The sequence below is a fragment of the Ruegeria sp. O4 genome, from assembly GCF_056535125.1.
This window is the reverse complement of sequence record NZ_JBQERO010000003.1, coordinates 220,899-275,950: the sequence shown is the minus strand read 5'-3', so window position 1 is coordinate 275,950 and position 55,052 is coordinate 220,899. Positions and strand designations below refer to the sequence as shown.

52 protein-coding genes, 1 tRNA gene and 1 pseudogene (1 of these 54 only partly in view) are annotated in these 55,052 nt (G+C 57.0%); 38 read left to right on the top strand and 16 right to left on the bottom strand.

Annotated features, from left to right (window positions below):
* Nucleotides 1-170: 170 nt before the first annotated feature.
* The 3 genes and pseudogenes from ACR0J7_RS07190 to ACR0J7_RS07180 all read right to left on the bottom strand — a co-directional run.
* Nucleotides 171-569, bottom strand: a complete 399-nt coding sequence (locus tag ACR0J7_RS07190; RefSeq protein WP_480506609.1) for a cupin domain-containing protein — start codon at nt 567-569, stop codon at nt 171-173.
* A 296-nt stretch (nt 570-865) separates the two neighbouring features.
* Nucleotides 866-1,561, bottom strand: coding sequence for a LysR substrate-binding domain-containing protein (locus ACR0J7_RS07185; protein ID WP_480506815.1), 696 nt, complete (start codon nt 1,559-1,561; stop codon nt 866-868).
* 24 nt (nt 1,562-1,585) lie between these two features.
* Nucleotides 1,586-1,777: pseudogene (locus ACR0J7_RS07180) on the bottom strand (helix-turn-helix domain-containing protein); the annotation flags it as partial.
* Between the two features lie 121 nt (nt 1,778-1,898).
* Here ACR0J7_RS07180 and ACR0J7_RS07175 point away from each other — a divergent pair.
* The 7 genes from ACR0J7_RS07175 (at nt 1,899) to ACR0J7_RS07145 (ending at nt 9,105) form a co-directional block, all read left to right on the top strand.
* Nucleotides 1,899-2,954: a dipeptidase gene (locus ACR0J7_RS07175; protein WP_480913676.1), complete on the top strand. Its 1,056-nt coding sequence runs from the start codon at nt 1,899-1,901 to the stop codon at nt 2,952-2,954.
* A gap of 34 nt (nt 2,955-2,988) precedes the next feature.
* Nucleotides 2,989-4,584, top strand: a complete 1,596-nt coding sequence (locus ACR0J7_RS07170) for an ABC transporter substrate-binding protein (protein WP_480506611.1) — start codon at nt 2,989-2,991, stop codon at nt 4,582-4,584.
* Complete coding sequence (locus ACR0J7_RS07165; RefSeq protein ID WP_480506613.1) at nt 4,585-5,643, top strand: ABC transporter permease; 1,059 nt, start codon at nt 4,585-4,587, stop codon at nt 5,641-5,643.
* Entirely contained in the window at nt 5,640-6,551 is a 912-nt protein-coding gene (locus ACR0J7_RS07160; RefSeq protein WP_480545830.1) for an ABC transporter permease, read from the top strand. The genes ACR0J7_RS07165 and ACR0J7_RS07160 overlap by 4 nt, the downstream gene beginning before the upstream one ends.
* On the top strand, nt 6,548-7,396 hold the full coding sequence (locus ACR0J7_RS07155; RefSeq protein ID WP_209598734.1) for an ABC transporter ATP-binding protein: 849 nt from the start codon (nt 6,548-6,550) through the stop codon (nt 7,394-7,396). The genes ACR0J7_RS07160 and ACR0J7_RS07155 overlap by 4 nt, the downstream gene beginning before the upstream one ends.
* A gap of 1 nt (nt 7,397) precedes the next feature.
* Nucleotides 7,398-8,153, top strand: a complete 756-nt coding sequence (locus ACR0J7_RS07150; RefSeq protein ID WP_480506616.1) for an ABC transporter ATP-binding protein — start codon at nt 7,398-7,400, stop codon at nt 8,151-8,153.
* Nucleotides 8,154-8,364: 211 nt separating this feature from the next.
* Entirely contained in the window at nt 8,365-9,105 is a 741-nt protein-coding gene (locus ACR0J7_RS07145; RefSeq protein ID WP_480913674.1) for an outer membrane protein, read from the top strand.
* 155 nt (nt 9,106-9,260) lie between these two features.
* On the opposite strand, the gene ACR0J7_RS07140 is transcribed toward ACR0J7_RS07145, so the two are convergent.
* Nucleotides 9,261-9,350 (bottom strand) — tRNA-Ser (locus tag ACR0J7_RS07140).
* 432 nt (nt 9,351-9,782) lie between these two features.
* Here ACR0J7_RS07140 and ACR0J7_RS07135 point away from each other — a divergent pair.
* Together ACR0J7_RS07135 and ACR0J7_RS07130 are read left to right on the top strand one after the other, a co-directional pair.
* On the top strand, nt 9,783-11,765 hold the full coding sequence (locus ACR0J7_RS07135) for a phosphatase PAP2 family protein (protein WP_480913672.1): 1,983 nt from the start codon (nt 9,783-9,785) through the stop codon (nt 11,763-11,765).
* 184 nt (nt 11,766-11,949) lie between these two features.
* Nucleotides 11,950-13,158, top strand: a complete 1,209-nt coding sequence (locus tag ACR0J7_RS07130) for a hypothetical protein (protein ID WP_480899159.1) — start codon at nt 11,950-11,952, stop codon at nt 13,156-13,158.
* A gap of 7 nt (nt 13,159-13,165) precedes the next feature.
* On the opposite strand, the gene ACR0J7_RS07125 is transcribed toward ACR0J7_RS07130, so the two are convergent.
* Nucleotides 13,166-14,107 (bottom strand): YcaO-like family protein, encoded by a 942-nt coding sequence (locus ACR0J7_RS07125; RefSeq protein ID WP_480913670.1) that lies wholly within the window; start codon nt 14,105-14,107, stop codon nt 13,166-13,168.
* Between the two features lie 68 nt (nt 14,108-14,175).
* On the opposite strand from ACR0J7_RS07125, the gene ACR0J7_RS07120 reads away from it, so the two are divergent.
* Together ACR0J7_RS07120 and ACR0J7_RS07115 are read left to right on the top strand one after the other, a co-directional pair.
* Complete coding sequence (locus ACR0J7_RS07120; RefSeq protein WP_480482958.1) at nt 14,176-14,487, top strand: hypothetical protein; 312 nt, start codon at nt 14,176-14,178, stop codon at nt 14,485-14,487.
* A gap of 32 nt (nt 14,488-14,519) precedes the next feature.
* Nucleotides 14,520-16,139, top strand: a complete 1,620-nt coding sequence (locus tag ACR0J7_RS07115; protein WP_480482960.1) for a hypothetical protein — start codon at nt 14,520-14,522, stop codon at nt 16,137-16,139.
* 6 nt (nt 16,140-16,145) lie between these two features.
* On the opposite strand, the gene ACR0J7_RS07110 is transcribed toward ACR0J7_RS07115, so the two are convergent.
* The 3 genes from ACR0J7_RS07110 to ACR0J7_RS07100 form a co-directional block, all read right to left on the bottom strand.
* Entirely contained in the window at nt 16,146-16,529 is a 384-nt protein-coding gene (locus ACR0J7_RS07110) for a carboxymuconolactone decarboxylase family protein (protein WP_480482962.1), read from the bottom strand.
* A 235-nt stretch (nt 16,530-16,764) separates the two neighbouring features.
* Complete coding sequence (locus ACR0J7_RS07105; protein WP_480558704.1) at nt 16,765-17,853, bottom strand: aromatic ring-hydroxylating oxygenase subunit alpha; 1,089 nt, start codon at nt 17,851-17,853, stop codon at nt 16,765-16,767.
* The gene (locus ACR0J7_RS07100) at nt 17,850-18,737 is read right to left on the bottom strand and encodes a MurR/RpiR family transcriptional regulator (RefSeq protein ID WP_480558706.1); all 888 of its coding nucleotides are present in this window, start codon (nt 18,735-18,737) and stop codon (nt 17,850-17,852) included. The genes ACR0J7_RS07105 and ACR0J7_RS07100 overlap by 4 nt, the downstream gene beginning before the upstream one ends.
* A 68-nt stretch (nt 18,738-18,805) precedes the next feature.
* On the opposite strand from ACR0J7_RS07100, the gene ACR0J7_RS07095 reads away from it, so the two are divergent.
* The 6 genes from ACR0J7_RS07095 to ACR0J7_RS07070 are packed head-to-tail and all read left to right on the top strand — an operon-like array spanning nt 18,806 to nt 26,392.
* Nucleotides 18,806-21,259 (top strand): FAD-dependent oxidoreductase, encoded by a 2,454-nt coding sequence (locus ACR0J7_RS07095; RefSeq protein WP_480913668.1) that lies wholly within the window; start codon nt 18,806-18,808, stop codon nt 21,257-21,259.
* Nucleotides 21,259-22,341, top strand: coding sequence for an alcohol dehydrogenase family protein (locus ACR0J7_RS07090; protein WP_480913667.1), 1,083 nt, complete (start codon nt 21,259-21,261; stop codon nt 22,339-22,341). The genes ACR0J7_RS07095 and ACR0J7_RS07090 overlap by 1 nt, the downstream gene beginning before the upstream one ends.
* On the top strand, nt 22,338-22,916 hold the full coding sequence (locus ACR0J7_RS07085) for a dimethylsulfonioproprionate lyase family protein (protein ID WP_480506627.1): 579 nt from the start codon (nt 22,338-22,340) through the stop codon (nt 22,914-22,916). Before ACR0J7_RS07090 ends, ACR0J7_RS07085 begins: the two co-directional genes overlap by 4 nt.
* Nucleotides 22,913-24,019, top strand: a complete 1,107-nt coding sequence (locus ACR0J7_RS07080) for a mandelate racemase/muconate lactonizing enzyme family protein (RefSeq protein ID WP_480545839.1) — start codon at nt 22,913-22,915, stop codon at nt 24,017-24,019. Before ACR0J7_RS07085 ends, ACR0J7_RS07080 begins: the two co-directional genes overlap by 4 nt.
* Nucleotides 24,016-25,119 (top strand): mandelate racemase/muconate lactonizing enzyme family protein, encoded by a 1,104-nt coding sequence (locus tag ACR0J7_RS07075; protein ID WP_480913664.1) that lies wholly within the window; start codon nt 24,016-24,018, stop codon nt 25,117-25,119. The genes ACR0J7_RS07080 and ACR0J7_RS07075 overlap by 4 nt, the downstream gene beginning before the upstream one ends.
* A gap of 1 nt (nt 25,120) precedes the next feature.
* The gene (locus ACR0J7_RS07070) at nt 25,121-26,392 is read left to right on the top strand and encodes an aspartate aminotransferase family protein (RefSeq protein ID WP_480913663.1); all 1,272 of its coding nucleotides are present in this window, start codon (nt 25,121-25,123) and stop codon (nt 26,390-26,392) included.
* 223 nt (nt 26,393-26,615) lie between these two features.
* Here the strand turns inward: ACR0J7_RS07070 and hemC are convergent, their stop codons facing one another.
* The gene (gene hemC, locus ACR0J7_RS07065; RefSeq protein ID WP_480899171.1) at nt 26,616-27,581 is read right to left on the bottom strand and encodes a hydroxymethylbilane synthase; all 966 of its coding nucleotides are present in this window, start codon (nt 27,579-27,581) and stop codon (nt 26,616-26,618) included.
* Nucleotides 27,582-27,687: 106 nt separating this feature from the next.
* Between hemC and hemE the strand changes: the two genes are divergently transcribed.
* The gene (gene hemE, locus ACR0J7_RS07060; protein WP_480899173.1) at nt 27,688-28,722 is read left to right on the top strand and encodes a uroporphyrinogen decarboxylase; all 1,035 of its coding nucleotides are present in this window, start codon (nt 27,688-27,690) and stop codon (nt 28,720-28,722) included.
* 81 nt (nt 28,723-28,803) lie between these two features.
* On the opposite strand, the gene ACR0J7_RS07055 is transcribed toward hemE, so the two are convergent.
* Nucleotides 28,804-29,892, bottom strand: a complete 1,089-nt coding sequence (locus ACR0J7_RS07055) for a CaiB/BaiF CoA transferase family protein (protein WP_480773382.1) — start codon at nt 29,890-29,892, stop codon at nt 28,804-28,806.
* A gap of 170 nt (nt 29,893-30,062) precedes the next feature.
* On the opposite strand from ACR0J7_RS07055, the gene ACR0J7_RS07050 reads away from it, so the two are divergent.
* The 6 genes from ACR0J7_RS07050 (at nt 30,063) to uvrC (ending at nt 36,750) form a co-directional block, all read left to right on the top strand.
* On the top strand, nt 30,063-30,992 hold the full coding sequence (locus ACR0J7_RS07050) for an ABC transporter ATP-binding protein (protein WP_480899175.1): 930 nt from the start codon (nt 30,063-30,065) through the stop codon (nt 30,990-30,992).
* Nucleotides 30,989-31,750 carry an ABC transporter permease gene (locus tag ACR0J7_RS07045; RefSeq protein WP_480913660.1) on the top strand — a complete coding sequence of 254 codons (762 nt, stop codon included), beginning with the start codon at nt 30,989-30,991 and terminating at the stop codon, nt 31,748-31,750. The genes ACR0J7_RS07050 and ACR0J7_RS07045 overlap by 4 nt, the downstream gene beginning before the upstream one ends.
* A 114-nt stretch (nt 31,751-31,864) precedes the next feature.
* Nucleotides 31,865-32,662, top strand: a complete 798-nt coding sequence (locus tag ACR0J7_RS07040; RefSeq protein WP_480482989.1) for a S49 family peptidase — start codon at nt 31,865-31,867, stop codon at nt 32,660-32,662.
* A 171-nt stretch (nt 32,663-32,833) separates the two neighbouring features.
* Entirely contained in the window at nt 32,834-33,796 is a 963-nt protein-coding gene (locus ACR0J7_RS07035; protein WP_267365434.1) for a calcium/sodium antiporter, read from the top strand.
* A gap of 21 nt (nt 33,797-33,817) precedes the next feature.
* On the top strand, nt 33,818-34,597 hold the full coding sequence (locus ACR0J7_RS07030) for an SDR family oxidoreductase (protein ID WP_480913658.1): 780 nt from the start codon (nt 33,818-33,820) through the stop codon (nt 34,595-34,597).
* Between the two features lie 290 nt (nt 34,598-34,887).
* Nucleotides 34,888-36,750, top strand: coding sequence for an excinuclease ABC subunit UvrC (uvrC, locus tag ACR0J7_RS07025; protein WP_480869887.1), 1,863 nt, complete (start codon nt 34,888-34,890; stop codon nt 36,748-36,750).
* Here the strand turns inward: uvrC and ACR0J7_RS07020 are convergent.
* On the bottom strand, nt 36,747-37,631 hold the full coding sequence (locus ACR0J7_RS07020) for a DMT family transporter (RefSeq protein WP_480899181.1): 885 nt from the start codon (nt 37,629-37,631) through the stop codon (nt 36,747-36,749). The two genes, uvrC and ACR0J7_RS07020, sit on opposite strands and share 4 nt — an antisense overlap.
* A 174-nt stretch (nt 37,632-37,805) precedes the next feature.
* Between ACR0J7_RS07020 and pgsA the strand changes: the two genes are divergently transcribed.
* Genes pgsA through ACR0J7_RS07005 form a run of 3 tightly spaced genes read left to right on the top strand, consistent with a single transcriptional unit; the run spans nt 37,806 to nt 39,170 of the window.
* Nucleotides 37,806-38,474, top strand: coding sequence for a CDP-diacylglycerol--glycerol-3-phosphate 3-phosphatidyltransferase (gene pgsA, locus ACR0J7_RS07015; protein WP_480773378.1), 669 nt, complete (start codon nt 37,806-37,808; stop codon nt 38,472-38,474).
* A 3-nt stretch (nt 38,475-38,477) separates the two neighbouring features.
* Complete coding sequence (moaD, locus tag ACR0J7_RS07010; RefSeq protein WP_209506660.1) at nt 38,478-38,723, top strand: molybdopterin converting factor subunit 1; 246 nt, start codon at nt 38,478-38,480, stop codon at nt 38,721-38,723.
* 3 nt (nt 38,724-38,726) lie between these two features.
* Complete coding sequence (locus ACR0J7_RS07005) at nt 38,727-39,170, top strand: molybdenum cofactor biosynthesis protein MoaE (protein ID WP_480494390.1); 444 nt, start codon at nt 38,727-38,729, stop codon at nt 39,168-39,170.
* 55 nt (nt 39,171-39,225) lie between these two features.
* Here ACR0J7_RS07005 and ACR0J7_RS07000 read toward each other — a convergent pair whose 3' ends face one another.
* From ACR0J7_RS07000 to ubiA, 3 genes are all read right to left on the bottom strand, one after another.
* Nucleotides 39,226-39,546, bottom strand: a complete 321-nt coding sequence (locus ACR0J7_RS07000; RefSeq protein WP_267365430.1) for a hypothetical protein — start codon at nt 39,544-39,546, stop codon at nt 39,226-39,228.
* Between the two features lies 1 nt (nt 39,547).
* Nucleotides 39,548-41,467, bottom strand: coding sequence for an OmpA family protein (locus ACR0J7_RS06995; protein ID WP_480913657.1), 1,920 nt, complete (start codon nt 41,465-41,467; stop codon nt 39,548-39,550).
* A gap of 64 nt (nt 41,468-41,531) precedes the next feature.
* The gene (gene ubiA, locus ACR0J7_RS06990; RefSeq protein WP_480483003.1) at nt 41,532-42,494 is read right to left on the bottom strand and encodes a 4-hydroxybenzoate octaprenyltransferase; all 963 of its coding nucleotides are present in this window, start codon (nt 42,492-42,494) and stop codon (nt 41,532-41,534) included.
* Nucleotides 42,495-42,505: 11 nt separating this feature from the next.
* Here ubiA and ACR0J7_RS06985 point away from each other — a divergent pair, with 11 nt between their 5' ends.
* The 7 genes from ACR0J7_RS06985 (at nt 42,506) to pheT (ending at nt 50,946) form a co-directional block, all read left to right on the top strand.
* Complete coding sequence (locus ACR0J7_RS06985; protein ID WP_480483005.1) at nt 42,506-43,231, top strand: 16S rRNA (uracil(1498)-N(3))-methyltransferase; 726 nt, start codon at nt 42,506-42,508, stop codon at nt 43,229-43,231.
* Entirely contained in the window at nt 43,201-44,073 is an 873-nt protein-coding gene (locus tag ACR0J7_RS06980; RefSeq protein ID WP_480913655.1) for a GNAT family N-acetyltransferase, read from the top strand. The genes ACR0J7_RS06985 and ACR0J7_RS06980 overlap by 31 nt, the downstream gene beginning before the upstream one ends.
* Nucleotides 44,070-44,597, top strand: coding sequence for a hypothetical protein (locus tag ACR0J7_RS06975; RefSeq protein WP_480913653.1), 528 nt, complete (start codon nt 44,070-44,072; stop codon nt 44,595-44,597). The genes ACR0J7_RS06980 and ACR0J7_RS06975 overlap by 4 nt, the downstream gene beginning before the upstream one ends.
* 66 nt (nt 44,598-44,663) lie before the next feature.
* Nucleotides 44,664-46,034: a glutamate--cysteine ligase gene (locus ACR0J7_RS06970; protein ID WP_480494383.1), complete on the top strand. Its 1,371-nt coding sequence runs from the start codon at nt 44,664-44,666 to the stop codon at nt 46,032-46,034.
* Between the two features lie 71 nt (nt 46,035-46,105).
* On the top strand, nt 46,106-47,179 hold the full coding sequence (pheS, locus tag ACR0J7_RS06965; protein WP_480494381.1) for a phenylalanine--tRNA ligase subunit alpha: 1,074 nt from the start codon (nt 46,106-46,108) through the stop codon (nt 47,177-47,179).
* A gap of 485 nt (nt 47,180-47,664) precedes the next feature.
* Nucleotides 47,665-48,471 carry a CE1 family esterase gene (locus ACR0J7_RS06960; protein ID WP_480899187.1) on the top strand — a complete coding sequence of 269 codons (807 nt, stop codon included), beginning with the start codon at nt 47,665-47,667 and terminating at the stop codon, nt 48,469-48,471.
* A gap of 78 nt (nt 48,472-48,549) precedes the next feature.
* Nucleotides 48,550-50,946, top strand: a complete 2,397-nt coding sequence (pheT, locus tag ACR0J7_RS06955) for a phenylalanine--tRNA ligase subunit beta (RefSeq protein WP_480899188.1) — start codon at nt 48,550-48,552, stop codon at nt 50,944-50,946.
* Between the two features lie 41 nt (nt 50,947-50,987).
* On the opposite strand, the gene ACR0J7_RS06950 is transcribed toward pheT, so the two are convergent.
* Complete coding sequence (locus ACR0J7_RS06950; RefSeq protein ID WP_480899190.1) at nt 50,988-51,872, bottom strand: LysR family transcriptional regulator; 885 nt, start codon at nt 51,870-51,872, stop codon at nt 50,988-50,990.
* An 86-nt stretch (nt 51,873-51,958) separates the two neighbouring features.
* Between ACR0J7_RS06950 and ACR0J7_RS06945 the strand changes: the two genes are divergently transcribed.
* Together ACR0J7_RS06945 and ACR0J7_RS06940 are read left to right on the top strand one after the other, a co-directional pair.
* Nucleotides 51,959-52,591 (top strand): methyltransferase domain-containing protein, encoded by a 633-nt coding sequence (locus ACR0J7_RS06945; RefSeq protein WP_480483021.1) that lies wholly within the window; start codon nt 51,959-51,961, stop codon nt 52,589-52,591.
* Between the two features lie 74 nt (nt 52,592-52,665).
* Nucleotides 52,666-53,115 (top strand): YtoQ family protein, encoded by a 450-nt coding sequence (locus tag ACR0J7_RS06940; protein ID WP_480483023.1) that lies wholly within the window; start codon nt 52,666-52,668, stop codon nt 53,113-53,115.
* 47 nt (nt 53,116-53,162) lie between these two features.
* Here ACR0J7_RS06940 and ACR0J7_RS06935 read toward each other — a convergent pair whose 3' ends face one another.
* A complete protein-coding gene (locus ACR0J7_RS06935; protein WP_480483025.1) occupies nt 53,163-53,861 on the bottom strand; it encodes a glutathione S-transferase family protein in 699 nt (232 codons plus the stop codon).
* Between the two features lie 142 nt (nt 53,862-54,003).
* Between ACR0J7_RS06935 and mscL the strand changes: the two genes are divergently transcribed.
* Complete coding sequence (gene mscL / locus ACR0J7_RS06930) at nt 54,004-54,432, top strand: large conductance mechanosensitive channel protein MscL (RefSeq protein WP_480899194.1); 429 nt, start codon at nt 54,004-54,006, stop codon at nt 54,430-54,432.
* Between the two features lie 130 nt (nt 54,433-54,562).
* Nucleotides 54,563-55,052, top strand: partial view of a mechanosensitive ion channel family protein gene (locus ACR0J7_RS06925; protein ID WP_480899374.1) — the 5' portion only. It continues 299 nt past the right edge of the window; only the first 490 of its 789 coding nucleotides appear in the window; it begins with the start codon at nt 54,563-54,565; its stop codon lies beyond the right edge, outside the window.

Below are 55,052 nucleotides of genomic sequence, written 5' to 3'. Positions count from 1 at the left end.
AAGGTCGCAGGTTCAAATCCTGCTCCCGCAACCAATACTTCAAGTCAGATATCAAACACTTAGCGCCCCTTGGGGCGCTTTCTGCGTTCAGGGCCACTGCACAACTCAAAGCACTCTGGAAGCAACAGGGGAGAAAAAACTGCGCTGCTGGTCCCCAACGGTATTTTGCGTCACCCTGGTACAAGGCTTTCAAGTTCCGGCATCAGAACAACGCTTTCCTGTTCGTTCGGGTCCGTGCGTGCGATAACTGCAACTGCGGGTTCATTCCCATCGTTGAACGGAAGGTGCGGAGTGTTTGATGGTATATAGATCAGGTCTCCTGCTTGCGTTTCCATAACGTGTTCTAGCCTGTCGCCCCAATACATCTTAGCAGACCCGGAAATCACATAAATCGCGGTTTCATGTGTCTCATGTTTATGCGCCCTGGCGCGCCCTCCGGGCGGGACCGTGAGCAGATGCATGCAGATAGCTTGGCTTCCTACCGTCTGTCTGGCGATGCCTTCGAAGTAATCGAACCCCTGTTTCCCGGAATAGGTTTCGCCGGGGTGCAGTTTCGCACAATCCGCCATCTAGGTATTCCTTCCTAAGATTTGAGCGAGAGAATGATACGCCAGCTTCGCCTGGAAACGTAGGGAAATCAGAAGCGGGTTTTGGGCGGAGATTCTAACGAGCCTTATGAACGAACCGCATACCGGGTGATACGGCCTGAGATACATAAGGACGAAGAAACCCACGTTTGCGGACGTTACTCATACCAAACTGTGCACGTAGCCATGACAGGTCCGTACCTCGACCCTCCTCCAAAATCTTCCCTGTTGGGCGGTCACATGGCGTATTGCCATTGAAGACCTTTGGAAAGATTTCATTACCTCGGGTCAGAGAAAGGGTCCGGAGGGGTATTCAATCGCAGATGCCGCATGAATGCCCGTGCGATCCTTGGAACCGGTTTTTGATCAGAGACCACAAAATGGCCCCGGTACCGCATAAGAGATTCAAATCGGACAAATGCCAGGTCGGGAGATCGGTAATGGTAGACGGGAAAGGGATTGATAACAGACAGCCCCAATCCTTCGCGCGCCATGTCGGCAGCGGCGAATGAGGTTGAAACTTCGGCAACGATCCTCGGTTTAGCGCGCACTTGATGAAGCAACCGGTCCAGCTGCCCGCGCCGCCCATGTCGATACGTCAGCGCGATCAGCTCTTGCTCATGCAAGTCTGAAGGCGTCAGAACGGTGCGTTCAGACAGAGGATGTTCGGGTCGCATGACGCAAACGGCTGGTGACTCGCGAAATGGTATAAGTTTGATGCCAGCGCGGCTTTGTTCAATCCCGGTCACGGCAAGATCAAATCGGTTCTCAAGCACGCCAAGCGTGACCATATCCGACGTTGTCACCTCAAGGTTCACGAAAAAACCGGGATTCCCGCGAATGAAACTGGCGATGAGGGAAACGATGTATCGATGAGCATAGCTGGGCGGTGCAACGAGGCGCAGTGTTTCCTGCACAGTTTCGCCCGGACCATCGATCCTGTCCAATGCCTCGAACAAAGGATCCAATCGCATATTCAGCCTTACGGCTTCTTGCGTCGGTCGCAATCTGCCTGCATCTCGTTCGAACAGTGTTCTGCCCAGTCGATCCTCTAAGCTGCTGACCGAGCGACTGACCGCGGACTGAGATAAGCCGAGCTGTCGTGCGGCAGCGGCTGTTGTTCCAGACTGCATGAGCGCACGGAGCGCCTGGTATTCCGGCAAAGAATGCCAGTTGCGAGGTTTCTTCATTGCTGGGCGCCCGCATGATTCCGACTAGCTCTATGAGTAAAACTCATCAAGTTTTTTTACAATCATGACGATTACGTCTGTTAGCGTGTGTCGAGATGACACTAGCCTGGGAAAAGCGAGTTTGAGGACCCTCCCTCTTATCATTGATGGGCACAACGACGTATTGTCAAAACTGGCCTCGTCAGGTGGTCTGCCCAAAGCGGGCCGCTTCCTGACCGGGCTCGAAGGCGCGATCGACTCTGTAAAATCCACGGCCGGTGGATTTGGCGGAGGCTTCTTTGCCGTCTGGGTGCCTTCGCCTATCGATGCCGATGCAAAAATGGAAGAAATGGTCCGGCCCAGCTATGACCTGCCGCTTCCCAATCATATTGATGCCGAAGATGCTCTGCCCGCAGCGCTGGGGCAGATTACCATACTGCTGGAACTGGAACGTTTGGGGGCGTTGAAAGTGGTTCGATCGGTTTCGGATATCAGGAACTGCTTGGCGCAAGGCCAGATGGCGGCCATTTTTCACATCGAGGGCGCCGAGGCGATTGATGCAGATCTGCATTCGCTTGATGTATTTCATGCGGCGGGGTTGCGATCGCTTGGGCCCGTGTGGAGCCGACCCAACATTTTTGGCCATGGTGTGCCGTTTAGATATCCATCGGGGCCAGATACTGGCCCTGGGTTGACAGACCATGGACTGCGGCTTGTGCAGCGATGCAACGCGCTGGGTATCATGTTGGATTTGTCCCACCTCAATGAAAAAGGTTTCTGGGATGTAGCGCGGTATTCGGATGCGCCTTTGGTCGCAACGCATTCAAATGCCCACGCCATCTGTCCGCACGCGCGAAATCTGACCGATGATCAGCTTCGCACCATCGCGGAAAGCGACGGGATGGTCGGGTTGAACTTTGCCACTGCGTTTCTGCGTGAGGATGGTCGGATGCTGTCCGACGTGCCGTTGATGCAGGTTCTGAAGCACCTTGACCACCTGATCGGGATAATGGGTGAAGACCGGGTCGGGCTTGGGTCCGATTATGACGGGGCGGTCGTGCCGGACGACGTGAAGGACATCTCGATGCTGCCTCGATTGAGAGATGCCATGGTGACCCATGGATACGGCGAAGAGCTCATCAAGAAGCTCTGCCACGAAAACTGGTTGCGTGTTCTTGAGAAGACCTGGGGCTCGTAACCGTTAGTGAAGACTTGATGACAGAGAGGACAAAATGAACGCATTTAACAGATTGCTTACCGGTGCGGCGCTAGGATTGGCGCTGGCCGTGACCTCGACTTCGGCAATGGCCGAAACGCCGCCGAACATGCTGGTTATCGCGCATCGTATCGACGACATCACGACGTTGGACCCGGCCGAAAGCTTTGAGTTTGCGGGTTCGGATGTCAGCCGGAATGTCTATCAGAAGCTGGTGAACTTCGACCCGCTCAATCTGGATGCTGGCTATCAGCCCGACATCGCTGAAAGTTGGGATGTGTCTGAAGACGGCAAATCGATTACCTTCAATATCAGGGAAGGGTTGACCTTTCACTCTGGTAATCCGGTGACGGCAGAAGATGTTGAATTTTCACTGCGTCGGGCGATCATTCTAAACAAGACCCCGGCCTTTATCCTGACTCAGTTTGGGTTCACGCCGGAAAATGTCGAACAAACGATTGTCGCGGACGGCAACACTCTGACGATCACGACGGACAAACCCTATGCGACATCCTTCGTTCTGAACTGTCTGACCGCTACCATCGGCGGCATTGTCGATAAGAAGACGGTGATGGAACACGACAAGGATGGCGACTTGGGCAATGAATGGCTCAAGACCAATACTGCTGGATCTGGGGCTTATAGCCTGGTCAGCTGGAAACCCAATGAAAGCGTAACACTGAAGTCGAACCCCGATTTCTATTTGGGTGCTCCGGCCATGGAGCGCGTGGTTGTCCGTCACGTTCAGGAAAGCGCCAGCCAGCGCCTGTTGCTGGAACGTGGTGATATCGATGTCGCGCGCAACCTGAATCCAGAAGATGTTGCCGGCGCTTCATCTGTTGCCGGCGTAAAGATTGCAGACGAGCTTAAGGGCCGCCTGATGTATGTTTCGCTGAGCCAGAAACACCCTGAGCTGAGCAAGCCTCAGGTTCGGCAGGCGTTCAAGTATCTGGTTGACTATGAAGGGATGCGCGACAGCTTCCTGAAAGGGCAATACACGATCCACCAGAATTTCCTGCCCCAAACCTATCTCGGTGCCTCTGACGAGACGCCGTTTAGCTTTGATGTGGAAAAGGCCAAGGCCCTGCTGGATGAAGCAGGTGTAAGCGGGCTTGAGATTGAAGTAGGTGTGCGTGAAGCGCAGGAACGGATCGAAATCGCCCAATCGCTACAGAATGCGCTGAGTCAGGTTGGCATCACAATGAACATTACCGTGGGAACCGCCAAACAAATTCTGGCGCGGTATCGTGCGCGGGAATTGGATGTTTATCTTGGCGCATGGGGGCCGGACTATCCCGACCCGCAGACGAACGCAGGTACCTTTGCCTACAACCCGGATAATTCGGACGAAGCCAATGCCACAGGATTGCTGGCATGGCGGAATTCTTGGGATACCGGCGGGTTGACCGACAAAACGGACGCGGCCGTTATCGAAAACGACACCGCGAAACGCGCTGACATGTACAAGGAAATCCAGGCTGAGTTCCGCGAGACTTCGCCGTTTGTCATCATGTTCCAGCAGATTGAGCAATCGGCCCTGCGTGAAAACGTGACGAATTTCTCAACCGGTCAGGCGATTACATCGGCGTCGTATTGGCAGGTGACCAAGTAAATGGCACTGGCCGAAAGACCAACTGAGGGGCGCCGCTCGGCGCCTCTTATCCATTGGATCAAGAGTATCCTGAAAACTCTTGGCACTATCGCAATTACAATGCTGGGTCTGCTTTTCGTGACCTTCATCATCGGTCGCGTGATGCCGATCGACCCGGTGCTGGCAATCGTCGGTGAACGCGCATCGCAATCGACTTATGATGCGGTCTATCAACAGCTTGGTCTTGATAAACCGCTGTTGGTTCAATTTGGATATTACCTTTGGGATGTTCTGCACGGCGATTTTGGCGATTCACTTCTGAATGCCCGCCCGGTTTCTCAGGATATTGCCCGCGTCTTCCCAGCCACGCTGGAATTGGCGACTTTGGGCGTTCTGATTGGAATATTTCTGGGTGTTCCGCTTGGTGTGATCGCCGCAGTCAAGCGCGGATCGTGGATCGATCAGATCGCCCGTGTGGTCGCGCTTGTCGGGTATTCAATGCCAATCTTCTGGCTGGGGCTCATGGGGCTTCTGGTCTTCTACGGGATACTCGGCTGGGTCGGTGGCCCGGGCCGCCTGGATATCTTCTACGAGGACATAGTGCCCTCACGCACTGGGCTGATTTTGGTAGACAGTGCCTTGGCCCAGGATTGGGATGTCTTCCGCAATGCGTTGTCCCATATCATCCTGCCCGCGGCATTGCTGGGGTACTACTCGCTTGCCTACATCAGCCGGATGACCCGATCCTTCATGCTGGAACAGTTGTCAGCCGAGTATGTCATCACCGCCCGCGTCAAAGGGCTGTCTGAAAGACAAGTTATCTGGCGCCACGCCTTCAAGAATATCCGGGTGCAGCTGATCACAGTGATCGCACTCAGCTATGCCAACTTGTTGGAAGGATCAGTTCTGACCGAGATCATCTTTAGCTGGCCGGGAATCGGCAGCTATATCACGACGGCCTTGCTGAGCGCCGATATGAATGCCGTTCTTGGAGGAACCGTTGTGGTCGGGCTGATCTTTATCTGCCTGAACATATTCTCGGACCTTCTTTACCGTTTCTTTGATCCGAGGTCGAAATGAGCGACATGACCTTGCGCCAGTGGCTGCTGACCGACGAGCCGACTTCGCGCCGCCATGCCAGATTGGCCAGCTTCTACAAAGGCTGGCTGACTTTGCGATCAAACTCGATGGCAATGGTCGGGTTGGCGATTCTTGTCGTCCTTGTTCTGACAGCGGTCTTTGCGCCTTTTCTCGCGCCGCACGATCCCTTTGTTCAGAGCCTGTCCAGCCGACTTCTCCCCATCGGGGCTGAAGGGCACCTGTTGGGAACCGACAGCTTGGGGCGGGATATTCTGTCACGCCTGATCTTTGGGGCGCGAATTACACTGTACATCGTAGCTCTTGTGGCGCTCATCGCACCGATTGCGGGGCTTCTGGTCGGGACGGTTGCGGGATATGTGGGGGGATGGACGGATGTGATCCTAATGCGCATCACGGATATTTTCCTCGCTTTTCCACGACTTGTTCTGGCGCTGGCATTTGTCGCGGCGCTTGGGGCAGGGATTGAAAACGCGGTTCTGGCAATCTCACTCACGGCGTGGCCGCCCTATGCGCGTATGGCGCGTGCAGAAACCCTGACCATCCGGTCAACCGACTATATCAACGCGATCCGCCTTCAGGGTGCCGGGCCATTGCGGATCATCACCCGGCATATCTGGCCGCTTTGCATCTCATCTTTGATCGTGCGGGTCACGCTGGATATGGCCGGGATCATTTTGGCTGCAGCCGGTCTTGGTTTTCTGGGGTTGGGGGCACAACCCCCAAGCCCGGAATGGGGTGCCATGATATCCGAGGGCCGACGGTTCATCCTTGATCACTGGTGGGTGGCCACGGTACCGGGGCTAGCAATTTTCACGGTTTCGCTGGCCTTCAACCTGTTGGGTGACGGGCTGCGGGACGCGCTTGATCCAAAGGACGGTGGGCAATGAACTTACTCGACATCGAAGATCTGTGGGTTCGTTTCCCAACCCGTCAGGGCGTGTTTGACGCCGTGCGGGGCGTATCGTTTTCGCTGGGGCGCGAGCGTCTGGGGATCGTCGGCGAAAGCGGCTCGGGTAAGTCGATGACGGGGCGGGCCATTCTGCGCCTGATCAGAAATCCGGGTATCGTGGAGGCCAAACACATCAATCTGGAAGGCCGAGACCTGATGAAGCTCAGCGAGCGCGAGATGCGTGAGGTGCGAGGGAAGCAGATCTCCATGGTGATGCAGGACCCCAAGTTTTCTCTGAACCCGGTGGTCACCGTTGGCGAGCAACTCATGGAAGCATACCTTCAGCACAATTCCGGCTCGAAGGCCCATGCTAAGAAGATGGCTATCGAGATGTTGGATAACGTCTCAATCCGTGATCCTGAGCGGGTGATGCGAACGTACCCGCATGAGGTGTCTGGGGGTATGGGGCAGCGCATTATGATTGCGATGATGTTGATTCCCAATCCCAAGATACTGATTGCCGATGAACCAACTTCGGCGCTTGATGTCAGCGTTCAGCGGCAGGTGCTGAACATCATGGATGGATTGGTCAAGGAGCGGGGGATGGGTCTGATATTCATCAGCCACGACCTGAATCTGGTGTCTGAATTCTGCGACCGTGTCCTCATCATGTATTCAGGTCGGATCGTCGAGGTTTGCGAGGCTGACAAGCTGCATCAGGCCCAACATCCCTATACCCAGGGCTTGCTGAACTCGCTGCCGCGCCTTGATGAAAAATGTACCCACCTGAGTGTTCTCACACGCGATCCGTCGTGGTCCGAAGCCCCGAGCGTGAGGGGCTGAAATGAAGGCACTGGAAATCAACCATCTGAATGTCTGGTTTGGTCATGCACACGACCGGGTCGATGCGGTGAAAGACGCAAACCTTGAAGTCGCTCAAGGCGAGAGTTTTGGTCTTGTGGGCGAAAGCGGGTCCGGCAAGTCGACAATTCTGAGGGCAATAACGGGACTTGCACCGCAATGGTCGGGCACAATCCGAGTAGAAGGCCAGGCGATATCCGGGTCCCGGCGGGATCGGTCATTCTTTCGAACCGTCCAGATGGTGTTTCAAGACCCCTACGCGTCTTTGCATCCGCGGCACACTGTTGATCAGGTCCTCAGTGAAACTATTCATCTGCATGGGTTTGGGGACATCGATAAACGCGTGAGCGATTTGCTCAACGACGTCGGACTTGGGCAAAGATTCCGGTTCCGGTATCCACACCAGCTTTCCGGTGGCCAACGACAACGCGTGGCAATCGCAAGGGCCTTGGCAGGTGAGCCGGACATCTTGCTTTTGGACGAACCCACGTCAGCTTTGGATGTCAGCGTTCAGGCCGAGGTTCTCAACCTGTTGACTGACCTGCGCAAACAGCGCGGATTGACCTATCTGATGGTGTCTCACGATCTTCCGGTTATCGCACATATGTGCGAGCAGTTGGCGGTTATGAGAAATGGTGAAATTGTTGAGGTCATGTCCTCGGAAACTTTGCGTTTGGGGAACCCAAGCCACGAGTATTCCAAGCAATTGTTGACCGCGTCTGTTGCTCCGAACCAATAACGAATGTTCATTCAATCTGGGGTTTGCCCTTCACACGATTAATTCGGGGGTCAGACAATAGGATCCTTTGGCATTTCTGGTGTGGATTCATCCCTATTTCGATAGGGACCGCGACAACACTACAGCGATCGAGATATTGGAAACGTCTACAAATTGTGTAACCGTGAAGCATGCAAGAAATGCAATATAAATTTTAGCAACGAGGTCACTGATGAAAAGCAAGGTGCAAAACTTGGCGATTGCGGTTGCGTTACTGATCGCGCCACCTGTTTCAGCCCAGCAATCTGATTGGTCTTTTTCGGGCACAGCTTATCTGTTCATGGCCGAAACGGATATTTCTCTTGCAACACCAAGTGGAACAATCGACGGCACGTTGAGTTTTTCAGACGCTCTCGAAAACCTGGATTTTGCGTTTATGGGCAGTATTTCCGCGTCTAACGGGCGCTGGTTGTTGCTTGCGGATTACAACTACACCGATTTGGCATTCAGTAACTCAACTCCCGGCCCGGCGTTTTCGAGTTTGGATACCTCCGCCACAACACAATTTCTCAGCGGCTATGTCGGATACCAGGTTTATGAGACACCTGCGATCAGCGTGGCCTTAGCAGGCGGGTTCAGGTGGTTCAGCACGGAAACCACGTTCCGATTGCAACCGGGAGTTGCCGCCGGACGAAGTGTGACGACCGATGATAACTGGACTGATCCGGTCGTCGCTGCCCGTGCAAGAGTTCGGATATCTGACAAATGGTCAGGGAGCGGGTTCGTGGATTATGGCGGGTTTCGGAGCGGTAGCGAAACCTGGCAAGTTTTGCTGACTGCAGATTATGAAATCAATGACAGATGGCTGATCCGCGGCGGCTACCGGTATATTTCCTTCGATCATGAGATCAACGGCAATGATTTCAGGTTTGACCAGTCCGGCCCGCTGCTGGGCGCAACGTACAGGTTCTGAAGACAACGTCAGGCGCATCCCTGATACTAACCTATGTTGCAACAGCGGCTGAACGCGGTTGTTTCTAAGGGCTGTCGTCGCTCGATAGTCCAGAAACGCACTGTCTGATTTCAAATAAGCTTTTGCTTTTTATGATTATTTTTTACTTTGGTAAATGGCGGAGACGAAGGGATTCGAACCCTCGAGACCCTTCCGGGCCTACTCCCTTAGCAGGGGAGCGCCTTCGACCACTCGGCCACGTCTCCGCCGACGGGTATATCCGTGCAAGCAACGGAAATACAAGGTCAATTCCGCAAAGTTTGGTTTTTTTTGCAGATCTGTCCGAACTCTTTGAAATAGAACGGAATCGCACCGGTTTGCATACACCATTTGTAAGTACGGGTTCACTTTCTTCAGGCCCGATGCAGTTCGTAATATCCTTAGAATCGCGGGCCTTGCCTGTGGCATCTGGCCTGATGTACGAGAATTTGAACGTGGCAAGTCTACAGCGGAGTTCAAGTGCTCGGTTGGCTTTGCAACGTGGAACCGGGTCACGAGTTTTTGCGTGATTGCGTTCCGTGCGCCAGTGCGAACCCAACAACTTATTGAAAAAGCATAGAAAACACATTCTCTTTTTGGAAGTCACGATCCGGTAACGCCGTGATGCGAATCGTTCTTTCGTCGTTGAGGAGAACATCATGTCGCAACATACCGTTCCGTCTGAACCATGGCAGAACCCTGACGAAGCCAATCAAAAGGTAGGCCGGGGTCGGCGCCGTTTGAGTGTGTTGGCGCGTTCCACTCAGGAGGTTTTCAAGGATCACAACGGTGAATCGGACCTTTTTGAAGGGACATGGCCCACGAATTTCTCGAAGGGTTTGCGTCATGACGTGAACGGAATTGTCGACGCGCAGGTCTATACCGAGTTTCTGGAAGAAGTGGCTGATCCGACCTGCACCGACAATCATGGCAATCGGTTGGCGTTGTTCGACACGCCAGCCTACTCCGGGCCCTTCCGCACCGCGCCATCAGAGGGTGGTGAATTTAGGTGGCGTGCGTGGGAAGGGCCAATCCTGGGCCATCGGCTTGGTCTCAACGGATGTGACGCGGGGGGGTTGGGAATTGCACCCGCGCCCCGGCTTGGATCGGATGAGTTGGCGGCGGAGATGGCCGAGATTTACGCGATGGCCTATCTGCGGGATGTGCCGTTCGAATCCATCAGGGATGGTGCCAGTGATGCGGCCAACGTGGCGGGTGCCCTTTGTCAGATGGAATGGTTCCGGCGCGATGGCAGCCCTCGGGACGCTGATGGCGCAGAGATTGGAAAGGTTTCGGCGGCGCGGCGGGTTAGGGACGGTGGCGGCCTGACCCCTCAAACCCTGTTTCGCGGTTGCTCACAGGGCTGTGCACAGGGACCGTATCTGTCGCAGTTCCTGGTACAAGGCCACGATCCACTGACAGCAGATCAAGCGCGCCGACAAAAGCAAAAGCTGACGCAGGCAATGGCCGTCGGGGCTGTTCCCTTCGGCGCTTTGAGGATCGACCAGAAAATCCAGCCGCAGGCGGCGGGCGTGGACTATCTGCGGGATTGGGCTGAGTGGCTGGACGTTCAGAACGGGGCGGACACGACGGCTGAACAAGCCTTTGAGAGCGAGGGAACGAAATTCATTGAAACACCGCGCGACCTTGCCACTTACGTGCATTTTGACAGAATCTATCAGGCTTTTTTCAATGCCTGCCTGCTGATGCTGGGACAGGGCACGCCGACAGATGAAGGTTTGCCCGAGGATGGATATGCCGGTGTGCGTGATCCAGGCTCTGCCTGCGGCGGCGCGCACGTACTGTCCCTGTTGACGGAAGCCGGGGCACGGGCCCTGAGGGCCGCGAAACGCCAGACGTTTCAGGTGCACAATCGTGCCCGGCCTGAAAAGCTGGGCAGTGTTACGAGTTTGATGGCGAACGGTCACGGCGCAACCCTTGGCGCGGCCGAGCCTTTTGCCGCGACCCATCTGGGAAAACTCGAAGCGGCGACAAGCGAAGGTTTCAGCCTTATGGATGCAATCGCCGCCTCGCCTTCGGTGAAGCGGTTTGCGCATAACGCCATTTCCCATAAGGGCTTGCCGCGAAATGACCGTAACTTGCTGCTGCCGGTTGCTTACCCCGAAGGGTCGCCAATGCACCCGTCTTATGGGGCGGCTCATGGTGCCGTTGCCGGGGCATGCGTCACAGTGCTCAAAGCTTTCTTCAGAACGCACGCTTTGGATGGATCACGGGTGTCTTTGGCTGCAGCTGGTCTGCCTCGGGTCCTTGTGCCAGCTGCGGGGGGTAAGACCCTGATCGACTCGACCCGACCAGAAGACAGTGCAGACTGCCTGACGCTGAATGGCGAGCTGAACAAGTTGGCTGCGAATATTGCACTTGGGCGCAATTTGGCGGGCGTTCATTTCTATAGCGATTATTTCGACAGTATCCGGATGGGTGAGCGTATCGCGGTCGGAACACTGGCAGAGCATATGGCAAAATCACCGGCGTTATCGAAAGTGTCGCTTGAGACTTTTGACGGCGATCATCTCAGCATCTCGGGAAAACGGTCTTCTGGCAGTGAAATCCACGTAGCCAATAGTTCGCCTGAGTTGTGGTGGACCCGCCACCTGCCAGAGCAGGCAGGTTGGGGCGGATGAGGTTTCAGGTTTTTTCGGAGGGAGATTTTTCATGATGCTTCCGTGCCCGTCAACGATGATGATCTCTCGAACCAGGCTGGAACTGCCGTGGCAAGTATTGATGGCAGATCAGCCCTGCATTTCAGATACAAATCGGTGTTCGGTGATGGCTGTTTTTCAATCTCCAGGTTGCGCCGATAGGGGGGTGAGTGAAGCCGCCCTGTCGGACTGGAACTTGAGAATTGAAGGGTTCTTCGATGGCAATGGAGTGAGCCCGTTCCTGGTCATGGACCCAGACGACATCGTCGATGGTCAGATATCGACGGGGTTCAAATGGTCTGCCAACCCGCGCGAGCCCCGGGATTGTCTGGGCGAGGATCTGGCCGCCAGTCTTTCGGATCGGGGTTGGGCAAGCAGGGCTGAGCTGCACAATGAATTTCTGGAATATGCGCTGATTTTACGGCTCGATTCCGAAGGTAAAATGCGGCCGAAGCGCTTTGTCGCCACGACCGAACTGATGGAGTGGTGGAGAACCATGGCAGTGTTCGATCTGGATCACTTCCTTTCGGTCGTTGAAACCGTATCCAGATGTTCATATTCCTGCGAAGAGTTGTTCGAGGTTTCGCGAGCAGACTGGTGCGCATTGGATGTGCCTCAACGCATTGCTCGTTTTCACAAAAGATTGGTGGGAACAGATTTTGCTCATCCACCAGAGCATCCGTTGAATATCGAACATGCTTTGTTCATGACCAGAGAGACGAACAGCCTGAGCGACCTGATCGCTACAATGCATCTTTCCTCATTCCCATATGTTGTCGGCAATGGTGAAAACAGAAGGCCCGCGCGGCTTGATGAAGTGTTACATTTTGCCGACCGACAGGATTTGTATTGTCGCCATGCGGGATCTGGTTTGGCGGGTGAAGCCCTTGATCTGGCCTTCTCCAGGGGCACAGCAACGCCGACAGGGCGCGCGATGGCGTTCGCGAATCCTATGGGGCTTTATATTCGGGCGTTTCACATGTCCGAACTCTTCGTGGATGCGGTGAATGTGCCGACAGATTGGGTGCGTTATCCGCGCGGTGAAGCGGGAATGCCCATGCGCCTTGAGTTCGGGCCGGGCGACGATGATCCGCGGTTTCTGGACGATATCACCATGGGATCAGGGTCGACCGCACGGCCTGCGTCGGGTTATGCGCTTGCCAGCCTGATCGAGGTTGGCCCTTTGATAACAGTGGCGGCCAATCCACGCGCGATCACAAGGGTCGAATTTGTTGAAGTCCCGCCTGTTGATCCAAGCGATATCGTTTGTGGACTGCCGGAAACCCAACGATGCAAACAGATTTCTGAATTTGCGGACCGGACCGAAACTGAGGTCTTTGGCAACGTAGCGCCAACTTGCCAATTCAGTCACTGAAAAGGTTTCAAACCGGCACGGCTTTGACAACGGGCAAAGGTATTTCCGGCGCGGTCATATCGAATATGGCAATCGGGCGACCGGCAGCGTTGGCCGCCGCTGTCAACACAGTCATCAGCGTCGGGTCGGGACTCTGCCAGGCGTCCACATCGAAAGAGGATGCCGGAGTTGTCGGGCGATCGGTTCGCGCGCCGCGATACAGTCGGAACAAGCGCGCCTGTTCCTCATTCATCGCGTCATCTGTCACGCCGGTGTGGTCAAGCGTCACCATATTGCGCCAGGACACAACCGCTTCGCATGCCGCGTGCCAGACACCTGTCGCCAGATCGGCGGAAAAAGCCGTTCCATAGGTTGGTCGCCCGCCATCCGCATCGGCGCAGACCGCACGCAGTAGCAGGCCGACGCCCGAAACCATGCGAACGTGAACGCTCAGATGACGCAGGTAGGTGTTCAGCCAGCGGGTCAGATCACGCGGCAACGCTGTTTCGGGCAACACTTGGTCGAAACCGCGTGGTCCAAGCGCGTGTTCCAGGCATTCAAATGCGGCCCATAACGCAGCGGCCTCATGCGTTGGTCCGGCTGCGGCCCCCTTCGACGTGATCTGCCCATCGCTGCCCGGCGCACCCAGAGCAAGGGCATCACGTGGCAGAGCATGCGTGGCACCATCCGATGAAATCAGGCTTTCGCGGGTTTCGGGCGAATCCGCGCTGTATTGCAGCGCATAACGTTCGATCGCTTCGAAACCCGAAAGTCGCGCGGCTACGTTCCGGTTACGCGCTGTGCCAAAGGACACGCGATGTTTCATTGCGCCAGCGGGTGGCACTGTTCCGTTTCGCAAATTGACCATGCGAAAGGCGGTGTGGATCGGAGCACCTTTGGGAAATTCAGCAAAAGAAGGTCCGGAAATAATCCCTGCGTTTTCGGCCAGTTCAATCAGCGCGTCGGTCATTTTTGTTTCCGGATAGGTATGTAACGGGTTATACAAATGGTTGTGGTTGTTAAGAAAGGACTTTTAGTATGGCTCGTTTGACTATTAATCCGAAATACACACTTAAGGATCTTGGGTGTGAAGTTCTGAACGCCGCCCGGAGCAACGCGCTGGGATCACAAGAGGGTCGCGACGCGGCTGAGCGACAGATTCATGAAATCCTTGCTGATGTCGGTAATCCTGCAGTGGAGTTTGTTTATGATTCCAAGAACAAGGTTCATATCGTAATCCCTGATCTGAGCGATAAAGAGCCAGACCCAAATCCCGATCACGAGTCATGGTGCTGCAAGCTGGCCTATGAAGCGATGGGTGGCATTGTCGTTTATGGCTGTGGTTCCTGATCGCAGTATCTGAACTTGCCTGAGGAGTTTATTTGAGTAAGGCAAAAACCAAGATATTCCTGACCGGTCCGTTTCAGGTGATTTGCAACGACGGCCAGGATGCAACACCACGCGGCACCAAGGCGAAAGCGCTTCTCGCCTTGGTGTTGTTGTCTAAGAATGCTGTTCGCAGCAGGGCCTGGCTGCAAGACAAGCTTTGGAGCAAAAGCTCACCTGCACAGGGTGCGGCCTCGTTGCGCAAGGAACTTAGTGTCCTGACCAAGCATCTGGCCGGGTTCGGTCTGGGGTTTTTGGACATCGGGCGCGAGAATGTCTCCATCGACCTGAAAGCGCTTGAAATTGATTTGTTTGATGAACCGCTTCAACCGGATCGCGCCGAGCTTCTGGAAGGGTTGGATGTTGCAGACCCGGAATTTGAAGACTGGTTGGCAGTTGAACGGCAAGCGTATTGGGACGTTGGCTTTGATGAAAATGCGCCTGTCCCGGTTGGCGCGCGCTTTCCATCCCATTGGGGGCATCAGAGACCTGCAATTGTAGTCGAGCCGTTTGAAGTAATTGGTGACGATAACAATATCAACGTTGCGGCGGCGTCGATACGGGACGAATTGCTTTTCCTCTTGGGTACGTTGTCGGATGTCATCGAATTGCGTGATGCGCGCAGGCAAGAAGGGCCTGTCGACGGCTATATGCTAAGCGGCAGCGTGGTAGCGGCCGAAGGACTGCGGGTGGCGGCACAATTAACATCAACCGTGGATCAGGTGTGCCTATGGACCGAACGTTTCCGGTTTCGGGAAAAGGATACGTTTGACGCCGTTGAAGAAATCGCAATGAAAGTTGTCGAAGCGCTTCAACTACGGCTGCGGGATGGTCACTGGTCCGACATCTGGTCAGCACGCGCCACATCCACCGAAGTTTGGACGGCATTTCAGAATGGTCGCATTCAGGAGAGCCTTACGACCAAGGACGGCCTGTTTCGTGCCATCCGCCAGTATGAGGTCTGTTTGCAGCGCGATCCGGACTATCTGCCTGCGCGGATCGCTGTCGGATTCTGCCGCCTGGATCTGATCCGGTTGGGCATGGAAGATTCGCCGGAAAAAACGCTGGCTCTGGTCGAGGCCGACTGCGCCGTCATGCGTGAAAAACACCCGGCGGATCCTTATTGCGCCGCACTCGAAGCGTTTACCCACAGTGTTGCTGGCCATACTGCCGAGGCTTGCCAGCTGATGCGCAAGGTACTTGAGAGGTTCCACAGCAGCCCCGAATTGCTGGGCTATTATGGTGTCTTGTTGATGTATGATGACCGGCTTGAGGACGGAATAGCCACGTATCGGCAGGCCCTCGCGTTAACGCCGCACCCGCCGATCTGGATCGAGGCGAACCTGTCCATGACCCTTGCCCTCTCCGGAGACAAGGCAGCATGGCAGCACGCGCATAATGTCTTGCGAGTGGACCCCGGCAGCGTGCGGGCGCGGGTTGTGTTATGCATGTTGTCCGCCGCCGCTGGCAACCAGTCACTGGCACGCCGGCACGCCCGTCGCATCCTGGAATTGCAGCCCGGTTTCACGGCAGAGCGCTGGGCCTGGCCGGGCTGTTTCAAAAACAGAAAATACTATGACGAAGGTGCACGACTGTTGGCCGAAGCAGGTCTGTGATGGCGTCTAATTGTCGTCCAGCACTTTGCGGGCGACGCGGAAACACTCCAACGCCTGCGGAACGCCGCAATAAATCCCGACCACGTGGATGATGGCGCGTATTTCTTCTTTGGTCACCCCGTTGGTGATGGCACCCCGGCAGTGGATTTCCCATTCATGCATCTTTCCCAGTGCTCCGATCATGGACAGGTTCATCATCGACCGCGTTTTTGCGTCGATCACGTCATCCCCCCAGCCAAAACCCCAGCACCAGGCGGTCATGGCTTCCTGAAACGGGCGGGTGAAATCATCTGCTGCTGCAAGGTTCTTTTCCACATAGTCCGCGCCCAGTGTATTCTTCCGTTGTTCCAACCCTTTCAGGAACAGGTCTTCGTCAAATAAGTCGGCCATTACGGGTCTCCGGTTTGTCAGCGTGTCAGGCGGTGTTTGTATGCGGGATCGTAGTGTGATTTCATCCGGTGGTGCACCTGTATACCCGGTCCGGCATGTCCACTATGTCGATATACCCAAGTGCTTTGGGCAAAATCCGGTCAATTTCGCAAGGGTGCCAGTCCTTGGGCATCAGCGTGGTTGATCTACCCGCTCAAGGGTAGGGCAAGCAGGTTATGTCTGCCTGGGGTGGGTTTCATTCCACTGCCTCGCGCATCCATTGTTGCAACTTGGCGATTGAGTGTTCGGACATCACACCGCAGCCCGGATCCAGCACCAGCGGGCCGGGGCAGTAACCACGGGATCTGAGGCCGCGATGCACGGATTCCACAAGCCGGATGTCTTCTTCGACCGTTGTTTCCCTGTCCTGAACGGCCAGTTGCCGGATCACCGCGCTTTCCGAACCACCTTCAGTGTACCAACCGCGCCAGACGGTGCAGTGATCCGTGTCATTTGCGCGCCAGTGATATGTGTTCAGCACATTGCCCGGATAGCACTGGAACGAAAACATCGGCCACAGGAACCAAGACTGGTAATCGCCCGCATGAGGCACCGACAGGTCGATTGGGTAAGTCATCTTGTCGAGGCTCTGACATTCGGTCGTGTGGCGCAGCACGAAACCGCCGCCTGCATCGGGTTGGATGTCGTAGGTTTCGGGCTTGACGACACCTTCAGCGAAAGTCGGGTGGTTGCTCGGGCAGTGATAGCATTCCGAATAATTCTCGACGCTGACCTTCCAGTTGCAGTGTTCCGGAATCTCGACCCATTCCAGCGGCTCGAGTTCGTCGATATGCGGGACGAATGCACGGATTTCCTGCCGTACTCCGGGATACCAGTCATCCATCGGGGCTGCCTTGTCGTCGAGATTGACGAAGATGAACCCATTGAAGATTTCGGTCCGGACCGCCGTCAGGCAGATCGCACTGCGGTCAAATCCGGGGACGGATTTGATATTTGGACCCGCGCGCAACTGACCTGACAATTCATAGGTCCACGCGTGATAGGGACAGACGACAACGCGGGTGTTGCCTGTGCCCGAGACCATTTCATGCGCACGGTGCTGGCAGACATTATAGAAAGTGCGAATTTCGCCATCGCGCCCGCGAATGCAAAACAGGCTTTGCCCGGCAATCTCGAAGGCAAAGTAATCTCCTGTTTCCCGAACCTGCGCGACATGGCCTGCGAACTGCCATGTTCGGGCCAAAAGCCCCTGCATCTCCTTCTCGAAAATGGCGGGGTCGGTATAATATCGCGCGTCCAGTGAGTGGGTCAGCGGTGCGTTCATTCGGGTTCCTCCGCATAGATGCCAAGCTGATGGCGACGACGATGGAAACGTTCGACCCGTTCGACGATCTCGTCGCTGGATACGGCGATCACGAAAGACAGCAGCGTTTCCAGCAGCGCGATGGTCGAAACGGATGATGGGAAAAACTGCGGCGTATCTGCTGCGACGACAAACCCGTGATGGGCGTTCCGGATCACAGGGCTGGCCGGACTGTCCGAGATACCGATGACAGTCAGGCCCTGCTGACGTGCCAGTTTGACCGCCTCGATCACTTCGGTGCGGTAGGGATGACAGGTGATCGCAATCAGCACGTCCTGCTCATCGGCCCAGGCCAGATCGTCCATTGGGGTTGAACCGGGGCGGGGGATTGCATGAAACTGCTTCATCCCGGTCGAAGCCAGATAAGTAAAGTTGCGCGCGTTGGAGTTGTTGACGCCTACGCCGAGTGTGAAAATCTGGCGAGAATTCCAGATGATTTCGGCAGCAGATTTCAGGCGGGTCGCGTCGATCCCTGCAAATGTTTCCTCGATATTCCGGATTGCGGCACCGATCATATCGGCATACAGCCCGCCCAATTCACCGGATTTGCCGATGTCCTGAAGCCATCTGGCGCGGTCTGGAAACGACACGCGCCCTTTTCGGATCGCGTCGCGAAAGGGTTCGCGAAAATCTTCGTACCCTTCAAACCCCACTTGCCGCGCCATGCGCACGAATGTGTTGGGCTTGACCTTTGCCGCCTCGGCAATTTCGCGCACGGTTGAAACCCCTACATCCGTAGGGTTTTCCAGAACGTAACGCGCGGCTTTCTGCGCCTCAGGGGTCAGGGCGTCCCACTCTTCGGTCAGGCGATCCAGAACAGTTGATGATACATTTGTGTCATTCATGATTGACGATGGTACAAATGTGGAATTAGCCTGTCGAGCAGAAAAGCGACTCGGGAAGAGGAAAAATCATGTCCGGGAATGAACTGCCGTCACACGCACGTGTGGTCATCGTCGGAGGCGGCGTCATGGGCGTTGGTCTGGCCTACCATCTGGCCCATGAAGGCTGGGGCGAAGAGACTGTTCTGCTGGAAAAGGCCGAGCTGACCAGCGGCAGTACATGGCATGCGGCGGGGCAGATTACGCATTCAACCTCAAGCTTTGGTCTGGGCAAATGCGTCGATTACAACATCGGCTTGTATTCCGGCCTGCTGGAGGCCGAGACAGGTCAGCCTGTCACGTGGCATGGCTGTGGCTCGTTCCGCCTTGCTTATACCGAGGATGAGATGGATTGGCTGCGCCATACCCTGTCGGTGGGCCGGTCGCTGGGTTTCAATATCGAACTTGTCGGTCCCGAGAAGGTGGCTGAACTGCATCCGTTTTATAACCTCGAAGGTGTTCTGGGCGCGCTGCATACACCGGATGACGGGCATGTGGACCCGACCAATGTGACCATGGCGATGGCAGCCGGGGCACGCCAGAAGGGCGTGCGCATCTTCCGCAGCTGCCGGGCGACGAACATCACGCAGGGCGCAAACGGCGAATGGATTGTTGAGACCGAACAGGGCACCATCATCTGTGAGCATGTGGTGAACGCGGGCGGCACCTACGCGCGCCAGATGGGCGAATGGTCCGGGCTGCAACTGCCCATGACGTCAATGACGCACCATTATTTCGTGACTGAGCCAGTGCCCGAATTCCAGAACTTGGACAAGGAACTGCCGGTGATCCGCGATGACCGCAAAGTCTCGGGCTATATCCGGATGGAGCAGCAGCGCGGCCTGATCGGAATATACGAGAAAGAGAATCCGAACTCGGTCTGGCATGATCATTGCCCGTGGGAGTACGAGAACTGGTTGTTCGACGCGGATTATGACCGGGTAATGCCATGGCTTGAGGAAAGCCTGAACCGGATGCCGATCTTTGCCGAGCTGGGCATTCAGCGCGATGTGCATGGGGCGATTTCGCACCCGCCGGACGGCAACCCCCTGATCGGTCCTGCGCCGGGTGTGCGGAATTACTGGTGCTGTTGCGGGACGCAGATCGGGATCGGCTGGGGCCCGGGTCTGACCCGAGAACTGGCGCGCTGGATGGTGCATGGGGCTGCCGATATCTCGATGCGGGATTTCGATCCGCGCCGCTTCGGCAGCTATGCCACCAAAGACTGGCAAGTGATCAAGGCGGAAGAAGATTATTGCTTACGTCACGAAATCCCGTTTCCACACTTCAATCGACTTGCAGGGCGTCCGATCAAGCCGTCGCCACTGTTTGAGTTGCTGAAGTCTAAAGGCGCGGTACATGAAGAGGTCTATGGCTTCGAACGCCCCCGCTGGTTCGCCCGGGACGGCGTGGAACAGCGCGATCACTATTCCTTCCGCCGCACCCCTGCCGACGACATGGTCGCGGCCGAGGTCAAGGCAGTGCGCGAACGTGTCGGCATCATGGATGTCACCGCCTTCACCAAAGTCGAAGTATCGGGGCCGGATGCCTATACCCTGCTGGATCGGTTGACTGCCAACCGGATGCCACAAAAAGTTGGCTCGATCACGCTGACCCATATGTTGAACCGTCGTGGCCGGATTGAGTTGGAGACTACCATTGTCCGCATCGCCGAAGAGCGCTTCTATCTGGTCTGTGCGGCGTTCTTCGAACAGCGCTTGCTTGATCATCTGGCGCATCATCGCAAGGGTGAAGATGTGCAGATCAACGCGCTGTCGTCCGAATGGTCGGCCTTGTCGCTGAACGGTCGCCGATCACGCGAAGTTCTGGCGCGCTGTACGGATACCGATCTGAGCAATGCCGGGTTCCGCTGGCTGTCAGCGCAAGAGGTCACGATTGCCGGTCATAAACTCTGGGCGTTTCGCATGTCTTATGCGGGCGAACTGGGTTGGGAACTGCATATGCCTAACGCTGCCTGCCTTGATGTCTACAATGCGCTATGGGCTGCGGGCGAAGCGTATGGCATTGCGGACTATGGCAGTTTCGCCATGAACGTGATGCGGATGGAGAAGGGCTTCAAAGGGGCAGGTGAGCTGACCAACGAGGTCACTCTGGCCGAGGCTGGCGTGCTGCGCTTTGCCCGTACGGACAAGGATTACCTGGGCAAGGACAAGACGTTGAACACCGATTTGCCATGGATATGTGCCTATCTGCAAATCGAGCCGGATGGCGAAATTGACGGCCATGGAGGCGAGGCGGTGATGCTGGACGGGCGTGTCATAGGCTCGACGGCTTCGGTCGCATTCGGCCACACGGTCGGTAAGATATTGGCCTTTGCATACATCAAACCCCAAGCAGCAAAAGTGGGAACCGAATTGGAGGTCGTGATTCACGGCAAGCCGCGTCCGGCCCGAGTACTGGATGAGCCCGCCTACGATCCCGACAGCCTGCTGCCCCGCACAGACGCATTAGTGGAGACCGCCTGATGAGCCTGCCCGCCACAATGAAAGCCATGGTTACGATGGGCCACGGAGGGTTAGAGCAGATAGTTCGGCACGATAACTGGCCGCGCCCTGAACCTGCGGAAGGCGAAGTGCTGATCAAGGTTGCGGCATGTGGGCTGAACAATACAGACGTCAATACGCGGTCGGGTTGGTACTCCAAGACGGTCACAGCCGCGACGACCGGTGGCGCGTTTGAAGAGGTTGGTGAAGATGATCCCACCTGGGGCGGTAATCCGATCACCTTCCCGCGAATTCAAGGGGCCGATATCTGCGGGCATATCGTTGCCGTCGGCGAAGGTGTTGATCGCGGGCGTATCGGCGAGCGTATCATCACGGATGGCTGGCTGCGCGATCCGGTGGAACCATACAATAAAGACAAGACTGGCTATTTCGGCTCGGAACGGGATGGCGGTTTTGCCGAATACGCGACAACTCTGGCGGTGAATGCTGTGGCAATCACCTCGGACCTGACGGATGCTGAACTGGCAACTTTTTCCTGCTCTTATTCCACCGCCGAAGGCATGTTGACCCGTGCCAATGTGACCGGCGAGGATACGGTTTTGGTTCCAGGTGCTTCCGGCGGTGTGGGCGGCGCGCTTGTGCAACTGGCCAAACGGCGCGGCGCACGGGTGATCGCGATGGCATCCGAATCCAAACACGCGGACGTGGCCAGACTTGACCCCGATGTCATTCTGCCACGCGCACCTGCGAACCTGCGCAAGGCGCTGGGCGCGGAAAAGATCAGTGTGGTTGCCGATGTCGTAGGCGGGCCATACTGGCCGAACCTGATCGACATATTGGAACGGGGTGGCCATTATACCTGTTCGGGCGCAATTGCAGGCCCGATTGTCGAACTTGATCTGCGTACATTCTACCTGCGCGATCTGACCTTCACCGGTTCGACCGTCATTGACCCTCAGGTCATGAAGAACCTCGTAACATACATCGAGGCCGGTGAGATCAAGCCAGCGCTTGCCGCGACATACCCGCTGGAGGAGCTCCGAGAAGCACAAGCCGCGTTCATCGCCAAAGAGCACACCGGCAACATCGTGGTGATGCCATGACGCTTGATGATGTTCTCGAAGTTGCCCGGCAAATGCACCATGCGCATCCTGATCTGTCTGCGTTCGCGCCTTGGCCGGGTGATCTGACCCCGACGGGGTTGGATCCCGCACCCATTCCCGCAACGAGACTGGTGGCAGCCTTTGACCTAGTTGAAGACGTGCCAACCCGCGACCTGATCGCGGCGGTCAAAGCGACTGCGCATCTGGCACATTGGAAACACACCTACACCGAAAACGAAGTTGGTGCGGATTTCCTGAACCGATACGGCTATTATGAGCTGTTCGGTCCAACCGGACATTTTCACTCGACCCTGCTGCGTGGCTACATCGCGTTTTGGGGGGCTGGCCTGAATTACGATTGGCACAGCCATCAGGCCGAAGAACTCTACCTCGTCCTTGGCGGAGGTGCGTTGTTCAAGGTCGATGGGGACGAAACATATGTTGGTGCCAATCAAACGCGCTTGCACGCAAGTTGGCAAAGTCATGCCATGGTTACCACAGATCAGCCGATCCTGACTTATGTTCTGTGGCGCGGTGAAGGCATGTGTGATCTGCCCCGGATGGATATCGCATGAAGATCAAGGCTATCACTGTATATCACATCGATCTCCCGCTAGAGCATCCATATTGGTTGTCTGGTGGGCGACTGAAATTCGAAACGCTTGACGCGACACTCGTGAAAATCGAAACCGATGCGGGGTTTGTTGGCTGGGGTGAAGGGACCCCATGGGGCCATACCTATGTGCCCGCGCATGGTCCGGGTATCCGCGCCGGGATTGAAACGATGGCGCCGTTCATTCTGGGCCTTGATCCGCGGCGGGTTCTGGATGTGGAACGGGCTATGGATCTTGCCTTGCCCGGGCACCTTTATGCCAAAAGCCCAATTGATATGGCCTGCTGGGATATCGCGGGTCAGGCGGCGGGCGTGCCGATTGCCGATCTGATGGGGGGTGGATCGCGGACACCGCGCCCGATTGCGTCCTCGGTCGGGGCGAAAACTGTCGACGAAACGCGCGCGGTCATAGAGCGTTACCGCCAGCGGGGCTACATCGCCCATTCCGTGAAGATCGGTGGTGACGTTGAACGGGACATCGCGCGTGTTCGCGATGTCGAGAGTATTCGGCGACCCGGGGAAATCGTTCTTTACGATGTCAATCGTGGCTGGACGCGTCAGCAAGCGTTGCGTGTGATGAGCACCTGCGCGGACCTGAATGTCATGTTCGAACAACCTTGTGAGACGCTGGATGACATTGCTGCAATCTCGGGGCTTCACCCGTCACCCGTTTCAGTGGACGAAAGCCTTGTGACTTTGCAGGATGCGGCCCGTATCGCCCGCGATGGTCTGGCTCAGATTTTCGGAATCAAGTTGAACCGCGTCGGCGGGCTGACCAAGGCTGCACGCATGCGGGATATCGCGCTGGCCCATGGGATAGACATGTTTGTAATGGCCACAGGCGGTACGGTTCTGGCCGATACCGAAGCATTGCATCTGGCCGCGACCATCCCGGATGACAACTGCCTTGCCGTATGGGCCTGTCAGGACATGATCACGGTCGATATTGCCGGGGGGCGTGGGCCTCGGAATGTTGATGGCCACTTGCACCTGCCAGAAGAGCCTGGACTTGGCGTTCATCCGGATGAAAGCACATTAGGTGATCCAGTGGGAGTATACGCTTGAAAATCAACAAGATAACGCTCTGGTCTGTCGATCTGACAAGTCACGAAACGTACCACATGGCTGAAGGTAAGACCTGCGCCACTGTGAAATCCCATGTCCTGAGCCTTGAAACGGACACCGGTCACAGGGGGTGGGGTGAGGTTTGCCCGATCCCGCATTACTTGCCGGCCTATGCGGATGGGGTGCCGGGTGCCATTGCTGAGATGGCGCCTGAAATCCTCGGGATTACCCCATTTGGTGCAGACGCCCCCATGCGCAAGCTGGACGGATTTCTGCAAGGGCATCAATACGCGAAATCGATCGTCGATATCGCGCTTTGGGACCTGTTCGGTCAGGCGGCAGGGATGCCGGTTTATGCGGTGTTGGGTGGGCGAGCGCAGGCGGATATGCCGCTCTATCATTCAATCACTTGCATTGCACCGGACGAGATGGCGTGCATTGCCAAATCCGCTTTTCAAACTGGTATCCGCCAGTTTCAGGTTAAGCTGGGTGTCGAGGGCGATTGGCAGGCGGATGCCGAACGGTTGATCAAAGTGCGCGAAGCCGTGGGAATCGGGCCGTTGGTATATGGTGACTGGAATTGTGGAGCATCGCGATTGCAGGCGACCCGTACCGGGCGTGCGGTGGCACATCTGGACGTGATGTTGGAACAGCCCTGCAAAACGCTGGAGGACTGTGCCGCTGTCCGTCAGGCTACCGGTCTTCCGATGAAAATCGACGAGAGTGCCTTTGATCTTGCCTCGCTGATGCGTGCGCATGACCTCGGGTGCATGGATGCGGTGGCGCTTAAACTTTCGAAATTCGGTGGATTGTCGGCAATGCGTCGTGCGCGGGACCTGACCGTGCATCTGGGCGCTGAGATTTGCGCGGAATGCACATGGGGGTCTGATATTATTACCGCGGCTTCACTCCACTTTGCGGCGTCGACGCCGAAGAGCTCCCTGATGAACACGTGTGACTTGTCGTCGTACGTGGCCCCGCGTCTGTGTCCTGATGCACCAAACCGTGAAAACGGCCGGATTGCTCCGCCCGAAGGTCCGGGATTAGGTGTTGTGCCGGACCTCGATATCCTTGGCACCCCAATTCTGGAGATCGACTGAGATGCTGAAAATCCAATCACAATCCGAATGGATTGCTCGCGCGAACGAAGTTCTACCTGCCGGGGGGTTTGGCAACTTTGATCCGGGCATCATCATCGCCCGTGGTGAAGGCAGCCGTGTCTGGGACGAGGATGGCAACGAATATGTCGATTACCTGATCGGGTCGGGTCCGATGCTGCTGGGTCATGGCCACCCTGAAGTGATGGAAGCCGTTTTGGAACAGCTGCCCAAAGGGATGACGGTTTTTGCCAATAACAGAAAAGGAATCGAACTGGCCGAGGCCATCATCGACGCCGTTCCCTGCTGCGAGCAGGTGCGCTTTGTCGCGTCGGGAGGCGAAGCCGACATGTATGCGATTCGCCTGGCGCGGGCTTATACCGGGCGCAGCAAAATCCTGAAGTTTGAAGGCGGTTACCACGGTATGAGCGCCGAGGCGCAGATGAGCCTTGCCCCAAGCCGCAGAGTTAATTTCCCGCAGGCTGTTCCCGACAGCGCCGGTATCCCCGACAGCGTGGCCGAGCAGATGCTTATCGCGCCCTTTAACGATCTGGAAGCCGTCGCTGCTTTGCTGGATGAAAATGACGACGTTGCCGCGATTATGGTCGAGCCTTTGCAACGGATCATTCCGCCAATGCCGGGATATTTGCAAGGCCTTCGAACCCTGTGTGATCAACATGGTGTGTTGCTGATCTTTGATGAGATCGTCACCGGATTCCGGCTGGCTTATGGCGGGGCGCAGGAACGATACAGGGTCACACCGGATATCTGCACTTTGGGCAAGATCACGGGTGGCGGCTTCCCTCTGGCTGCGCTTGGTGCCAGCGTCGAGATCATGAAGCATTTCGATAAGTCGAAGGTCGGGGAAGAAGGTTGGCTGATGCAGTTGGGTACCCTCTCGGGGAATCCGGTCGCCTCGGCCGCTGGGCTGAAGACGATGGAGATTTTGCGGCGTGAAGGCGCGTATGAGCGTTTGCGCGCAATTGGAAAACACTTGCAGCAGATTCAGTCGGACGCCTTAAATGAAGCGGGCATCGCGCATCGGATTTGCGGTGACGAGACTTTGTTTGACATCTATTTCACCAACGCCGAGTGCCTTGATTATCGCAGCGCAAACCACGATGATCCACAGCGCAACGCCACTTATAATGCGGTGCTGCGCGCCCATGGAATCTTCAAGTCTCCGGGCAAGCTTTATCCGTCGCTGGCGATCACCGATGCGGATCTGGAACAGACACGCATCGCCGTCCGTCACGCGGTTGATGCCATTTCCTGAAGGTTGGATGTATACAACGTAAACGGGTCGCTGTTGAGTTCAACAGCGACCCGCTACCTTTGGAAGTCGGGGGTCAGCCTCGCCCCCTCGAATACTGATTAAATCACCGGCAATCTGAAAACTTTTCGATACTTTCGAGACTGACCCGACTTCCTCATCGGTATGTCACTTTAATGCCCGAGAATCTCGGTGGCCACAGTGATCAAGTTCACACTGCCTTAAATTAATTTGAATTTTTCCAATCAAAAAAACCTGGACCCGCCTGTTCCAACAGTTCCGCAGCCATCGTGCGGGCCATTTCCGGCCCGTCTTTGACAGAACCGGTCACTTCTCTGTTCACGATTTCCGACCCATCTGGGCGCAGGACTTCACCGCGCAGCCTTAAGTTGTTTCCATCCAACTCTGCCAGGCCAGCGATCGGAGTTTCGCAAGACCCGTCCAGCGCGGCCAGCAAGGTGCGTTCGGCGGCCAGCCGCCATCCTGTTTCCGCGTGATGAATCGCTTCAAGCATTTCGGCCGCGCGCATATCGTTGCTGCGCCGTTCGATGCCAATGGTACCTTGTGCAATCGCGGGCAGCATGTCATCCGGAGAAATGGCGCTGGCTGGAACCTCGTCCATGCCCAGACGGCGAATGCCAGCCATGGCCAGAAAAGTGCAATCCGCGACCCCGGCTTCCAGCTTTTTCAGCCGCGTCTGCACGTTCCCGCGAAACTCGACCACTTTCAGATCCGGCCGCCGGTTCAGCAGCTGTGCCCGACGCCGCAATGACGAAGTGCCCACAACAGCCCCTTCGGGCAGATCGTGGATTGAGTTAAGGCGCGGCGAGATGAAAGCGTCACGCACATCCTCGCGCGGAAGGAATGTGTCCAGAACCAGCCCTTGGGGCTGTTCAACAGGCATGTCTTTCGTTGAATGCACGGCGATATCGATTTCGGCGCGCAACATCGCCTCTTCGATTTCCTTGGTGAACAGGCCCTTGTTGCCGATTTCCTTCAGCGGGCGATCCGCATCGATCATGGCGCGATTGTCGCCGGTTGTTTTGATCACGACGATTTCAAAGGCCGCTTCGGGCAGATCAAACGCATCGCTCAGGCGTTGGCGGGTTTCATAGGCCTGAGCCAGAGCCAGCGGTGAACCACGGGTGCCAATTCTGAGGGGCGATGCGGGTGTGGGCAGGGTCAAAGTCATGTGCACAGCTTTAGTCGCGTCACATTGCCCTGACAATGGGGGCTGAGCTTGACAAATTGCCGCCGAAGGACGACCCGTTGCCAAAACCGGAAGACTGGGGGCGAATATGGCCGAGACAAAGAAACTGCTGAGGGCGCTGGCGGGCGAAGTACAGGATGTGCCGCCAATCTGGATGATGCGCCAGGCGGGCCGGTATCTGCCGGAATACCGGGCCACCCGTGCCCTGGCCGGAGATTTTCTGTCTTTATGCTATAACCCGGAACTGGCCGCCGAAGTCACATTGCAGCCGATCCGGCGCTATGGGTTTGATGCTGCGATCCTGTTTGCCGATATCCTGCTGGTGCCGCAGGCGCTGGGTGCGGATCTGTGGTTTGTGACCGGCGAGGGCCCACGTTTGTCGACGATCACGCGGCAAACCGAGTTTGATGCGTTGAAGCCGGTGGGCGCGATTCACGAGACATTGTCGCCCGTTTATGAAACGGTTCAGATCCTGTCGCGAGAATTGCCGTCTGAGACCGCGCTGATCGGGTTTGCCGGCGCGCCCTGGACAGTCGCGACCTACATGATCGCTGGGCGTGGAACACCCGATCAGGGACCGGCACACGCTCTGCGAGAGAGCGATACTGCCTTATTCGAGGCGCTGCTGGATCGCATCACGGCGGCAACAATCGAGTATCTGTCGGCTCAGATCGACGCCGGGGCCGAGGTGGTCAAGATTTTCGACAGCTGGGCGGGTTCCCTGAAAGGTGAGGCGTTTCGCAAATACGCGGTGGAACCGTGCCGTGTGATTACGCAGGCCATCAAGGAACGTCACCCCGGCATCCCGGTGATCGGTTTCCCGCGCGAGGCGGGGGAGGGGTATGTCGGGTTTGCCAAGACGACGGGCGTGGATTGCGTCGCGCTGGACAACTCGGTGTCGCCCGATTGGGCCGCCAGACATGTACAGGTTGATGGTTGTGTGCAGGGAAACCTGGCCTCGTCGCATATGGTGACCGGTGGGCAGGCTCTGGTGGATGAGACGCGGCGGATTGTCGAGGCTTTCTCGAACGGGCCGCACATCTTCAACCTGGGACATGGGATCACGCCGGATGCCGATCCTGAGAATGTTCAGTTGATGATTGATACGGTGCGCGGGCAGTAAGCAGGTTAAAGGGGGCCAGCCCCCTTCTTGGCCTGCGGCCAATTCATCCCCCGGGATATTTTGGGCCAGATGAAGTGCGGATCAGCGCAGGCTGTCGAGCTCTGCGAGGATCTCTTTAGTATGCTCGCCGCGCATGGGGCTGGGTTTCGGGGTCCAGTCATGGCCTGAAAACCGTGGGGCGGCGGCTGCCTGAAATGCGCCGTCAAAATCCTGCCAGCAGTTGCGATGGAGGTTCATCGGGTGTGAGCGGGCTTCGTCCGGGCTGAGAACTGGGGCAACGCAGGCATCTGTTCCTCGAAACAGGGCCTCCCAATGGTCGCGTGGTTGACTGGCGAAAATATCGGTCAGACGGCGTGAAAGCGAAGGCCACAGATCACGGTCGTATTGCCGTTGAAACTCGGTATCGTTTGTGAGGCCCAGTAAGCTCAGAAATTGCATGTAGAATTTTGGTTCGAGGCATTGCACGGAAATATAGCCACCGCAGGCGCAGGCGTAGGTTCTGCTCCAGTGGGGACCGTCCAACAGGCTTTGACCCCGGGTTTCAGACAGGTTGCCGGTTTGGCGCATTGTCATCAATAGGTTCATCATATGGGCCGAGCCGTCATAGATTGCCGCGTCAACGACAGTACCTGCGCCAGTGCGTTGCGCATTGATGAGCCCTGCCAGAACGCCTGCCACAAGATACATGGCCCCACCGCCGATATCGCCCACCAAAGTTGGCGGGGTCTGCGGTGCTTGGCCGGGACGTGATGCATACCAGAGCGCTCCGGACAGGGCGATGTAATTCAGGTCATGCCCCGCCGTGTCGGCCAGCGGGCTATTCTGCCCCCAGCCCGTCATGCGCCCATAGACCAGTTTTGGATTGCGGGTCAGGCAGGTATCCGGGCCGAGCCCCAGTTTTTCCATCACACCGGGGCGGAATCCTTCGATCAGGGCATCGGCTGTGTCAATAAGGCGAAGTGCGGTATCCAGATCATTGGCGTTCTTCAGATCAAGTGCGATGGATCTTTTGCCCCGGTCCAGCAGGGAACGTTCCGGCATACCCGGTGTTGCGGCGCCCCCTTTGCGGTGGACTGTTATCACGTCAGCGCCCAGATCTGCCAGTAACATGGCACTAAACGGGCCGGGGCCCAGACCTTCGAGTTCGACAACACGTATTCCGTTCAGCATCAAGGCCCTCCGTTTCCGGCAGAGTTTGCTGGCTGGTGTCGGGATTGCAAGCCGGATGATTGCTGGCGCGGGCGGTCTTCCTTTTGGCAGTTGTTCATCACATGGTGCGGAATGGGCCTGTTATCCCTGTGTTCGGGGCGATAGGGTCTGGGCCAGAACGGGGAGCGGATATGACGACCATTTTATCCATCAGAGATCTGCGCAAATCCTACGCCGATGGGTTCGAGGCGCTGAAAGGTGTGTCTCTGGACATTGAAGAAGGCGAAATTCTTGCGCTTCTGGGGCCGAATGGGGCGGGAAAAACCACTCTGATCTCGACGATCTGCGGAATAACCACGCCAACATCTGGCGCGGTTTCAGTCGGCGGGCACGACATTCAGTCGGATTATCGCGCAGCGCGCAGGATGATCGGGCTTGTCCCGCAAGAGATCGCGCTGGAACCGTTTGAAAAGGTCTGGAACACAGTTCGGCTGTCACGCGGATTGTTTGGGCTGGGCAAAGACAACGCCCGGATCGAGGACATTCTGCGCAAGCTTTCGCTGTGGGAAAAGCGCAAGAACGCAATCAAGGAGTTGTCGGGCGGCATGAAACGCCGCGTGCTGATCGCCAAGGCCTTGGCGCATGAACCACGTGTTTTGTTTCTGGATGAACCGACGGCGGGTGTGGATGTCGAGCTGCGCAAGGATATGTGGGGAATCGTGGCCGAGCTAAAACGGGACGGTGTCACCATCATTCTGACCACCCACTATATCGAAGAGGCCGAAGCCATCGCGGATCGCGTCGGCGTTATTGACAAGGGTGAGTTGCTTTTGGTGCAGGATAAAGACACGCTTATGGCGCAGATGGGCAAAAAGCAGATTGTCGTCATGCTGACTGAGCCAATCGCCAGGATTCCCGATGATTTGGCCAGCCACAATCTGACCCTCAACGGCGCGGGGGATAGCCTGATCTATACCTACGATACCCATGCGGATCGCACGGGGATAACGACCCTGTTGAATGACGTGTCGCAGGCCGGGCTGGTATTGCGCGATGTGCAGACACGGCAATCGAGCCTGGAAGAGATATTTGTAAACCTGGTATCCGGAGAGGCGGCATGAACTGGACCGCAATCGCTGCAATCTACCGGTTCGAAATGGCTCGCTTCTTTCGCACCCTGGCGCAAAGTTTCCTGTCACCGGTTCTTTCCACCTCGCTGTATTTCGTGGTTTTTGGCACCGCCATCGGCAGTCGAATTCAGGAGGTCGAGGGCGTATCCTACGGCGCGTTCATTGTGCCGGGCTTGATTATGCTGTCGGTGGTGATGCTGTCGATCTCGAACGCGTCTTTCGGAATTTATTTCCCAAAGTTTCTGGGCACCATTTACGAGCTGCTGTCGGCGCCGGTGAATTTTATCGAAATCGTGATTGGGTATGTCGGTGCAGCGGCCACCAAAGCGCTGTTCGTGGGACTGGTCATTCTGGCCACGTCGACCTTCTTCGTCGACATACGGATCGAACACCCCTTTGCCATGGCGGCGTTTTTGATCCTTTCATGTCTCAGCTTCTCGTTGCTGGGCTTTATCATCGGGATATGGGCCAGTAATTTTGAACAGATGTCTCTGGTACCGCAGCTTGTGGTCACGCCACTTATCTTCCTTGGCGGTACGTTTTATTCAATCTCGATGCTGCCGCCTCTGTGGCAGACGATCACGTTGTTCAATCCGGTCGTCTATCTGATCTCGGGGTTTCGCTGGTCGTTTTTCGGGCTTGCGGATGTGCCCATCGCCCTGAGTTTGCTGGCCATCATAACCTTTACTGGGGTGTGTCTGGCGGTCATTGGCTGGATCTTCAAAACTGGCTGGCGCATTCGCAGCTAACCCACGCCGGTGCGTTGCATTTTTGCCCATTGAGTGTGTGAATTTGGTTCACGTCGCGTTCAAGGTTCGAAGAGTCTCTTGTTTACGGGTTGGTGGCACTCTACATCGGCACCCATGAAGCTCAGCCTGCCGTTCGTCAAAAAACACCCCTGTGTGGCCGTTGTCCGCCTGTCCGGCGCCATTGGAATGGCCGGGCGCGGGTCCTTGAACGACGCCACGCTTGCGCCGGTTCTCGAGAAAGCCTTTCGCAAGGGAAAACCTGCGGCCGTGGCGCTTGAGATCAATTCACCGGGCGGATCCCCTGTCCAAAGTTCAATGATCGGCGCGCGCATTCGGCGTTTGTCCGAAGAACTGGACGTGCCGGTCATCGCTTTTGTTGAAGACGTCGCTGCATCCGGTGGGTATTGGCTGGCCGCCGCAGCGGATGAGATCTGGGCCGATGACAGTTCCGTACTGGGATCGATCGGTGTGATCTCGGCTGGATTTGGCGCGCATGTCTTTCTGGCGCGGCAGGGATTTGAGCGGCGGGTCCATACCGCCGGGAAATCGAAGTCCATGCTCGACCCGTTTTCACCGGAAAAGAAAGAGGATGTAGCCCGCCTGCAAGGGTTATTGGGCGATATCCACGAGAATTTCATTGCGCACGTCAAAGATCGGCGCGGGGACAAGCTGAATCAGGAAGCTGACCTGTTCACGGGCGAGGTCTGGCTGGCGCGTCGCGCGCAGGAACTGGGGCTTATCGACGGCATCGCCCATCTGAAGCCAAAGGTGCAGGACCGTTTCGGTGACAAGGTCAAATTTCGCCGCTATGGCGTGAAAAAACCGATCTGGACCCGGTTTGGGGCCAGCCTGGCGCAGGATGCTATCGCAGGGTTAGAGGAGCGGGCAGCCTACGCGCGTTTCGGTTTGTGACGTGATCGTAAAGGCTGTCACTCTTTTTCTGATCGCAATGGGCGTATTGGCAATGTTCGGCAAGCTGCGGTTTCCTGGGCAAAAGAAGCTAAGCTCGGCGAAATGTCCGCGATGCGGTCGCTATCGCATCGGAAAAGGCCCTTGTGCCTGTAAAAAAGGAGGCCGGGCTTGATCACCACGTGGCTGCTGTCTGGTCTTGGCCTGTTGATCCTGTTGCTGGCAGGCGATGCCTTGGTGCGTGGCGCAGTGAACCTGAGTCTGCGCTTGGGGGTCCCGGCCTTGATCGTCAGCCTTACGATTGTGGCCTTCGGCACGTCCGCGCCCGAGTTGCTGATTGCTATCAGCGCCGTCAAGGAACACGCACCGGGTATTGCGCTAGGTAATGTTGTCGGATCAAACACGGCCAACATCCTGTTGGTTCTTGGTCTTCCTGCGATGCTGGCAACGATCCATACCAGCGAATGCGACAGCCGTAGGAACTATGCCTTCATGCTGATGGCGACGGCCCTGTTCATAGGGTTGGCGTTTTGTGGAACATTCACCGTCGTCAGCGGCCTGATCCTGCTGGCGGCTTTGGGCCTGGTTCTGATGAATGCGTTTCGAGAAGCAAAGGCGCACCGCAAGGCCTGTGGGGAAGCCTGTGCCGATGACGACGACCTTGAAGGCCTGGAAGAAGCGGATCCTGACATGCCTTACTGGAAGGTATCGGTTTACCTGATTCTCGGCCTTGTGGGCCTTCCTATGGGGGCGCACCTGCTGGTGGAAAATGCGACGGTCATCGCCCGGACATATGGTGTCAGTGAAACGGTTATCGGTCTGACCCTGATTGCGGTTGGAACGTCTTTACCCGAACTGGCGACAACCGTGATGGCCGCTTTGCGCCGACAGGCCGATGTGGCCCTTGGCAACGTGATTGGCTCGAACATGTTCAATCTTCTGGCCATTATCGGGATCGCAACCTGGTTCGGGCGTATCCCGGTTGATCCCGGTTTCCTGCATTTTGACCTTTGGGTCATGTTGGGCGCATCACTGCTTCTGGTTCCCTTTGTTGTCTTCAAGCAGGATATCTCTCGCGGTTGGGGGCTGGTGCTGACCTTCCTTTATGCGCTTTATGTCACTGTATTGCTGGTGTGATCTGACAAAACGAGGTGAAGCATGACCCGAGCTTTAGTGACCGGTGCCGGTATTCGTCTGGGCCGGGCCATGGCGCTTTATCTGGCGGGTCGTGGATATGATGTCGCCGTTCATTATGCGTCCTCAGAACGCCCCGCGCACGAGACTGTGGCGGAGGTACAGGCTATAAGCCGACGGTCAGTGGCATTGCAGGCTGATCTGCTGGATGAGGCAGAGGTGCAGGATCTGCTGCCCAAAGCAGCCGAGGCTCTGGGCGGGCCGATCACCTGTCTGGTGAACAACGCCTCGATCTTTGAGTATGACAGCGTTCACACCGCGACCCGCCAAAGCTGGGACCGCCATCTCGACAGCAATCTGCGGGCACCGTTCGTTTTGACCCAAGCCATGGCTGGGCAGGGGCTGGCCCCGGACACGGACGAAAATGGCGAACCCCTTGCGACCGGTCTGATCATCAACATGGTGGACATGCGTGTACGCAAGCTGACACCCGAGTTCATGTCTTACACCATCGCCAAAATGGGGCTATGGACGCTGACCCGTACCTCGGCACAGGCGCTGTCCCCTGCAATCCGGGTCAATGCCATCGGACCCGGACCGACGGTACAGGGGCATCGTCAAAGCGCTGAGCATTTCCAGGCGCAACGAACGAATACTGTTCTGGAACGTGGGTCAAATCCGTCGGATATCACCGCCGCCTTGGGATATTTTCTGGATGCACACGCAGTAACGGGGCAACTGATATGCGTGGATGGCGGCCAACACCTGGGGTGGAAAACACCGGACGTTCTGGGAGTTGAATAAGCAATATCGCTGCAAGTTTTGCACCGCGCACGTTTGTGTTACCTGCGTGTTACAAAAATGTCTTTTTTTTCATACACTTGCTAAATGTGTGAAAAAATATCGTTAAAAATCAGCATCTTGATAATGTGCCTATTTTTTGTGCATGTTAATGAAGTGGTAATGAAACAAGGGAAATTCTAAGGCTGTGAAAACTTATCTTCACACTTATCCACAGGAATCGTGGATTTGTTTTCTCTTGATCTGAAGCCCGCAAGATTGCAGCCAGTATAAGAGAATCATATCGGAATCCCATGACTACCCACAGTGAATCGTCCCTGACCGGTTATGCCTGCATTCAGCGCTACGCAAAGACGCTGGACAGCTCACCCGGGGTGTACCGGATGCTGGATGCCGACAGTCGGGTTTTATACGTGGGCAAGGCGCGAAACCTGAAGGCGCGGGTGTCGAACTATACAAGGCCGGGTCACTCGGGCCGGATCGAGAAGATGATTTCCTCGACCGCTTCGATGATGTTTCTAACCACAAGAACGGAAACCGAAGCGCTGCTGCTGGAGCAGAACCTGATCAAGCAGCTTAAACCGAAATACAATGTGCTGCTGCGGGACGACAAAAGCTTTCCGAACATCCTGGTCGCCAAGGATCATGACTTTCCGCAGATCAAAAAACACCGTGGGGCGAAGAAGGAAAAAGGCGCCTATTTCGGACCATTTGCCAGCGCGGGTGCTGTAAACCGCACATTGAACCAGCTGCAAAAGGCATTCCTGCTGCGTAACTGTTCGGATTCCATGTTCGACAGCCGCACGCGGCCCTGTCTGCTTTATCAGATCAAACGGTGTTCCGGGCCGTGTGTCGGTTTGATTTCGGCGCAAGATTACAGTGAAAGCGTCAAGGATGCAGAACGTTTCCTGTCGGGGCGCTCGACCAAGGTGCAGGAGGAACTGGCTGAACAGATGATGGCGGCGTCCGAGGCTATGGAGTTCGAACGCGCCGCCGGTCTGCGCGACCGCATCCGGGCGCTGACGCAGGTACAGACCGCGCAAGGCATCAACCCTCGTGGCGTGACCGAGGCGGATGTGATCGGCCTTTATATGGACAGCGGGCAAGCCTGTGTTCAGGTATTCTTCATCCGGGCCAACCAGAACTGGGGCAACAAGGACTTTTATCCGCGTGTTGGCCCGGATGTATCACATGCCGAAGTGATGGAGGCTTTCCTTGGCCAGTTCTACGACAACAAGGAACCACCACGGCAGTTGATCTTGTCGGACGGGATCGAAAACGCCGATTTAATGCAGGAGGCTTTGTCCGAGAAAGCCGGGCGCAAAGTCGAAATCCTTGTCCCGCTGCGTGGTGAGAAACAGGAACTGGTTGCAGGTGCCTTGCGCAATGCGCGAGAGTCTCTGGCCAGGCGCATGTCGGAAAGCGCCACGCAGGCCAAGTTGCTGCGCGGGGTGGCAGAGGCGTTTGATCTGGATAGTCCACCGGGACGGATTGAGGTCTACGATAACTCTCATATCCAAGGCACTAACGCGGTGGGTGGTATGATCGTGGCAGGGCCCGACGGGTTCATGAAAAACGCCTATCGCAAGTTCAACATTCGCGGCGACGACCTGACGCCGGGTGATGATTTCGGCATGATGAAAGAGGTTCTGAACCGTCGCTTCACCCGCCTGCAAAAAGAAGACCCGGATCGGGATAAAGGGCTTTGGCCCGACCTGCTGTTGATCGATGGCGGTGCCGGACAGGTCAGCGCCGTGCACGAGATCATGCAGGCCCACGGGGTCGAAGACATTCCGATGGTCGGTGTTGCCAAAGGGGTCGACCGTGACCACGGCAAGGAAGAGTTTCACCGGATCGGCCAGCGCCCCTTTGCCCTAAAACGCAACGATCCGGTCTTGTACTTTATTCAACGGTTAAGGGACGAGGCGCACCGTTTTGCCATTGGCACCCATCGCGCGAAACGCGCCAAGGCCGTTGGTGCCACGCCGCTGGATGAAATTCCGGGCGTCGGGGCTGCACGCAAGCGCGCATTGCTGACTCACTTCGGCAGCGCCAAAGCGGTAAGCCGGGCCAATCTGGCAGACCTGAAAGCGGTCGAGGGAATCTCGGCCGGGTTGGCTCAGAAAGTCTATGATTTCTTCCACGACAAGGGTTAGACCTGTCGCCCCCGCCACAGGATATAGAGGCCCGAGGCCACAATAAGCGCGCTGCCGACCCACATAGTACGGTCCAGGCTTTCGCCGAACAGGGCGATACCCAACCCGATACCGAACAGCAGTCGCGTATAGCGGAACGGGGTCACGGCTGACACTTCACCCGTGCGCATTGCGTTCATGAGCGCGGCATAGGCCATGACGCCCATCAGAACCGCGCCCGTCAGATGCAGGCTGGTGTGCGTGCTAACCGGTGTCATGGGTGCGCCTTCCCACACCCGATAGGCAAGGCCCGCGACGATAATGCTGAGGAAACCATAAAACCCCAGTACTTCGGTTCCAAGGGTCGCAGGGGCCGCGCGGCTGGCCAGATCACGCCCTGCGAACCCTAACATACCCAGCACGGCCAGCATCGACAGCAGTGAAAAACTGTCCCCGGTCGGTTGCAGAATAATGACGACTCCGATCATACCGACAAAAATCGCGCTCCATCGCCGCCAACCAACCGCTTCACCAAAGAATAACGCCGCGCCTGCGACCACAACCAAAGGCGTTGCTTGCAAGATCACGGTGGCCGAGGACAAGGGCGTCAACGCGATGGCGAGCACATAGAACAGCCGACCAAAGACTTCGAACAGCACCCGAACTTTCATCGGGCGGGATAGAACGTCTGGGTGTATCAGACGTTTTCCGCGAGCCGACGCCAGTGCCGCAAAGATTACGGACCCGCCAGTCCCGAACAGAACCAGAACCTGCCAGATCGGAAGCGCGGTCGATGCTGCTTTCAGCAACGCATCCTCCAACGCAAAGCCCGCCATTGCGGCCACCATCCACAGGCTGCCGACCATGTTCGACCGGGCGTCGGTTTGAATATGCGCTGTCATCCTGAACGTTCCACTTTGCAGTCGACGGGCAATCTGACTGCAAAGACGTGAAACGCCAAGTGCACGAGGCGCAAAGCGTCGGACCTGCGGCGCTTTGACCAAGCTGTTGTGAGTGATGTAGTTTTTTACCGGTTTGTCTTTTCTGTCTTGAACCGGCGATATAGGGTCCAAGCCATGAAGTGGAATTTGCCCAATATCCTGACGGTTCTACGCCTGCTGGCTGCGCCCGGTCTGGCCGTAATGTTTTTGTACTTCACCCGGCCCTATGCGGACTGGTTCGCTTTGATACTGTTCCTTTCGGCGGCGATCACCGATTGGTTTGATGGCTATCTGGCCCGTGCGTGGAAACAGGAAACCAAGATGGGCGCGATGCTGGATCCGATTGCCGACAAGGCAATGGTGGTGATCGCGCTGATGATTCTGGTTGGCTATTCGACCGAACACTGGACGCCATGGCTGGTGCTACCCGCCACCGTGATCCTGTTCCGCGAGGTTTTTGTCTCGGGCCTGCGCGAATATCTGGGCGATGTGGCGGGGACGCTGAAGGTTACAAAGCTGGCCAAGTGGAAAACAACAGCGCAGATGATCGCCATCGCCGTGCTGTTCTCGCAGGGCATCTTTGAACACTATGCCGTGATGGCGAGTTTCGGCATGGACGACGCGCTGGTAGAACAGATTATCGCGGGCCAGGTTGAAGATGTGAATCACCTGCGCTGGAACATCCATGGTATGTTCTGGGCAGGCCAGATCGGGCTGTGGTTGCTGTGGATTGCGGCGGCGCTGACATTGATCACCGGCTATGATTACCTACGTAAAGCCATGCCACATCTGAAGGAGATCTGAGGGATGGATGTGCTGTATTTTGCATGGGTACGCGAACGTATCGGTTTGCCAAAGGAAAAAGTCGAGACGCAGGCAGTCACTGTCAATGATCTGGTGGCCGAGTTGAGCGCGCGGGAAGAACGCTATGCCGCGGCATTTGCCGATTTGTCCGCCCTGCGCGTTGCACTGGATCAGGAGTTGTCGGATTTTGACGCCTCGCTGTCGGGCGTTCGGGAAGTGGCGTTTTTTCCACCAATGACGGGCGGTTGAGCGATGCGGATCGCTGTTCAGCAGGAAGCATTCGATCTGGGCGCCGAGGCCAATGCTTTTGCCGCCGGGGATGATGCCAACGGAGCCATTGTCACCTTCACTGGCGTTGTGCGCGACCTGGCAAGCGGTGATCTGGATGTGATGGAGATTGAACACTATCCGGGTATGACGGAACGGGCGCTGACCAAGATTGCCCAGGAAGCCAAGGAGCGGTGGTCATTGGGTGACGTGCTGGTGATCCATCGTCATGGCCGACTGGCCCCGGGAGACAGGATCATGATGGTGGCGACCGCTGCGCCGCATCGTAAAGATGCGTTTGAGGCAGCGGAATATCTGATGGATTATCTGAAGTCTCGCGCACCTTTCTGGAAGAAGGAAATCACCCACTCTGGTGCGGAATGGGTCGCAGCCAAAGACGAAGACGAAGACGCGCTGACCCGGTGGTAGTGATTTAGCGACCGTTTATTCTTGCAAACTTGGGCGGTGGCGCAAGGTCGTATACTTAATCCGCGTTGTTGATCCGTCCGCGCAGTTCTTCGGCCTCCTGACGCGCGGCCCGCAGGCCATCCATAGCAGCTGCCAGCTCGGCCTCTGTCTGGGTTAGCTGGTTTGTCAATTCGGCCTCACGTTGCTGCAAATAGGTGATGGCCTGATCGCGGGTTTCCTCGGCCTCGTGCAACTCCTGACTCATCCGGTCCAGATCGGCAACGTCGCTTTGACTTACTCGGGACAGGCGGTGCGCCAGCCAGTTGGCAAACCAGCCCATGCAGAAGGCGGCGAACAGGATAATGGCAGTTACAATGACGAATTCTGTTCTGTTCAACTTACTGGTCCCCTGCATCCGCATCTGGTGCGGTCGTGTCGGTTTGGTCCTCTGCGGAAGTCGCAGCCTCGGCCTCAAGCGCTTCAAGGCCTGTTTCTCTACCCTCAACAGGCTCAGGGCGGATCAGACGGAACTCGATCCGGCGGTTTTCTTCCCGACCCTCTTCGGTGTCGTTGTCAGCGATGGGTTGCGTTTCCCCATACCCCACGGCGGTGTAGCTGCTGGTAGGAATGCGCCGCCCGCGCAGCTCGTTCAGAATGGATTGCGCCCGCGCCTGGCTGAGTTGTTGGTTCATCTCTTCACGGCCCTGACTGTCTGTGTGGCCCTGAATCTCCATACGGATCGGACCGCAGTCGCGCAGGATATCCGCAATCTGGTTCACCACATCGCGCGAGTCTGATGCAATCGTGGCCGATCCGGGCTCAAAGGCGATTTTGCTGGTGGCCTGAATTTCAGCAATTTGGGCCTCGCAGACTTCCGGGTCGGGCAGGGCGTCCTCGGGTTCCGGTGGGGGCTGATAGGTGATGGTCAGGGTGTATTCCTGCCCCTCGCCCAACTTGTCGGACAATTGACCTGCGATGCGGGCCTTGGCGTCTTCTTCGTGGCTGAGGCCGATCAGTTCGACCGTATCGGGTGTTACGGTCAATACGCCGTTGTGGAGCTGACCCAAAGCCTCCAGACCGGCCAGAACACGTACAGGCCAGTCCGTCGGGAGATCCGAAACGATGCGGGTGGCAGTATATACCTGATCGGATCCAAAGGCCGCGCGCGCGTAGCTGTCGACCATGTCGCGCAGAGTTTCATCACCCAGCCGTCCGCGCAATTGCACCAGCCCTTCAGGGCTGCGGGTGGCCGAGAACTCGACCGGGCCATTTGGGTTCGTTGTCTCAGGCTCGGGCAATACGGCGTGCAAGGCGAAGACCGCAGGCAGCTCGGTTTCAAGCTCGCCCACAACCCGGTCGAACAACGCAGGATCGGTTCCCTCCGCTGCGATCAGGGTAATGTCCGCGTCTGACATGGTGACCGAACCCTGGCCTATCCGGAACAGCGCCTGAATGCTTTTCTCGGCTGCTTCTGGCCAGCGTGGCGATGGTTCGCCCAAGGCGATGGTGCAGGAATAAGGCCCCGTTAACCCGGCGTTTTTCGCGGCGGCCACGATTCGGTCACGTGCCTTCTCATCCTGCGCCGAGCAGGCGTCAAAATGCCCGCCTTCTTCGTCGATCAGGTAACGCAAAGTAAATGGTGTGACGACCGGGCGAGGTGCTGAAATCGCCAGCCCAACCCGCAGACTGGGCGGTGCCCTACGGGTCAGGTCGCGTTCCAGTTTTTGTTTTTCTTGCTGACTGTTGGCAATTGCCGTGATCCTGACCAGATCCGGGTTGGCGGAAATTTTGGCGCGGGGCAGGTGGGTCAGGGCCTCCAACGCGTAAGATATTGCGGCATCCCACCCTTTGGGCTTCGGGTAATCTGCTGTTTCCATCAGGTCCGAAATGGCAACAGATCTGTCCAGATTGCCAAGCCGTTGGATCAGCTTGTCCCTGTTCTCACTGGCCGGGATCAGACCTATCACCGAAATTCCACTGTCATTTCGCAGGATTTCTACCGAAAAGCGCGGTGCTGCGAGGGCGGAAGTTGCGATAACCTCCATTTCGTCGATTACGCGGGATGTATCAACTTCGGTTCCCGCGGCGGTCAGAGCGTTAAAGCGGGTCGCTTCATCTGGCGCTGTACCGGTCAGGACCACCCGCAAACCATCGGCTTCGACCTCGGCCCAATCATGTCCTTTCAGGTCCAGCGAGCGCCGTACAGCGAGTTCCGATGATTCTTCGATCTCGGTAACAGCATAGCTGGCCGCCAGAAGTGACAGGCCAGCTGATACAAGAAAGATCAGGGAAACAGCGATAAAATACGGCAGACGCATGTTTGGGTTTGGCACTCCTCAGGCGTTTGCGCCGATCTTTACAGGCCCCGTTCAGCGGGTGCAATCAGAGCAACAAGGCGACGCAAAGGAAGATCAGCGGAATAAAGCCGGTATCGCGGTTGGCACGAAACAGCAGCAGCAGCTTGGCGTTGTCTTCGGTATCAAGCCCGCGCAATTGCCACATCATGTGCCAGCCCATGGCCCAGGGGCCGCAAAGCGCGACCCCCAACGCCAGAATTGACGCGTCAGGCACCCCGGCATCAATAATGGCCAGCCCCATCAGCGATACCGTTGCAACCAGAAAATACTTCAGCCATTTCGCCGTGTCGGTGCCAAACAGGCGCGCGGTGGATTTGATGCCGACCAGTTCATCGTCCTCGGTATCCTGATGTGCATAGATCGTGTCATAGAACAGGGTCCAGGCGATGCCGGACAGGTACAGCGTGCCAGCAGGCCAGCCGAGCGACCCGCTATGCGCCGTCCAGGCCAGTAATGCGCCCCAGTTGAAGGCCAGCCCCAGAAAAACCTGAGGCCACCAGGTAAACCGCTTGGCAAACGGATAAACGGTCACCGGCAATAAAGATAACACACCCATGGCAATCGCCGCCTGATTGAAGCTGAGAAGAACGCCGAGCGCCAGAAGGCTTTGCAGTATCATCCAGGCCGCAGCTTGCCGGACACTGACTTGCCCCGACGGTATCGGGCGCGAGCGTGTGCGTTCAACCTGTGCGTCGAATTCCCGGTCTGTAATGTCATTCCACGTGCAACCGGCACCTCGCATCAAAAAAGCTCCGAATGCGCAGCCTAGGGCAATCCACAGATCTTCCCAACGCGGTTGACCGTCATGCAGGATGGCCAGCGCCAGCCCCCACCAACATGGAAGCAGCAACAGCCATGTGCCGATGGGCCGGTCCGCGCGGCTGAGGCGCAGATACGGTCGGGCAAAGGCTGGGGCATATGTGTCGACCCAGTTGCCGGTGACGGCATCGGCGACTTGACCATCTGGTGTTGGGGCATTGCCTTGCATATGTAGGTCTCATGAGTGCGAAAATCAGACTGTATGTAGAGCAGCCCTTGGGTCAGGGGCAATCGGTTCCTTTGACGCGCGATCAGGCGCACTATCTGTTTGGCGTCATGCGACTGCCGGTTGGCGGAGCAGTGGCGCTGTTTAACGGCAAAGATGGAGAGTGGCTGGCCGAGGTGGCCGAGTCCGGAAAACGCGGTGGCGCTCTGACCTGTGTCAGGCAGACCAAACCTTTGCATCTGCCCCCCGATCTGTGGTTCCTGTTTGCGCCGATCAAAAAGGCGCGCACCGACTTCATTGTAGAAAAAGCCGCTGAAATGGGCGCGGCTCGCATCCTGCCAGTTCAGACCGAATTCACCAACGCAGACCGTATCCGGCAAGACCGGCTTCAGGCTCATGCAATCGAAGCCGCTGAACAATGCGGTGGAACCTACGTGCCCGAAGTGGCAGACCTTCAGCGGCTGGACCGCGTGCTGAAGACCTGGCCTGAAGGTCGGCAGTTGATGTTCTGCAACGAGGCCGAGGTCGGCTCGGCCCTGCGGCTGGCAGCGAATGAAAAAGGGCGCCCCTGGGCCATTCTCATCGGCCCGGAAGGCGGGTTTTCCAACGCTGAGCGTGCGCGGCTGTCGGCTTTACCCTATGCGCATGTAGTCAGTCTTGGCCCGCGTATTCTGCGGGCGGATACAGCGGCGGTGGCCGCGTTGACCATGTGGCAGCAGGCATTGGGGGATTGGTCGTGATTCGCGAGGCGGTTCAATCGGATGCCCCGGCGCTAGAGATGTTTCTGTCCCGCTACCCTGACAGTTCAATGTTTTTGCGCAGCAATTTGGCGGCCCACGGGGTGGGGTTGAATGCGAATGAATATTCCAGCCGCTACTTCATCTGGGGTGAGGATCAGGTTCAGGGTGTCTTTGGGCTCAGCAAGAAGGGCTATCTGATGGTTCAATTGCCCAACGCCGAAACCGAAGCTGCCGAGTGTTTCGCGCGGATGATCGAAGGCGAAACCGTTTTGGGTATGACGGGGGATGCACCTCAGGTCGAGCTGACGTTGGGCGCTTTGGGATTGGGGCAGGCGAAGTACCGGTTGAACCACGATGAACCGCTTTATCGACGTGACCTGCGAGGTCTGACTGAGGCACCTGTTCCATATCGCGATTTGCGCGCCGAGGATCGGTCAAGACTGCACATTTGGTTCGCGGATTACATCGAGGATACCGGACAGGCCGCAGGCGAAGAGGCGCGTGAGCTGGCGGCAGAGCGCGTCGAGGCGGAATTGACCGCAGGCAGGGCGATTGTCCTGATGGAAGGCGACGCGCCGGTTGCCATGGCGTCTGTAAATGCCAGGGTTCACGACCAAGTTCAGGTCGGTGGTGTTTTTGTTCCACGTAAAAACAGAAATCGTGGCCTGGGTCGACGGGTCACGACCGCATTGATGCAGAAAGCAAAATCCGAGGGCGCGGCGGCCGCGATCCTGTTTGCGAACAACACACCTGCCGCCCGTGCCTATGAGGCGATTGGGTTCCAACAGGTGGGTTGGTACAAGGTCGCTTTGCTGCAGGAACCGCAAAGGGTGCTCTCATGAGTTTCATCCGACCCGAGGCAAAACTGGCGCTTTGGCGTTGGCGCGAGGTTCTGGTTGCGGCTTTTGTCCTGATCCTTGGTCTGAGCTGGATCAGCGGGCCGGGTGGGCTGCTGGCTTGGGTAGGCTGGTTTCTGATTGTCGTGTCAGCGGCTTTGACTGTGATCGGCATACAGCGCGCGCGCTTCAGAACAGGTGTGGGGGGGCAAGGTGTCGTGACGATTGATGAAGGTCAGATCACTTATCTGGGCCCCTTGGATGGCGGCATCGTCGCGTCCCGCGAAATTGAGCGTCTGGCCCTTGACCCGACCTCCGACCCTGCACATTGGGTTATGGATCAGCCGGGCCAGCCAGCGCTTCACATTCCTGTGAATGCAGAAGGAGCCGAGGCATTGTTCGACGTATTCTCAAACCTGCCGGGCCTCAAAACCGAGCAAATGCTATCGGAACTCAACGGCAAATCGCAGCATCCGGTCGTTATCTGGGAACGTACACCGTCGCGCCCGGCGCATCTGCCGTTGCATTGACACTGGCGCCATTTACGACCACCACTTGACCTTCAAAACAGACACAGCAGGATCGGAGCACGGTTCATGTCCATCCCTCAGTCCGGCGGCGGTCCGATCGAACGCCATGAACAACTGGCCGAATATCTGGAATCGGGTTGCAAACCCAAGCAAGATTGGCGCATCGGCACCGAGCATGAGAAATTCGGCTATTGCAAGGACACGCTGAAACCTCTGCCTTTTGAAGGAAAGCGATCCATTGTCGCCGTGTTGGAGGGGTTGCGGGATCGCCACGGCTGGGGAGAGGTCCGTGAATCCGGTCATCTGATCGGTCTTGAAAAGGACGGCGCAAATGTCAGCCTTGAACCGGGTGGCGCGCTGGAGCTGTCGGGCGCCCCTCTGGAGACGATCCATGAAACCTGCGATGAGGTGAACACTCACCTGCGCGAGGTGAAGGATATCGCCGATGAGATCGGCGTGGGATTCATCGGTCTGGGCGCGGCGCCGATCTGGACGCATGACCAGATGCCGCTGATGCCCAAGGGGCGGTATCGGCTGATGAACGATTATATGGAAAAAGTCGGCACCATGGGCCGCGCCATGATGCGGCGGACGTGTACCGTTCAGGTCAATATCGACTTCGGGTCCGAGGCCGACATGGTACAGAAACTGCGCGTGGCGCTGGCGTTGCAGCCGGTGGCGACGGCGCTGTTTGCCAATTCTCCGTTCTTCGAAGGCAAGGTGAACGGCCAGAAAAGCTGGCGCAGCCATATCTGGCGACATCTGGACGATGCGCGCACGGGCATGTTGCCCTTCGTGTTCGAGGATGGCTTTGGATTCGAACGCTATGTCCAATACGCGCTCGATGTTCCGATGTATTTTGTCTACCGCAATGGTCAGTACATCAACGCGCTGGGCATGTCGTTCCGCGATTTCCTCAAGGGTGAATTGCCTGCATTGCCGGGAGAAACGCCGACCCTGTCGGATTGGGCCGATCACCTGACGACGGCCTTCCCCGAGGCGCGGATCAAGAAGTTCATGGAGATGCGCGGTGCGGATGGTGGCCCTTGGCGACGGCTTTGCGCCTTGCCGGCCTTCTGGGTTGGGCTCACCTATGACCAAACCGCGCTGGATGCAGCGTGGGATCTGGTCAAGGGCTGGGATGCTGAAACGCGCGAGGGGCTGCGTGTTGCGGCGGCTAAAGACGGGCTTCAGGCGCAGGTTGGCAACGTCAACATGCATGATCTGGCGCGTGAAGTCGTGGCGATCTCCGAGGCGGGCCTGAAAGCCCGCGCGCGCCCCGGTGCTGGTGGGCTGGTCCCGGATGAGACGCATTTCCTGAACGCGTTGAAGGAAAGCATCGACACCGGCAAGGTTCCGGCAGATGAGTTGCTGGAACACTACAATGGCGACTGGAATGGAGACCTGACCCGGATTTATCCCGAATACAGCTATTGATGCGCACCGTCCCGCTTGCATTCGCGGGGCGGGGCCGATAGCAGGTTCTCGACCAAATTCAGAGGGCCGTCATGGACGATCTTAAGGCAAAGTATCTGGGCCAAATCGCCGAGGCAGGCGACGAAAACGCGCTTGAGGCGATCCGCGTCGCGGCTGTTGGCAAAAAAGGCGAGGTCGCGTTGAAGATGCGCGAGCTGGGCAAGATGACGCCCGAGGAACGTCAGGTCGCAGGCCCGGCGCTGAATGCCCTTAAGGATGAGATCAACTCGGCGCTGTCCGCCAAAAAAGCCGCGCTGGCCGATGTTGCACTGGATGAGCGCCTGCGGACCGAATGGCTGGACGTCACCCTGCCGACCCGCCCGCGCCGTCAGGGGTCAATCCACCCGATCAGCCAGGCGACCGAGGAACTGACCGCGATCTTTGCTGAACTGGGCTTCTCGGTGGCCGAAGGGCCGCGTGTTGAAGACGACTGGTACAATTTCGACGCGCTGAACATCCCCGGTCACCACCCCGCACGGGCCGAGATGGACACGTTCTATATGCACCGCGCCGAGGGTGATAACCGCCCGCCGCATGTGCTGCGCACCCATACCTCGCCTGTCCAGATTCGCTCGATGGAGAAACAGGGCGCGCCGATCCGCGTGATCTGTCCGGGCGGCGTCTACCGCGCCGATTATGACCAGACCCACACGCCGATGTTCCATCAGGTCGAGGGGCTGGCCATCGACAAGGACATCTCGATGGCGAACCTGAAATGGGTTCTGGAAGAGTTCGTGAAGGCGTTCTTCGAGGTCGACGATGTCGAACTGCGCTTCCGCGCCTCGCACTTCCCCTTCACCGAGCCGTCGGCCGAGGTCGATATCCGCTGTTCGTGGGACAACGGTCAGCTGAAGATCGGCGAGGGCGACGACTGGATGGAAATCCTTGGTTCCGGCATGGTCCACCCCAAGGTGATCGCCGCTGGAGGGATCGACCCCGAGGTCTATCAGGGTTTTGCATTCGGGATTGGCATCGACCGTCTGGCGATGCTGAAATACGGCATTCCGGATTTGCGGGCGTTCTTTGATAGCGACCTGCGCTGGCTGCGCCACTACGGGTTTGCAGCGCTGGATATGCCAAACCTGCATGGTGGTTTGTCGCGGTAGAGAGCACATCGGACGACTGGCTGACCGCATATAAGGATTGGTGGAAGCAAAAGGCTTCTAGGCATCCACTGCTTTGGTGTTTGTGTTTGTTCCTCGCGATGTTTGTGACGCCAACTTTTGTGCTGTGGGTTTGGAAAAGCCAGCCGGTTGCAGTTCTGATTGCTTTTGTTGCATCGGCACTTCTGTTCTTGCCCGGAATTCTAATTGCTGGTTTCGAGTTTTTGCGGCCTGCTGTGTTTCAGATGCGCGATAGAATTCAGAGAGAAAAAACTCAGGACCTCATTTACAAACGCAATTGCGGGTTTTGGAAGTGGTGGTGAGCAGTTGGTTTGGCTGCTAAGCGCGGCTTGATGCTTTGACCTGACGTAGGGCGGGCTTCAGCCCGCCATGTGCGATGGGTGGGTGCCGAGCTGAAGCCCGGCCTACGTTCGGACCACACCGATATGTTAAGTGACAGGGCGGAATGCCTCGTTAGGGTCGGGCGCATGATCTGTCGATTGCTCTGCCTTCTTCTGCTGATGACCGGGCCCGCCTTTGCCATGGGGCCCTGGAAAACCGAATGCCACGGCGATATTGTCTGTGATCTCGGTGACCGCTCGTATCACGTTTTAGAACCTGATGGCTGGGATGGTGAAACACCTCTGCCGGTGCTGCTGCATTTCCATGGCTGGTCCCGGCAGGGGACCGTGGTGGTGAACCACGAACGGATTGCCGGGGCCACGAAACGTCGGGGTGTGCTGCTGGTGGCCCCGAACGGTCTGGGCAAAAGCTGGGATTTCTGGTCCGCAAGCTCGGATGATGTGCCTTTTGCCGACCGGGTGCTTGAGGATGTCGCCCGGCGCTATCCGATCGACGCGACCCGCATCTATGTATCAGGCTATTCCTTTGGAAGTGCGATGGCGTGGCGCTTTGTCTGCGAAACCGGCGATGATATCGCGGCGCTGCTGGGTGTGGCCGGAACACTCCGCCAGACCGAGACCTGCCCGCAAGCCCCGCAAGAGGTGCGGCATGTCCATGGGACAGATGACACGGTGATGGATTTCCCGTTTGGTCCGGGTGGCGATACAACGTATCCGGTGGCGCTGTGGCGTGAGAAATACGGCTGCGATGCAGCCACCCCGCGGGGTGATTGGAGTGTGGAACCGTTCCTGACCCTTAGCCGAGTGGAATGGACCGATTGCACGCAGGGGCAGGTGACGCTGGACACGCATCCCGGCGGGCATTTCATCCCGCATGGCTGGATTGGGCGGCAGTTGGATGAGCTTTTGGGCCGCACCCCCAGCTATCCGTGACGCGCAGCGCTTGCACCCCGGCGCATTCTTTGCCATTGCCTGTGCCGACTGGATGTTTGCCAAAAAAGGCCCCGTGCAATGAAATTCACTCTGTCCTGGCTGAAAGACCACCTCGACACTGATGCTTCGGTTGATGAAATCGCCGAGGTGCTGACCGATCTCGGGCTTGAGGTCGAAGAGATCGTGAACCCGGCCGAACGGCTGGCAGGTTTTACTCTGGGCTATGTGAAACACGCCGAGAAACACCCTGACGCGGACAAGCTGCGCGTTTGCAAGGTCGATACAGACGAGGGCGAGCTACAGATCATCTGCGGTGCGCCCAATGCGCGTGAAGGGATCACCGTCGTGGTCTGCAAACCGGGCATGTACATCCCTGGCCTGGACCTGACCATCAGTGTCGGCAAGATCCGTGGCGTCGAAAGCTTTGGCATGATGGCGTCCGAGCGTGAGCTGGAGCTGTCGGATGAACATGATGGCATCATCGAACTGCCTTCGGGCGAAGTGGGTGATACATTCGTGGACTGGCTTGCAGAAAACGACCCGTCCAAAGTCGATCCGATGATCGAAATCGCGATCACTCCGAACCGCCCGGATGCGTTGGGGGTTGAAGGGATTGCGCGCGATCTGGCCGCGCGTGGAATTGGCACGTTGAAGCAGCGTGATTATACGCCTGTTCCGGGTGATTTCGAGTGTCCGATCAAGGTGTCAATCGAAGAAGACACGCTGGACGGAGCGCCGCATTTCACTGGCCGTCTGATCCGTGGCGTGAAGAATGGCCCCAGCCCGCAATGGCTGCAGGATCAGTTGAAGGCCATAGGTCTGCGTCCGATCTCGGCGCTGGTGGATATCACCAATTACATGACCTACGATCACAACCGCCCGTTGCACGTGTTCGACGCCGACAAGGTGCAGGGCAACCTGCGGGTGCACCGCGCCAAAGGCGGAGAGACGCTGGTCGCGCTGGATGAAAAAGAATACACGCTGCAACCCGGAATGATGGTGATTTCGGATGACAAAGGCCCGGAATCGATTGCGGGCATCATGGGCGGTGAGGAAACCGGATGTACCGAGGAAACGGTAAACGTTTTCCTCGAAAGCGCGTTCTGGGATCATGTGCAAATCGCGCTCACAGGCCGTGCGCTCAAGATCAATTCCGACGCGCGCTATCGGTTCGAGCGCGGTGTTGACCCGGAATACACCCGCGAGGGGCTGGAACACGCGACCCAGATGATCCTGGATATCTGCGGCGGAGAAGCCTCCAACGTGGTTGAGGCCGGCAAAGCGCCGAACCATGCGCGCGCCTACAAGCTGAATGCGGAAAGGGTGCAGTCTCTGGTCGGGATGGATATTCCCGAAAGCGAACAGCGACAGACCCTGACCCGTCTGGGCTTTCGTCTGGAAGGCGAGATGGCCCATGTCCCCAGCTGGCGCCCGGATATCCTGGGCGAGGCCGATCTGGTGGAAGAGGTCGCGCGGATTGCTTCCTTGACCAAGCTGCAAGGCCGGCCGTTGCCGCGCGTGACCGAGGGGATACCGAAACCGGTGATGACCCCGGCGCAGCGCCGTCAGTCCATGGCGCGCCGTACCTGCGCGGCGCTGGGTTATAACGAATGCGTCAGTTATACGTTCATTGATCAGGCTTCGGCGGCTTTGTTCGGTGGTGGCGATACTACGACCATGCTGGAAAACCCGATCTCATCCGAGATGAGCCATATGCGCCCCGATCTACTGCCCGGACTGTTGCAGGCTGCCGCCCGCAATCAGGCGCGCGGATTCGCGGATGTCGCCCTGTTCGAGGTCGGTCCGGTCTTTCACAATGGCGAGCCGGGTGATCAGAAAACCCAGATCACCGGCCTGCTGGTAGGACGTTCTGGCCCCAAGGATGTGCACGGTGCTGCGCGCCCAGTGGACGTGTTCGACGCCAAGGCAGATGTCGAGGCTGTTCTGGCCGCCGTTGGCGCGCCCGAAAAGGTTCAGATTCTGCGCGACGGCGATCCATGGTGGCATCCGGGTCGTCATGGCAAAATCTGTCTGGGTCCGAAAAAAGTACTGGCTGTCTTCGGAGAGTTGCACCCGCGCGTTTTGCAGGCGATGGACATAAAAGGTCAAGTAATGGCATTCACCATCTGGCCGGACGAAGTGCCTTTGCCCCGCAAATCCGGGGCCACCCGCGCTGCGCTGGAACTGCGCGACTTGCAGGCGGTCGAGCGTGATTTTGCCTTTGTTGTCGATGCCGATGTCGAAGCGCTGACGCTGGTAAACGCAGCCGCAGGTGCCGACAAGGCACTGATTGAGGGCGTGCGTGTCTTTGACGAATTCATTGGCGGCAGCCTTGGCGAAGGCAAGAAGTCTCTTGCCATTACCGTGCGTCTGCAACCGACTGAGGCGACGCTGAAGGAAAAGGACATCGAAGCCGTAGCCGAGAAGATCATTGCCAAGGTTGCCAAGGCGACGGGTGGGGTCCTTCGCGGTTAGAGCTCTGAGGCTCCAATGGAAAGCGCGCCTTCGGGCGCGTTTTATTTGGACAGGAACTTGGTCAGTAAGTCATAGACCAGCCGGATGCGGCGGCTGGTGTGCAACTCGCGATGCGTGGTCAACCAGATCGGAAATGTGATGGCCTCCATCCCGGGGCACACACGCTCCATACCTGGTGCCGCATCACCGACGGTCTGCGACATGGGCGCTATGCCAAAGCCTTGTTTGGCGTATTCCCAAGCCACTATTCCGTTCTGAGACCCAAGCCGGAAATTCTCGTTGGTCAGGTGAATGCCAAGCGGTTTCAGATAGGCGATCATCTGATTGTTGTCGCCGAAGCTGATGAACTCATGCCGTGAAAGGTCCTGCTTTGATTTCGGGCGTCCCGCACGGTTGAGATACTCTGTGGTTGCATAGAAATGCCCGGACGCCTCCTGTATCAGTTTCGCGATTAGGTCGGGTTGATCAGGGCGGACATGGCGGATCGCGATATCTGCCTCGCGCCGCATAAGATCCTGAATATCGTTTGAGGCAATCACGTCAATCCGCAGGCGCGGGGCTTGCGCCCGGATTTCGCGCAGCAGGTCGGGCAAGACATAGGCCGACATCACGTCACTGGCGGTGATGCGAACCCGGCCTTCAATGGATTGTGCCTGTCCGGACGCCGTCAGCGCGATGCGATTGGCCGCGTCCCCCATTTTGCGTGTATGATCCAGCAGCTCCAATCCGGCCTGAGTGATCTCAAGAGTTCTGCCAACCCGTTCAAACAGCATCACGCCCAAGTCCTGTTCAAGCGCTGCTATCTGACGACTCAGCGTAGGCTGGGTTTGCCGTAGCTGCCGTGCCGCTGCGGAAAATGACCCGGTTTCAGCCGTCGCCAGAAAGGACCGGATGTGGTTCCAATCAAAATCGCCAAACTCATTCATACAAAAATGTATAGTAAACCTGCAAATTTCGGCAATTTATATTCGGTCTGCGCATGAATAAATTCTCGCCGAAAGGAGACTCCTCAATGACCACCACTGCGAAATTCTGGGATGGAGTGGCCGAGAAATATGCCCGCTCGCCCATCAAAGACATGGCTTCGTACGAGCACACGCTGGAACGGACAGCGTCTTACCTGAAGAAATCCGATGATGTTCTGGAACTTGGGTGCGGCACAGGCATGACTGCTCTGAAGCTGTCCGGATATGTAGGATCTATCACTGCAACCGACGTGTCCCCCGGTATGTTGGCCGTTGGACGTCGAAACGCCGCTTCGCAAAGCATCGAAAACGTCACCTTTGCCGAGGCTGATGCAAATCGACCGCCTGAGGGTTCATTTGATGCGGCGCTGGCATTCAACCTTTTGCATCTGGTCGAAGATCTGGATCTGACTTTGAGCCAAATACATTCGGTCCTTAAACCCGGCGGACTGTTTATTTCGAAAACTTTTTGCCGGCCGTCCAGCGCGGCGAGCCTGAAGTATTACGCTATTCGTCTCGCGCTTCCGATCATGCAGTTCTTTGGTAAGGCTCCGTTTGTGCAATTCCTGTCTGAGGCGGATCTTGATGCGGCCCTTGAACGCGCCGGGTTCAGCATCATCGAGAGCGACAGTTTCCCAATACGTGACGCCCGCCGATTCCTAGTGGCTCGTAAAATGTAAGGTTTTTCCGAAATCCGCGTTGGGCTTTGGGTGTGGGACCCTTAAATTGGGCGGGAACAACATCGGAGTTTGCCATGGGCCTGAACGTTTATCTTTCCGGAGAAATCCACACCGACTGGCGTGAACAGATCATCGATGGAGCGCAAGGGTTGGACGTGACCTTCAACAGCCCCGTTACCGATCACACGGCCAGTGATGATTGTGGTGTGGCCATTCTGGGGGCCGAGCCGAACAAGTATTGGCACGACCACAAGGGAGCGATGGTCAATGCGATCCGAACACGCAAGGGGATTGCGGATGCGGATGTTGTCGTCGTCAGGTTTGGTGACAAGTACAAACAGTGGAACGCTGCCTTTGACGCGGGTTACGCTGCAGCACTGGGCAAGTCTATCATCGTTCTGCACGGCCCGGATCACCAGCACGCGCTGAAAGAAGTTGATGCCGCCGCACTGGCCGTGGCGGAAGAACCCGCTCAGGTGGTCGAAATTCTGCGTTACGTGCTGACAGGCGCTCTGCCCGGCTGATCGATAAAAGGGGCGCCGGTTTGGCGCCCCCTTTCTTTCAACTGTTATCAGTCTCGTGCCGGTATGGCTTTGCCGCGCTGAACCGCTGGGCGTTGGAAGAAACGATCAACGTAAGCGACGACATTGGAATAGCCGTCCCAATCAACCACATCCTTCGCGCCATAGAAATCCAGTGCATTCAGCCACGGGGCAAGCGCGATATCCGCGATGGAATATTCGCCCGCGATCCAGTCTTGTCCTTCCAGTTGCGTATTCACCACGTTCAGCAGGCGCTTGGCTTCGTTGATGTAACGCTCGCGCGGGCGCGGATCTTCTATCGCGCTGCCAGCGAATTTGTAGAAAAACCCGAGCTGGCCAAACATTGGCCCGATGCCGCCCATCTGAAACATCAGCCATTGGGTGATCCGGTGCTTGTCTGCTGCGGTTTGGCCAAGGAACTTGCCCGTTTTCTCGGCCAGATACAGCAGGATCGCACCGCTTTCGAACAGGGCCAGCGGTGCACCGTCGGGTCCGTTGGGATCGATTATCGCCGGGATCTTGTTGTTCGGGTTCAGCGACAGGAACTCGGGACTTTTGACATCCGAGTCTGCCAGGGTCACCAGATGTGCCTCATAGGGCAGGCCGGTTTCCTCAAGCATGATCGAGGCTTTGACGCCGTTTGGCGTAGGATAGGAGTAGAGTTGAAGGACCTTGGGATCTTTTGCAGGCCATCTGTCGGTTACGAAAAAAGGCGCAAGTTGAGACATGGTAACTCCTGAGAAATGCCATTTGGGGAAAAATAGGGTGGCTTTCCCCTAAAAAACATACCCTTATTCATGCGTTTAACGCACAATTCCTATGCGCTCATGCGTGAACAGAAGCGTGGTCTTAGAAAACAAGAGGGATGCTATGCTGGAAGAATTCAAGACATTCATTGCCAAGGGCAATGTCATGGACATGGCGGTCGGTATCATTATCGGTGCCGCGTTTACCGCAATTGTTACCTCGTTGGTGGGCGATCTGATCAATCCGCTTATTGGATTGTTCACAGGGGGTATCGACTTTACGAACAATTACGCCGTTCTTGCAGGCGACGTGGCCGAAGGTGCCAGCCTTGAAGCGGCACGTGAAGCAGGCGCATCCGTCTTTGCCTATGGTGCCTTTATTATGGCGATCATCAATTTCCTGATCATCGCCTGGGTCGTCTTCATGTTGGTAAAAATGGTGAACAAGGTCAAAGACGCTGCCGAAGCAAAGGAAGAAGCGGTTGAAGAGGCACCCGCAGGTCCCAGCGAACTGGACATCCTGATGGAAATCCGGGACGCTTTGAAGAAGTAGATCTGTCGTTTCGTTGCGACATCGGGCTCCGCACCAATCGCGGAGCCTGTTTTATTAGAATTGACGAACAGAAAACACGAGGAAATTCGAGATGGAACAAACCGCCGACTTGGCTGAGCAGGCGATTGGTATGGCCAATCAATACTTGCCCATTGCCTTGAATGCAGCGAAGGCTCTGATCGTTCTTGTTCTGGGTTGGATCGCCGCCCGAACGATCGCGGGTGTTGTACGCCGCCGGATCAACAAAACACCGCAGATCGACCCGACATTGGGGAATTTTGCCGCCAGTGTGATCAAGTGGGCGATTTTGGCCATAGTTCTGGTCGCCGTTTTGGGGATCTTCGGGATAGAAGCGACCAGTATCGTCGCCATTCTGGGCGCTGCGTCGCTGGCTGTCGGGTTGGCACTTCAGGGTACACTGAGTGATCTTGCGGCCGGTGTGATGTTGGTGGTTTTCCGACCCTACAAGCTTGGACAGTATGTGGATATCGGTGGCACGGCAGGAACCGTTATGGATCTGAGCCTGTTCACGACCGAGCTTGTGACACCCGACAACGTGCAGATCATTGTTCCAAACGGTCAGGCATGGGGGTCGATCATAACCAATTATTCAGCCCACG

Bases quoted from the DNA above. Each gene is read 5' to 3' on its own strand.
- ACR0J7_RS06995 (WP_480913657.1), bottom strand. From the start codon at position 41,467: ATGCGTCTGCCGTATTTTATCGCTGTTTCCCTGATCTTTCTTGTATCA.
- ACR0J7_RS07185 (WP_480506815.1), bottom strand. From the start codon at position 1,561: ATGCGATTGGATCCTTTGTTCGAGGCATTGGACAGGATCGATGGTCCG.
- ACR0J7_RS07050 (WP_480899175.1), top strand. From the start codon at position 30,063: ATGACGACCATTTTATCCATCAGAGATCTGCGCAAATCCTACGCCGAT.
- ACR0J7_RS07105 (WP_480558704.1), bottom strand. From the start codon at position 17,853: ATGAACGCACCGCTGACCCACTCACTGGACGCGCGATATTATACCGAC.
- hemE (WP_480899173.1), top strand. From the start codon at position 27,688: ATGGCCGAGACAAAGAAACTGCTGAGGGCGCTGGCGGGCGAAGTACAG.
- ACR0J7_RS06940 (WP_480483023.1), top strand. From the start codon at position 52,666: ATGGGCCTGAACGTTTATCTTTCCGGAGAAATCCACACCGACTGGCGT.
- ACR0J7_RS07135 (WP_480913672.1), top strand. From the start codon at position 9,783: ATGTCGCAACATACCGTTCCGTCTGAACCATGGCAGAACCCTGACGAA.
- ACR0J7_RS07085 (WP_480506627.1), top strand. From the start codon at position 22,338: ATGACGCTTGATGATGTTCTCGAAGTTGCCCGGCAAATGCACCATGCG.
- ACR0J7_RS07125 (WP_480913670.1), bottom strand. From the start codon at position 14,107: ATGACCGACGCGCTGATTGAACTGGCCGAAAACGCAGGGATTATTTCC.
- ACR0J7_RS07190 (WP_480506609.1), bottom strand. From the start codon at position 569: ATGGCGGATTGTGCGAAACTGCACCCCGGCGAAACCTATTCCGGGAAA.
- ACR0J7_RS07150 (WP_480506616.1), top strand. From the start codon at position 7,398: ATGAAGGCACTGGAAATCAACCATCTGAATGTCTGGTTTGGTCATGCA.
- mscL (WP_480899194.1), top strand. From the start codon at position 54,004: ATGCTGGAAGAATTCAAGACATTCATTGCCAAGGGCAATGTCATGGAC.
- ACR0J7_RS07160 (WP_480545830.1), top strand. From the start codon at position 5,640: ATGAGCGACATGACCTTGCGCCAGTGGCTGCTGACCGACGAGCCGACT.
- uvrC (WP_480869887.1), top strand. From the start codon at position 34,888: ATGACTACCCACAGTGAATCGTCCCTGACCGGTTATGCCTGCATTCAG.
- ACR0J7_RS07005 (WP_480494390.1), top strand. From the start codon at position 38,727: ATGCGGATCGCTGTTCAGCAGGAAGCATTCGATCTGGGCGCCGAGGCC.
- ACR0J7_RS07120 (WP_480482958.1), top strand. From the start codon at position 14,176: ATGGCTCGTTTGACTATTAATCCGAAATACACACTTAAGGATCTTGGG.
- ACR0J7_RS06945 (WP_480483021.1), top strand. From the start codon at position 51,959: ATGACCACCACTGCGAAATTCTGGGATGGAGTGGCCGAGAAATATGCC.
- ACR0J7_RS06975 (WP_480913653.1), top strand. From the start codon at position 44,070: ATGAGTTTCATCCGACCCGAGGCAAAACTGGCGCTTTGGCGTTGGCGC.
- ubiA (WP_480483003.1), bottom strand. From the start codon at position 42,494: ATGCAAGGCAATGCCCCAACACCAGATGGTCAAGTCGCCGATGCCGTC.
- ACR0J7_RS07110 (WP_480482962.1), bottom strand. From the start codon at position 16,529: ATGGCCGACTTATTTGACGAAGACCTGTTCCTGAAAGGGTTGGAACAA.
- moaD (WP_209506660.1), top strand. From the start codon at position 38,478: ATGGATGTGCTGTATTTTGCATGGGTACGCGAACGTATCGGTTTGCCA.
- ACR0J7_RS07090 (WP_480913667.1), top strand. From the start codon at position 21,259: ATGAGCCTGCCCGCCACAATGAAAGCCATGGTTACGATGGGCCACGGA.
- ACR0J7_RS07170 (WP_480506611.1), top strand. From the start codon at position 2,989: ATGAACGCATTTAACAGATTGCTTACCGGTGCGGCGCTAGGATTGGCG.
- ACR0J7_RS06970 (WP_480494383.1), top strand. From the start codon at position 44,664: ATGTCCATCCCTCAGTCCGGCGGCGGTCCGATCGAACGCCATGAACAA.
- ACR0J7_RS07155 (WP_209598734.1), top strand. From the start codon at position 6,548: ATGAACTTACTCGACATCGAAGATCTGTGGGTTCGTTTCCCAACCCGT.
- pheT (WP_480899188.1), top strand. From the start codon at position 48,550: ATGAAATTCACTCTGTCCTGGCTGAAAGACCACCTCGACACTGATGCT.
- ACR0J7_RS06950 (WP_480899190.1), bottom strand. From the start codon at position 51,872: ATGAATGAGTTTGGCGATTTTGATTGGAACCACATCCGGTCCTTTCTG.
- ACR0J7_RS07040 (WP_480482989.1), top strand. From the start codon at position 31,865: ATGAAGCTCAGCCTGCCGTTCGTCAAAAAACACCCCTGTGTGGCCGTT.
- ACR0J7_RS07070 (WP_480913663.1), top strand. From the start codon at position 25,121: ATGCTGAAAATCCAATCACAATCCGAATGGATTGCTCGCGCGAACGAA.
- hemC (WP_480899171.1), bottom strand. From the start codon at position 27,581: ATGACTTTGACCCTGCCCACACCCGCATCGCCCCTCAGAATTGGCACC.
- ACR0J7_RS07030 (WP_480913658.1), top strand. From the start codon at position 33,818: ATGACCCGAGCTTTAGTGACCGGTGCCGGTATTCGTCTGGGCCGGGCC.
- ACR0J7_RS06960 (WP_480899187.1), top strand. From the start codon at position 47,665: ATGATCTGTCGATTGCTCTGCCTTCTTCTGCTGATGACCGGGCCCGCC.
- pgsA (WP_480773378.1), top strand. From the start codon at position 37,806: ATGAAGTGGAATTTGCCCAATATCCTGACGGTTCTACGCCTGCTGGCT.
- ACR0J7_RS07045 (WP_480913660.1), top strand. From the start codon at position 30,989: ATGAACTGGACCGCAATCGCTGCAATCTACCGGTTCGAAATGGCTCGC.
- ACR0J7_RS07095 (WP_480913668.1), top strand. From the start codon at position 18,806: ATGTCCGGGAATGAACTGCCGTCACACGCACGTGTGGTCATCGTCGGA.
- ACR0J7_RS07055 (WP_480773382.1), bottom strand. From the start codon at position 29,892: ATGCTGAACGGAATACGTGTTGTCGAACTCGAAGGTCTGGGCCCCGGC.
- ACR0J7_RS07100 (WP_480558706.1), bottom strand. From the start codon at position 18,737: ATGAATGACACAAATGTATCATCAACTGTTCTGGATCGCCTGACCGAA.
- ACR0J7_RS06935 (WP_480483025.1), bottom strand. From the start codon at position 53,861: ATGTCTCAACTTGCGCCTTTTTTCGTAACCGACAGATGGCCTGCAAAA.
- ACR0J7_RS06985 (WP_480483005.1), top strand. From the start codon at position 42,506: ATGAGTGCGAAAATCAGACTGTATGTAGAGCAGCCCTTGGGTCAGGGG.
- ACR0J7_RS07165 (WP_480506613.1), top strand. From the start codon at position 4,585: ATGGCACTGGCCGAAAGACCAACTGAGGGGCGCCGCTCGGCGCCTCTT.
- ACR0J7_RS07145 (WP_480913674.1), top strand. From the start codon at position 8,365: ATGAAAAGCAAGGTGCAAAACTTGGCGATTGCGGTTGCGTTACTGATC.
- pheS (WP_480494381.1), top strand. From the start codon at position 46,106: ATGGACGATCTTAAGGCAAAGTATCTGGGCCAAATCGCCGAGGCAGGC.
- ACR0J7_RS07080 (WP_480545839.1), top strand. From the start codon at position 22,913: ATGAAGATCAAGGCTATCACTGTATATCACATCGATCTCCCGCTAGAG.
- ACR0J7_RS07020 (WP_480899181.1), bottom strand. From the start codon at position 37,631: ATGACAGCGCATATTCAAACCGACGCCCGGTCGAACATGGTCGGCAGC.